This window comes from Williamsia sp. Y712 (assembly GCF_059445525.1).
This window is the reverse complement of sequence record NZ_JCAIUN010000003.1, coordinates 284,333-341,680: the sequence shown is the minus strand read 5'-3', so window position 1 is coordinate 341,680 and position 57,348 is coordinate 284,333. Positions and strand designations below refer to the sequence as shown.

General features: G+C 64.1%; 56 protein-coding genes (2 of these 56 only partly in view). 20 read left to right on the top strand and 36 right to left on the bottom strand.

Annotated features, from left to right (window positions below):
- Positions 1-440 carry the start of an iron-dependent extradiol dioxygenase HsaC gene (gene hsaC / locus AC1D75_RS20885; protein WP_495517239.1) on the bottom strand. It extends 481 nt beyond the left edge of the window, so the window shows 440 of its 921 coding nt (coding positions 1-440); it begins with the start codon at positions 438-440; its stop codon lies beyond the left edge, outside the window.
- Between the two features lie 46 nt (positions 441-486).
- Positions 487-1,668: a 3-hydroxy-9,10-secoandrosta-1,3,5(10)-triene-9,17-dione monooxygenase oxygenase subunit gene (gene hsaA, locus AC1D75_RS20880; RefSeq protein ID WP_495517238.1), complete on the bottom strand. Its 1,182-nt coding sequence runs from the start codon at positions 1,666-1,668 to the stop codon at positions 487-489.
- A 230-nt stretch (positions 1,669-1,898) separates the two neighbouring features.
- Here hsaA and AC1D75_RS20875 point away from each other — a divergent pair, with 230 nt between their 5' ends.
- Both AC1D75_RS20875 and AC1D75_RS20870 read left to right on the top strand, forming a co-directional pair.
- Entirely contained in the window at positions 1,899-3,080 is a 1,182-nt protein-coding gene (locus AC1D75_RS20875; RefSeq protein ID WP_495517237.1) for a 3-ketosteroid-9-alpha-monooxygenase, oxygenase component, read from the top strand.
- 13 nt (positions 3,081-3,093) lie between these two features.
- Complete coding sequence (locus AC1D75_RS20870) at positions 3,094-3,450, top strand: hypothetical protein (RefSeq protein WP_495517236.1); 357 nt, start codon at positions 3,094-3,096, stop codon at positions 3,448-3,450.
- 74 nt (positions 3,451-3,524) lie between these two features.
- Here AC1D75_RS20870 and AC1D75_RS20865 read toward each other — a convergent pair whose 3' ends face one another.
- Complete coding sequence (locus AC1D75_RS20865) at positions 3,525-4,580, bottom strand: hypothetical protein (RefSeq protein WP_495517235.1); 1,056 nt, start codon at positions 4,578-4,580, stop codon at positions 3,525-3,527.
- A gap of 127 nt (positions 4,581-4,707) precedes the next feature.
- A complete protein-coding gene (locus AC1D75_RS20860; RefSeq protein ID WP_495517234.1) occupies positions 4,708-5,889 on the bottom strand; it encodes a hypothetical protein in 1,182 nt (393 codons plus the stop codon).
- A gap of 300 nt (positions 5,890-6,189) precedes the next feature.
- Here AC1D75_RS20860 and AC1D75_RS20855 point away from each other — a divergent pair, with 300 nt between their 5' ends.
- Entirely contained in the window at positions 6,190-7,698 is a 1,509-nt protein-coding gene (locus AC1D75_RS20855) for an MFS transporter (protein ID WP_495517233.1), read from the top strand.
- Between the two features lie 132 nt (positions 7,699-7,830).
- On the opposite strand, the gene dmpG is transcribed toward AC1D75_RS20855, so the two are convergent.
- Genes dmpG through AC1D75_RS20840 form a run of 3 tightly spaced genes read right to left on the bottom strand, consistent with a single transcriptional unit; the run spans position 7,831 to position 10,665 of the window.
- Positions 7,831-8,892: a 4-hydroxy-2-oxovalerate aldolase gene (dmpG, locus tag AC1D75_RS20850; protein WP_495517232.1), complete on the bottom strand. Its 1,062-nt coding sequence runs from the start codon at positions 8,890-8,892 to the stop codon at positions 7,831-7,833.
- Between the two features lie 3 nt (positions 8,893-8,895).
- Positions 8,896-9,816, bottom strand: coding sequence for an acetaldehyde dehydrogenase (acetylating) (locus AC1D75_RS20845; protein ID WP_495517231.1), 921 nt, complete (start codon positions 9,814-9,816; stop codon positions 8,896-8,898).
- 60 nt (positions 9,817-9,876) lie between these two features.
- A complete protein-coding gene (locus AC1D75_RS20840) occupies positions 9,877-10,665 on the bottom strand; it encodes a 2-keto-4-pentenoate hydratase (protein WP_495517230.1) in 789 nt (262 codons plus the stop codon).
- A gap of 164 nt (positions 10,666-10,829) precedes the next feature.
- On the opposite strand from AC1D75_RS20840, the gene kstD reads away from it, so the two are divergent.
- Positions 10,830-12,575, top strand: a complete 1,746-nt coding sequence (gene kstD / locus AC1D75_RS20835) for a 3-oxosteroid 1-dehydrogenase (protein WP_495517229.1) — start codon at positions 10,830-10,832, stop codon at positions 12,573-12,575.
- Positions 12,575-13,447: a MaoC/PaaZ C-terminal domain-containing protein gene (locus tag AC1D75_RS20830; RefSeq protein ID WP_495517228.1), complete on the top strand. Its 873-nt coding sequence runs from the start codon at positions 12,575-12,577 to the stop codon at positions 13,445-13,447. Before kstD ends, AC1D75_RS20830 begins: the two co-directional genes overlap by 1 nt.
- Positions 13,448-13,469: 22 nt before the next feature.
- Here the strand turns inward: AC1D75_RS20830 and AC1D75_RS20825 are convergent, their stop codons facing one another.
- A complete protein-coding gene (locus AC1D75_RS20825) occupies positions 13,470-13,595 on the bottom strand; it encodes a hypothetical protein (RefSeq protein ID WP_495517227.1) in 126 nt (41 codons plus the stop codon).
- A 196-nt stretch (positions 13,596-13,791) separates the two neighbouring features.
- On the opposite strand from AC1D75_RS20825, the gene AC1D75_RS20820 reads away from it, so the two are divergent.
- A complete protein-coding gene (locus AC1D75_RS20820) occupies positions 13,792-15,447 on the top strand; it encodes an MFS transporter (protein ID WP_495517226.1) in 1,656 nt (551 codons plus the stop codon).
- Between the two features lie 189 nt (positions 15,448-15,636).
- On the opposite strand, the gene AC1D75_RS20815 is transcribed toward AC1D75_RS20820, so the two are convergent.
- Positions 15,637-16,848 (bottom strand): HNH endonuclease signature motif containing protein, encoded by a 1,212-nt coding sequence (locus AC1D75_RS20815; RefSeq protein WP_495517225.1) that lies wholly within the window; start codon positions 16,846-16,848, stop codon positions 15,637-15,639.
- Positions 16,849-17,058: 210 nt separating this feature from the next.
- Positions 17,059-17,619: a TetR/AcrR family transcriptional regulator gene (locus AC1D75_RS20810; protein WP_495517670.1), complete on the bottom strand. Its 561-nt coding sequence runs from the start codon at positions 17,617-17,619 to the stop codon at positions 17,059-17,061.
- 158 nt (positions 17,620-17,777) lie between these two features.
- Here AC1D75_RS20810 and AC1D75_RS20805 point away from each other — a divergent pair, with 158 nt between their 5' ends.
- A complete protein-coding gene (locus AC1D75_RS20805) occupies positions 17,778-18,521 on the top strand; it encodes an SDR family oxidoreductase (RefSeq protein ID WP_495517224.1) in 744 nt (247 codons plus the stop codon).
- A gap of 30 nt (positions 18,522-18,551) precedes the next feature.
- Here the strand turns inward: AC1D75_RS20805 and AC1D75_RS20800 are convergent, their stop codons facing one another.
- The 7 genes from AC1D75_RS20800 to AC1D75_RS20770 form a co-directional block, all read right to left on the bottom strand.
- On the bottom strand, positions 18,552-20,186 hold the full coding sequence (locus AC1D75_RS20800; protein ID WP_495517223.1) for an AMP-binding protein: 1,635 nt from the start codon (positions 20,184-20,186) through the stop codon (positions 18,552-18,554).
- A gap of 36 nt (positions 20,187-20,222) precedes the next feature.
- Positions 20,223-21,395, bottom strand: a complete 1,173-nt coding sequence (locus AC1D75_RS20795) for a lipid-transfer protein (RefSeq protein ID WP_482140817.1) — start codon at positions 21,393-21,395, stop codon at positions 20,223-20,225.
- Entirely contained in the window at positions 21,392-21,877 is a 486-nt protein-coding gene (locus AC1D75_RS20790) for a MaoC family dehydratase (protein WP_495517222.1), read from the bottom strand. The genes AC1D75_RS20795 and AC1D75_RS20790 overlap by 4 nt, the downstream gene beginning before the upstream one ends.
- Positions 21,874-22,890, bottom strand: coding sequence for a bifunctional MaoC family dehydratase N-terminal/OB-fold nucleic acid binding domain-containing protein (locus AC1D75_RS20785; protein WP_495517221.1), 1,017 nt, complete (start codon positions 22,888-22,890; stop codon positions 21,874-21,876). Before AC1D75_RS20785 ends, AC1D75_RS20790 begins: the two co-directional genes overlap by 4 nt.
- Positions 22,891-22,903: 13 nt before the next feature.
- The gene (locus AC1D75_RS20780; RefSeq protein WP_495517220.1) at positions 22,904-24,067 is read right to left on the bottom strand and encodes an acyl-CoA dehydrogenase family protein; all 1,164 of its coding nucleotides are present in this window, start codon (positions 24,065-24,067) and stop codon (positions 22,904-22,906) included.
- Positions 24,068-24,072: 5 nt separating this feature from the next.
- The gene (locus AC1D75_RS20775) at positions 24,073-25,131 is read right to left on the bottom strand and encodes an acyl-CoA dehydrogenase family protein (RefSeq protein WP_495517219.1); all 1,059 of its coding nucleotides are present in this window, start codon (positions 25,129-25,131) and stop codon (positions 24,073-24,075) included.
- Positions 25,132-25,224: 93 nt separating this feature from the next.
- Positions 25,225-27,429, bottom strand: coding sequence for an acyl-CoA dehydrogenase family protein (locus AC1D75_RS20770; protein WP_495517218.1), 2,205 nt, complete (start codon positions 27,427-27,429; stop codon positions 25,225-25,227).
- A gap of 218 nt (positions 27,430-27,647) precedes the next feature.
- Between AC1D75_RS20770 and kstR the strand changes: the two genes are divergently transcribed.
- Complete coding sequence (kstR, locus tag AC1D75_RS20765; protein ID WP_495517217.1) at positions 27,648-28,301, top strand: cholesterol catabolism transcriptional regulator KstR; 654 nt, start codon at positions 27,648-27,650, stop codon at positions 28,299-28,301.
- Positions 28,302-28,437: 136 nt separating this feature from the next.
- Here the strand turns inward: kstR and AC1D75_RS20760 are convergent, their stop codons facing one another.
- Together AC1D75_RS20760 and AC1D75_RS20755 are read right to left on the bottom strand one after the other, a co-directional pair.
- Entirely contained in the window at positions 28,438-30,975 is a 2,538-nt protein-coding gene (locus AC1D75_RS20760; protein WP_495517216.1) for an ATP-dependent Clp protease ATP-binding subunit, read from the bottom strand.
- A gap of 284 nt (positions 30,976-31,259) precedes the next feature.
- A complete protein-coding gene (locus tag AC1D75_RS20755) occupies positions 31,260-31,865 on the bottom strand; it encodes a TetR/AcrR family transcriptional regulator (protein ID WP_495517215.1) in 606 nt (201 codons plus the stop codon).
- A gap of 60 nt (positions 31,866-31,925) precedes the next feature.
- On the opposite strand from AC1D75_RS20755, the gene AC1D75_RS20750 reads away from it, so the two are divergent.
- Positions 31,926-32,774, top strand: a complete 849-nt coding sequence (locus tag AC1D75_RS20750) for an alpha/beta fold hydrolase (RefSeq protein ID WP_495517214.1) — start codon at positions 31,926-31,928, stop codon at positions 32,772-32,774.
- A 14-nt stretch (positions 32,775-32,788) separates the two neighbouring features.
- Here AC1D75_RS20750 and AC1D75_RS20745 read toward each other — a convergent pair whose 3' ends face one another.
- Complete coding sequence (locus tag AC1D75_RS20745; RefSeq protein WP_495517213.1) at positions 32,789-33,523, bottom strand: NAD(P)H-dependent oxidoreductase; 735 nt, start codon at positions 33,521-33,523, stop codon at positions 32,789-32,791.
- A gap of 117 nt (positions 33,524-33,640) precedes the next feature.
- Here AC1D75_RS20745 and AC1D75_RS20740 point away from each other — a divergent pair, with 117 nt between their 5' ends.
- Positions 33,641-33,973 carry a winged helix-turn-helix transcriptional regulator gene (locus tag AC1D75_RS20740; protein ID WP_495517212.1) on the top strand — a complete coding sequence of 111 codons (333 nt, stop codon included), beginning with the start codon at positions 33,641-33,643 and terminating at the stop codon, positions 33,971-33,973.
- On the opposite strand, the gene AC1D75_RS20735 is transcribed toward AC1D75_RS20740, so the two are convergent.
- A complete protein-coding gene (locus tag AC1D75_RS20735) occupies positions 33,951-34,427 on the bottom strand; it encodes an anthrone oxygenase family protein (protein ID WP_495517211.1) in 477 nt (158 codons plus the stop codon). The two genes, AC1D75_RS20740 and AC1D75_RS20735, sit on opposite strands and share 23 nt — an antisense overlap.
- Positions 34,424-35,266 carry a Rossmann-fold NAD(P)-binding domain-containing protein gene (locus AC1D75_RS20730; RefSeq protein WP_495517210.1) on the bottom strand — a complete coding sequence of 281 codons (843 nt, stop codon included), beginning with the start codon at positions 35,264-35,266 and terminating at the stop codon, positions 34,424-34,426. The genes AC1D75_RS20735 and AC1D75_RS20730 overlap by 4 nt, the downstream gene beginning before the upstream one ends.
- 71 nt (positions 35,267-35,337) lie before the next feature.
- Here AC1D75_RS20730 and AC1D75_RS20725 point away from each other — a divergent pair, with 71 nt between their 5' ends.
- The 4 genes from AC1D75_RS20725 to AC1D75_RS20710 all read left to right on the top strand — a co-directional run bounded on the left by AC1D75_RS20725 (position 35,338) and on the right by AC1D75_RS20710 (position 39,459).
- On the top strand, positions 35,338-36,267 hold the full coding sequence (locus tag AC1D75_RS20725) for a cupin domain-containing protein (protein ID WP_495517209.1): 930 nt from the start codon (positions 35,338-35,340) through the stop codon (positions 36,265-36,267).
- 22 nt (positions 36,268-36,289) lie between these two features.
- Positions 36,290-37,564 carry a hypothetical protein gene (locus AC1D75_RS20720; RefSeq protein WP_495517208.1) on the top strand — a complete coding sequence of 425 codons (1,275 nt, stop codon included), beginning with the start codon at positions 36,290-36,292 and terminating at the stop codon, positions 37,562-37,564.
- A gap of 117 nt (positions 37,565-37,681) precedes the next feature.
- Positions 37,682-38,176: an RNA polymerase sigma factor gene (locus AC1D75_RS20715; protein ID WP_495517669.1), complete on the top strand. Its 495-nt coding sequence runs from the start codon at positions 37,682-37,684 to the stop codon at positions 38,174-38,176.
- A complete protein-coding gene (locus AC1D75_RS20710) occupies positions 38,173-39,459 on the top strand; it encodes a VOC family protein (protein ID WP_495517207.1) in 1,287 nt (428 codons plus the stop codon). The genes AC1D75_RS20715 and AC1D75_RS20710 overlap by 4 nt, the downstream gene beginning before the upstream one ends.
- A gap of 70 nt (positions 39,460-39,529) precedes the next feature.
- On the opposite strand, the gene AC1D75_RS20705 is transcribed toward AC1D75_RS20710, so the two are convergent.
- From AC1D75_RS20705 to AC1D75_RS20690, 4 genes are all read right to left on the bottom strand, one after another.
- A complete protein-coding gene (locus AC1D75_RS20705) occupies positions 39,530-40,801 on the bottom strand; it encodes a M18 family aminopeptidase (RefSeq protein WP_495517206.1) in 1,272 nt (423 codons plus the stop codon).
- A gap of 7 nt (positions 40,802-40,808) precedes the next feature.
- Positions 40,809-41,492 (bottom strand): phosphoribosylformylglycinamidine synthase subunit PurQ, encoded by a 684-nt coding sequence (gene purQ / locus AC1D75_RS20700; RefSeq protein WP_495517205.1) that lies wholly within the window; start codon positions 41,490-41,492, stop codon positions 40,809-40,811.
- A complete protein-coding gene (gene purS, locus AC1D75_RS20695; RefSeq protein ID WP_495517204.1) occupies positions 41,489-41,737 on the bottom strand; it encodes a phosphoribosylformylglycinamidine synthase subunit PurS in 249 nt (82 codons plus the stop codon). Before purS ends, purQ begins: the two co-directional genes overlap by 4 nt.
- Positions 41,738-41,818: 81 nt before the next feature.
- Complete coding sequence (locus AC1D75_RS20690; RefSeq protein ID WP_495517668.1) at positions 41,819-42,523, bottom strand: DUF2334 domain-containing protein; 705 nt, start codon at positions 42,521-42,523, stop codon at positions 41,819-41,821.
- Between the two features lie 174 nt (positions 42,524-42,697).
- Between AC1D75_RS20690 and AC1D75_RS20685 the strand changes: the two genes are divergently transcribed.
- Complete coding sequence (locus tag AC1D75_RS20685) at positions 42,698-43,210, top strand: MarR family winged helix-turn-helix transcriptional regulator (RefSeq protein ID WP_495517203.1); 513 nt, start codon at positions 42,698-42,700, stop codon at positions 43,208-43,210.
- Between the two features lie 67 nt (positions 43,211-43,277).
- Positions 43,278-44,732, top strand: a complete 1,455-nt coding sequence (locus AC1D75_RS20680; protein ID WP_495517202.1) for a DHA2 family efflux MFS transporter permease subunit — start codon at positions 43,278-43,280, stop codon at positions 44,730-44,732.
- An 82-nt stretch (positions 44,733-44,814) separates the two neighbouring features.
- On the opposite strand, the gene AC1D75_RS20675 is transcribed toward AC1D75_RS20680, so the two are convergent.
- Both AC1D75_RS20675 and AC1D75_RS20670 read right to left on the bottom strand, forming a co-directional pair.
- On the bottom strand, positions 44,815-46,932 hold the full coding sequence (locus tag AC1D75_RS20675) for a S9 family peptidase (protein ID WP_495517201.1): 2,118 nt from the start codon (positions 46,930-46,932) through the stop codon (positions 44,815-44,817).
- Positions 46,929-47,822, bottom strand: a complete 894-nt coding sequence (locus tag AC1D75_RS20670; protein ID WP_495517200.1) for a phosphoribosylaminoimidazolesuccinocarboxamide synthase — start codon at positions 47,820-47,822, stop codon at positions 46,929-46,931. Before AC1D75_RS20670 ends, AC1D75_RS20675 begins: the two co-directional genes overlap by 4 nt.
- A 127-nt stretch (positions 47,823-47,949) precedes the next feature.
- On the opposite strand from AC1D75_RS20670, the gene AC1D75_RS20665 reads away from it, so the two are divergent.
- Positions 47,950-48,240 (top strand): Rdx family protein, encoded by a 291-nt coding sequence (locus AC1D75_RS20665; RefSeq protein WP_495517199.1) that lies wholly within the window; start codon positions 47,950-47,952, stop codon positions 48,238-48,240.
- A 4-nt stretch (positions 48,241-48,244) separates the two neighbouring features.
- Here the strand turns inward: AC1D75_RS20665 and AC1D75_RS20660 are convergent, their stop codons facing one another.
- The 4 genes from AC1D75_RS20660 to AC1D75_RS20645 all read right to left on the bottom strand — a co-directional run bounded on the left by AC1D75_RS20660 (position 48,245) and on the right by AC1D75_RS20645 (position 51,043).
- Positions 48,245-48,742, bottom strand: a complete 498-nt coding sequence (locus tag AC1D75_RS20660; RefSeq protein WP_495517198.1) for a pyridoxamine 5'-phosphate oxidase family protein — start codon at positions 48,740-48,742, stop codon at positions 48,245-48,247.
- Positions 48,739-49,191 (bottom strand): SRPBCC family protein, encoded by a 453-nt coding sequence (locus AC1D75_RS20655; RefSeq protein WP_495517197.1) that lies wholly within the window; start codon positions 49,189-49,191, stop codon positions 48,739-48,741. Before AC1D75_RS20655 ends, AC1D75_RS20660 begins: the two co-directional genes overlap by 4 nt.
- Entirely contained in the window at positions 49,188-49,532 is a 345-nt protein-coding gene (locus AC1D75_RS20650; protein WP_495517196.1) for an ArsR/SmtB family transcription factor, read from the bottom strand. Before AC1D75_RS20650 ends, AC1D75_RS20655 begins: the two co-directional genes overlap by 4 nt.
- A gap of 107 nt (positions 49,533-49,639) precedes the next feature.
- Positions 49,640-51,043 (bottom strand): MFS transporter, encoded by a 1,404-nt coding sequence (locus AC1D75_RS20645; protein ID WP_495517195.1) that lies wholly within the window; start codon positions 51,041-51,043, stop codon positions 49,640-49,642.
- Positions 51,044-51,132: 89 nt separating this feature from the next.
- On the opposite strand from AC1D75_RS20645, the gene AC1D75_RS20640 reads away from it, so the two are divergent.
- Positions 51,133-51,729, top strand: coding sequence for a TetR/AcrR family transcriptional regulator (locus AC1D75_RS20640; RefSeq protein ID WP_495517194.1), 597 nt, complete (start codon positions 51,133-51,135; stop codon positions 51,727-51,729).
- A 72-nt stretch (positions 51,730-51,801) separates the two neighbouring features.
- On the opposite strand, the gene purB is transcribed toward AC1D75_RS20640, so the two are convergent.
- The 3 genes from purB to AC1D75_RS20625 all read right to left on the bottom strand — a co-directional run bounded on the left by purB (position 51,802) and on the right by AC1D75_RS20625 (position 55,128).
- Positions 51,802-53,229 (bottom strand): adenylosuccinate lyase, encoded by a 1,428-nt coding sequence (gene purB, locus AC1D75_RS20635; protein ID WP_495517667.1) that lies wholly within the window; start codon positions 53,227-53,229, stop codon positions 51,802-51,804.
- A 68-nt stretch (positions 53,230-53,297) separates the two neighbouring features.
- Positions 53,298-53,906, bottom strand: a complete 609-nt coding sequence (locus AC1D75_RS20630; protein WP_495517193.1) for a TetR/AcrR family transcriptional regulator — start codon at positions 53,904-53,906, stop codon at positions 53,298-53,300.
- Between the two features lie 73 nt (positions 53,907-53,979).
- Complete coding sequence (locus AC1D75_RS20625) at positions 53,980-55,128, bottom strand: aminotransferase class I/II-fold pyridoxal phosphate-dependent enzyme (protein ID WP_495517192.1); 1,149 nt, start codon at positions 55,126-55,128, stop codon at positions 53,980-53,982.
- A gap of 90 nt (positions 55,129-55,218) precedes the next feature.
- On the opposite strand from AC1D75_RS20625, the gene AC1D75_RS20620 reads away from it, so the two are divergent.
- Entirely contained in the window at positions 55,219-56,175 is a 957-nt protein-coding gene (locus AC1D75_RS20620; protein ID WP_495517191.1) for an alpha/beta hydrolase, read from the top strand.
- 52 nt (positions 56,176-56,227) lie between these two features.
- Here the strand turns inward: AC1D75_RS20620 and AC1D75_RS20615 are convergent, their stop codons facing one another.
- Positions 56,228-57,073 (bottom strand): helix-turn-helix domain-containing protein, encoded by an 846-nt coding sequence (locus tag AC1D75_RS20615; protein WP_495517190.1) that lies wholly within the window; start codon positions 57,071-57,073, stop codon positions 56,228-56,230.
- A gap of 51 nt (positions 57,074-57,124) precedes the next feature.
- Between AC1D75_RS20615 and AC1D75_RS20610 the strand changes: the two genes are divergently transcribed.
- Positions 57,125-57,348 carry the start of an SDR family NAD(P)-dependent oxidoreductase gene (locus tag AC1D75_RS20610; protein WP_495517189.1) on the top strand. The gene runs 784 nt beyond the window's last position, so only the first 224 of its 1,008 coding nucleotides appear in the window; the start codon lies at positions 57,125-57,127; its stop codon lies off the right edge, out of view.

The window sequence follows — 57,348 nt, the reverse complement described above, 5'->3', positions numbered from 1 at the left end:
CCCTGTTCGCCGGTGACAAACTTGTGGCCGTACGGACTCACGATCCGGCGGTGTTGCAGTGCGACACCATGAAACGCTTCGAGTACGTTGCCCGACGGATCAGAGAAGACGATCATATCGACCACCTGCCGGTCGGCGAGTTCGAAGTCCTTTGCCTCTCGGAATATGACGCCTGCCGCCGACAACCGATCCCGAACATCCTGCAATGCAGCAGCATTGGCGCACTCCCAGCCAGAACTGGACAGATGGTCGCGATCGCCCGGCACGATCACCAACCGCGCCGGGAAATCGTCCATCCGCAGGTACACCGCACCTTCGGTGAGCCCGCTGCCCTCCGACATGCCGAGGACCTTGAGTCCGTAGTCACGCCAGGCGGCCACGTCGGTGGCCTCGATACGCATGTACCCCAGCGAACGAATGGGGCCGAAGTCTTGCGTCATCGTCGATCTGCTCCTTGTGCGAGAGTTGCCGAATTGGGGTGGCGCATCAGACCATCGTGTCGCCGATCGGGATGCCGAACTCTCCGTTTCCGAATGCGACATAAGCCCTTTCGGCATCGTTGGCGGCGTGCACGCGTCCGGCATGGGCATCGCGCCAGAACCGCTGGATGGGTGTGTCGAGGTCGAGTGCATGTGCACCCGAGTTCTCGAAGAGCCTGTCGATCGAGGCTACGGACCGACCGGTGGCCCGTACCTGATCGCGACGGGCCTTGAGCCGCAATTCCATCGGAACCTCTTCGCCGGCCACCAGTAGGTTGTACTCGGCCTGGAGGTTGCCCGACAGTTGCGTCCACGCCGCGTCGATGTCACTGGCGGCCTCGGCGATCCGAATCTTGGCGAACGGATCGTCCTTGGCCTTCTCCCCCGCATACGCGGCGCGCACCCGCTTGCCCTGATGTTCGACGTGTGCTTCGTATGCGCCGTAGGCCATGCCGACGATCGGGGCCGAAATGGTGCTGGGATGGATTGTTCCCCAGGGCATCTTGTAGACCGGCGCGGTGTTCTGCTCCAGGCCCGGGGCCGCCCCGGTACTCATCGCCCGGAAGCTGAGCATCCGATGGCTGGGCACGAAGACGTCCTTGACGTCGATCGTGTTCGAGCCGGTGCCCTTGAGGCCCACCACATTCCAAACGTCCCGGATCTCGTAGTCGGATCGCGGGATGAGGAAGCTGACAAAGTCCACCGGCTTGCCGTTCTTGATCACCGGCCCACCGAGCACCACCCAGCTGGCGTGGCCCGATCCGGACGACCACGCCCAGGACCCGTTGACCTTGTAGCCACCCTCGACCACCTCGCCCATGCCCATCGGCGCATACGACGACGAGATCCGGACCGAAGGGTCCTGGCCCCAGACGTCTTCTTGCGCCTGTTGCGGGAACAGCGCCAGATGCCAGTTGTGGACGCCGATGATGCCCGCAACCCAACCGGTGGATCCGCACGCGGACCCGAGGCGGCGCACAGCCTCGTAGAACGTCACCGGATCAGCCTGATAGCCACCCCACTGTTCGGGCTGCAACAGCTTGAAGAAGCCGATGTCGACCAACGATGCGATCGTCTCATCCGGGATCTGGCGTAGATCCTCTGCCTCTTGTGCGCGTTGCGCGATCTCGGGCAGCAGGGCACTGATCTTCTCCAGTACCTCTGCCCCTGCCTGCCTGCCGTCACCCATCGAGCAACTCCTCGCTGTCGTTCCACGTCTACTCAAACGAGACTAGAACACGTTCTCATTTATGTCGAGTACTGCGCGTTTACCTTGCTTTCCTGCGCCGTTTCGTCGATTCCCCTGGCATCGAACCGCACTTTTTTGTAACATGTTCTACTAAGCGCCTGCGCTTAAGGGCGAGAAGCCTGTGGATGTACCGAACAGGGCGGGCAAGCAAAAGTACGAGGGAGCAGCAGATGACCGACATCGATGGCGGCACGATCCGCGAAATCGACACCGGAACCCCACCGACCCGCTTTGCGAGGGGTTGGCACTGCCTGGGTCTGCTGTCCGACTACGACGACGGAGAGCCGCACTCGGTCCAGGTCTTCGGCACAAAACTGGTGGTTTGGGTATCCGAAGGCGAACTGAAGATCCTCGACGCGTACTGCCGGCACATGGGCGGCGACCTGTCGCAGGGATCGATCAAAGACGGCAATGTCGCCTGCCCGTTCCATGACTGGCGATGGAAGGGCAACGGCCGCTGCGCCGGCGTTCCCTATGCGAAACGCGCGCCCAAGCTCGCCAAGACGCGTTCCTGGCCGGGCATGATCCGTAACGGACAGATTTTCGTCTACAACGACCCCGAGGGCAATCCGCCACCGGACACCGTCGTCATCCCCGAACTCGACGAACTGAACAGCGACCAGTGGACCGGCTGGACCTGGAACAAGGTGATCATCGAAGGTTCGAACTGCCGCGAGATCATCGACAATGTCGTCGACATGGCGCACTTCTTCTACGTGCACTACTCGTTGCCGGACTACTTCAAGAACGTCTTCGAGGGCGAGACCGCAGCACAGTACATGAACTCGCACGGCCGTCCGGATGTCGACATCATGACCGCGTACGGCGACACCAAGCTCGAATCCATAGCCGCCTACTACGGTCCGGCCTACATGTTGAATCCGATGGTGCAGTACTACGGCGGTTACGCCATCGAGACGATCCTGACCAACTGCCATTACCCGATCGACAACAATTCGTTCGTGCTGATGTACGGCGTGATCGCCAAGATCCCCGAGGGTCTCACCTCCGAGCAGGCGAGCAAGATGGCTGCAAAGATCACCGCGGGCATCGAAGTCGGCTTTCTGCAAGACGTCGAGATCTGGAAGCACAAGAGCCGCATCGACAATCCGCTGCTCGTCGAAGAGGACGGTCCGGTCTACCAGTTGCGCCGCTGGTACGAACAGTTCTACGTCGACGTCGCCGATGTGACCGAAGAGATGACGCAGCGCTACGAGTACGAGATCGATACCACCAAGGCTGTCGAGAACTGGAATCTCGAAGTCGAGGAGAATCTGCGACTCAAGGCAGAGCGCGAGTCGACGGCATCAATTGCCGGCCAGGATGCCGCGGATACGGTATCGGCGACCTGATGTCCGATCGGTCATGACTGCGAACTGGTCCAAAGCCCCGGATTTCAGCGATCCGGGACGTAAGGCTGCGGTTCGCGCCGCCACCTCCCGCGACAAGGAGCACTACCTACGCGGTGGCCTGACCGAAATCGAGTGCCGCACATGCCATGCTCACGTTCTTGTGAAGAAGTACAGCCCCCATCACACCAGTGTGCAATGGACCGCGCAGGCACGCGAACAGTGCCCTGAACTCGAGGCCATTCGCGCCAAGGGCGGCAACCCGGCGATGCAACCGACATGCCCGCGACTGTCCGCGAGTATCGATCACGGCGTCAGCGAAGGCATCGTCGCAAAGGAGTCACCCGACGTCGACCCCGACGGGTACTACTGACCCCGACCTCGGACAACAAACTCCGTCCCCGCAATCTGGTTGCGGGGACGGAGTTTTTCAGACTGTTCTGAAGGTCACCGCTGCTCGTCTGGTCCGGGCTGCTGACCTTCGGGATCCTGGCCCGGGTTCTGGGCTGGCCCCCGGCCGGGGTCCTGCGGCCGACCGGATTGCGGGCCCGCGGGCGGCTGACCTTGATCACCGGGTTGCTGCCCATGGCCACCGGCAGGCGGCTGACCGTAACCCTGTTGCGGCGCTTGACCATACCCGCCGGACTGCTGCGGCGGACCGTAACCCTGTTGTGGCGGACCGTATCCACCGGGCTGCTGCTGCGGGTAACCCTGTTGCGGCGCCTGACCATAGCCGCCGGGTTGCTGCGGCGGACCGTAATCCGGCTGAGGCTGACCATAACCGGGGCCCGCAGACGTGCCGGGCTTGCCGGTCAGCGCAAGGTAGGTGGCGAGGCAGGCAACAACAAGCGCGACAAATGCGCCGAGGGTGACCAACCACAACCCCCATCCGGCACTGACTTCGGATGTATCACCGGCGTCACCGCTGATCACAGCGCTACCCGGATCAGATATGAAGATCACAGCCATGATCACCGCGATCAACCCGAGCACGGCACCGGCGATCGCCGCGATCCCCGGGAACAGGTTGACGATCAGCGCAGCGCCCGCGCCGACAACAAGCACACCGAGAATCATGGTGAAGAGGCCCGGGGCACTCGTGTCGTTCTCGGCTCGGGCTTCGGCCTCTTCGATCTGGTCCGAGCCGGCATCGCTGCCACCGGCATCGATTGACACCGAACCGGTTCCGCTGATGGAGATTCCACCGTCCCCCAGATCCTGCGATGCCCAGCTGAAGAAGCTGAACACCACCATCGCCACCCCCGCGATCACCAACGCGATCCCGGCGAACCTCAAGGTCGGGTTACCGGACGACGGCGCCAGCAACGCAGTCGTCGAGGATTTCTGACCTGTCGGAGCACCAAACGGCGGCTGGTGAGCCGGTTGCTGCGGCGACTGATATCCGCCGGGTTGATAACCGCCTGGCTGCCCCTGATTCGGCTGCCCGCCGGGTTCGTTGGGTGGAAATCCACCGCTGTCTCCGGGTGGCGGTCCGTACGTCATGGTGTACCCCTGATCTGTCGTCCGCCCGCCGGCTCGCGAGCACAATATGCGAAGACGCGAATACTGATCGTAACGCTCCACGACAGATCGTTAAAGGGTCATGCGGTTTCCCGAAACGAGAAGGGCGTCAGGTCTTGGTTATTGGCTCTCGGGGATCCGGCGGCGGGCGGCGAGGCGGCGGTGGCGGCGGTGGTTGACGACTGCGCCGGATCGGCGGCAGCCCACGATCGACACCTGCATTAGGAAGCGGTTGCCGAACCGGGGGAAGCCCTCGCGAATCATCCTGGGATGCACGCTGGTTCGGACGGTAACGCGGGGTTGGCGTCGACGACGGTCGGTACACCTCGACCCCTGGGGGCGGCAGGCGACTCTCGGACGGACGACGACCCATCCGGTCTGTCGAACCTGCCGGGCGCGCCCGCTGGCCGGGTTCCGGTCGAGGGCCATGGTTCGGACGCGGAGCGGCCGGCCCGGCGTTGTGGTTCGGACGCGGAGCGGCCGGCCCGAGGTGATGGTTCGGACGCGGAGCGGCCGGTCCGTGGTCGCGGTAGCGGGGTTCGGTGGCGCGAGGGCCCGCGTGCACAGGCGAATTCGTCGACTGCCGCCGAGCCGATTTGCCTGTTCCGTCGGATGTGTTGTGCGCGAGCGGCCGTCGCGTGCCGCGCATCGCGACAACAACGGCAAAACAGGACACCACCACCGCCGCAGACGCACCGAGCGTGACCAGCCAGAGTCCGAGTGCGGCGAAGCCGATCCCGGCGTCGCCGGTGCCCTCCAGTACCGCAGCGCCCGGGGCGAACAGGTATTCAAGGGACATGAACAATCCGATCAATGCCGGCACGGCACCCGCCAGGGCCCCGATTCCGGGGTAGCGGTTGATCAGTAACATCGCCCCCGATACAACAAGCAGCGCTCCGAGGCCCGCAGTGATGATGCCGGGCGAATTACTCCGTTTGTCCAGTTCCGCTGCCGCCTCGGTCTCCCCGCCCAGCGCCTGAGCCCGGACTTCGGAGATCTCGAGGGTCACCGAGCCCATGCCGGTCACAGAAATGCTGAGACCGTCGTCAGAGGCAGCCGTCCAGGTGAAGAAACTGAAGACCACCATCAGCAACCCGGCAGCAGCAAGCGCGATGCCCGCAACCCGCAGGCGCCAGTCGTTCGACCTCGCCGCGAACAACCCACCGTCGCTCGGTTGCCTGCCTTTCGCAGCGCGTCCGCGCGTCTGCCCCACCTCGACCGGGGCCGACCGAGAACGAGGCGTCGACGACGCCCTTCCACCGACATCAGCACGTGTTCGGTCGTACGTCATCTGCGCCCTCGTGATCAGCTCGCACTGCAGCCGACCCACCCGGAGTCGCCAATTCGGACAGATCGTAACCCGCAAGCCCGCCGACGATGCTGATCAGCGCCAACATCGGGTGGCGGTCGGCGGGAAGTTCCGAGTTTGGCGCACAGGCCGCCGCGGGTCCTCGGGTGGGCGAACCGCCCGGTCAGCAAGCGGCCCACGACATTCCATTGGCCGGAAAGTGTCTGGTACCACACCTACCACCCGCTGTGAGCTGTACCACGCGCATCAAGGCCGCGCTTCTCGTTCGCGAAAGGACACCTCATGACACAAGCGGCGCCAGCCAGAACACCCCAACCGCCGGACAACGTGAGGGGGTGGTCGCCCCGATTGATACTGTCCCTGGTCTCGATCGTGGCTCTGCTCGAAGCGTTGACAATGAACTATTCGATGGTCGCCACGGGTCTGCCGCTGATCATGGCCGACTTCAAGACCACGCAGGGCGCCTGGATCCAGGCGGTCTTCCTCCTCGTGGCCGCGGTGATCAGCCCGACGCTGGGCAAGGTCGCAGACACTTACGGTAAGCGGAAGGTGTTGCTGTGCTGCGTGTTCCTGGCGGCCGCGGGGTCTGCGATCTCGGCCGTCGCACCCAATTACACACTTCTGATCGCGGGTCGCGCACTCGCCGGCCTGGTGGTGTCATGCCTGTTCCTCAGCTACTCCCTGATCCGTGACATCTACCCCGCCAAGATCGTGCCGCTGGCGGTTGCCATCGCGACGAGTGGAATGGGCCTGATCAGTGTCCCGATGCCGTTCATCACCGGCTGGCTGATCGACAGCTTCGGTTGGCGAAGCCTTTTCTGGTTCTTCACGATCATTCTTGTCGTCGTCGGTGTCGGGATTGCGATGACCACCGACGAGACGTCCTACCGCCTGCGCTCGCGGATCGATCCGATCGGCGCAGTTCTGCTGGGTGCAGGTATCGGCGGGATCTTGATTGCGGTCAGTTTCGGGGCCGACTGGGGATGGTCCTCGGCGAGGACCCTGACGTTCATGGTGGGCGGTATGGTCCTGCTCGGCCTCTGGATCGTCTCGGCGCGGATCGTGCAGGAACCGCTGATCGATCTCGGACTGCTCACTCGCCGATCAATCGGCTTGACCACAATCACCGCAGGCTCCCTCTACGGGTCGACCGCCTTGAGTTCGACGTTGCTGCCGCTGATGTGCATGACACCAGCAACTCTCGGGCTCGGTTACGGATTCGGCGTCGATGCGCAGGGTTACGCGTTGCTCCAGTCACCACTGGGAGTCGCAACCGTCGTCGGCGGCCTCGTCGTCGGCCTCCTCGTGGGTCGCGGCGTCCGGCCGAGGGGCTTGGCCATCGCCGGGTCCGCGGTGTTGGCACTGAGCAGCTTCGGTGTAATCGCGGGTATGGACAGTCGCGCACTCATCGTAGTGATGATGATCGGCATCGGCCTTGGCACCGGTCTGGGTTACGGCTCGATTCCGAACCTTCAATTCGAGGCAGTCCCACCGCAGTTGCAGGCTTCGACCGCGAGCATGGTGGCGACCAGCCAGGCCATGATGGCTGCCATTCTCCCGGTCATCGCCTTCAGCATCATGAACTCACACATCGGCTTGGTCGTCGACGGCGTCGGCTTCTTCTCCGCCACCGGGGTGAAGTGGGCTTTGGTCCTGTGCGGCGGCACGGCACTTGTCGGTCTCTTCTGCGCTACGTGCATTCCGCGTCACATCACCCAGTTGTCCATTCCTGACGCCAAGGTGGAGTGTCCCGCCCCGACTGACGATCTGATGACTCGCGCGGCCGGCTGACAGCTTCAACCACGGTTGTGATCAACCGGCGAGCTGCCGGGCAGTTGGCGACGCCGACAACTGTCCGGCAGGCCTGCCTTCCGAGTACCACCGCGGTTCTCGGGAGGAGCCGCGGCAGTGGCAGGAGTTCTCTCAGACTCCGGCGTTGGCGTCCTGCTTCTTCTTCAGTTCCAGGGCGATATCGATCAGTTGGTCTTCCTGACCGCCCACGAGTTTGCGACTTCCGGCCTCGATCAGGATGTCGGCGGCGCTGACGCCGTATTTGTCGGCATGCCCTTCAGCGTGTTTGAGGAAGGAGCTGTAGCAACCGGCGTAGCCCATCATCATCGCCGGACGATCGACCAGACACTCGGTGGGCATCACCGGCCGGACAACGTCCTGCGCGGCATCCGCGATCTTCATGAAGTCGATGCCGGTGGTGATACCGAGTTTGTCGCAGACCCCGACAAATGCTTCCACCGGGGTGTTGCCTGCGCCCGCGCCGAAACGGCGGACCGAACCGTCGATCTGCTGAGCGCCGGCCCGCACGGCCGCAACCGAATTGGCCACCGCGATGTCGAGATTCTCGTGTCCGTGGAATCCGATCTGCGCGTCGTCGCCGAGCTCTGCCCGCAGCGCCGAGACCCGGTCCGACACCTGCTCGAGTACCAGGGCGCCTGCTGAATCGACCACGTAGACACACTGGCAACCGGCGTCGGCCATGATCCGTGCCTGTTTGGCGAGCACTTCCGGTGGCTGACTGTGCGACATCATCAAGAAGCCGACGGTCTCCAGACCGAGCTCACGGGCGAGGCCGAAGTGCTGAATCGACACATCGGCCTCGGTGCAATGGGTGGCGATCCGGCAGATCTGTGCACCGTTGTCCTGCGCGGCGCGGATGTCGTCTTTGATGCCCAGGCCCGGCAGCATCAGGAACGCGATCTTGGCGGAGCGCGCCGTCTCCACCGCAGCCTTGATGAGTTGCTGCTCAGGTGTTTTCGAGAAGCCGTAGTTGAAGGAAGAGCCGCCCAGGCCGTCACCGTGCGTCACCTCGATGACCGGGACCCCGGCGCCGTCGAGGGCTCCAACGATGTCACGGACCTCCTGCTCGGTGAACTGGTGCCGCTTGTGGTGGCTACCGTCACGCAAGGAAGAGTCCGTGATGCGGATGTCGAGTGTGTCGCTGTACTTGCGAGGATCGTTGATACCGAACATTACTCAGACCCCTACCTTTTTCTGTGCTGCGGCCAGTTTCAATTTCGCGATCTCTTCGCCCACCTTGGTGGCGGCGGCGGTCATGATGTCGAGGTTCCCGGCGTACGGGGGCAGGAAGTCGCCCGCACCTTCGACCTCGACGAAGATCGACACCCGGGCCATCCCGCCATTGCCGACGCTCGGCGGATCGAACTGTGGATCCTGCAGCAGCCGATATCCCGGCACGTACTCCTGGATCTCCTTTTCGCGCTTGTGAATCGCCTCGGCGATCGCGTCGATGTCGGCGTCTTCAGGGATGGCACAGAAGATGGTGTCGCGCATGATCATCGGCGGATCGGCCGGGTTGAGGATGATGATGGCCTTGCCGCGCTCGGCACCACCGATCGTCTCGATGCCGCGGGAGGTGGTCTTGGTGAACTCGTCGATGTTGGCACGGGTACCCGGGCCTGCAGACTTCGACGACACCGACGCGACGATCTCCGCGTAGACCACCGGAACCACCGACGAGACGGCGTGCACCATCGGGATGGTGGCCTGCCCGCCGCAGGTGATCATGTTGGTGTTCGGTGCATCGAGGTGCTCGCGCAGGTTGGCGGGCGGCACCACCGCGGGTCCCACGGCCGCGGGCGTCAGGTCGATGGCGGTGATACCGGCGGCCTCGTACTTGGGCGCGTACTCGCGGTGCACGTACGCAGACGTGGCCTCGAAGATGAGATCCGGCTTCTCGGCCGACGCCAGTAGTTCGTCGGCGCCCCCCGACATGGTGATCAGCCCGCGGTCGGCGGCCCGCTTCATACCTTCGGACTCGGCGTCGATACCCACCATCCATCTGGGTGAGATGACCTCTGAGCGTGCGAGTTTGTACATGAGATCGGTGCCGATATTGCCCGATCCGATGATTGCGGCGGTGATCTTGTCAGCCACGTGTACTCCTAACGTTGGACTGTTCCGGTGGCGAAAATCAATCGGTAATGACGCCTCTGTCTAGCTGAAATCCAAAGTGACACTTCCCAACCCGACAAAGTCGGCAACAAAGTGATCCCCGGAACGAATATCGATCGCACGAGTCGCGGTTCCGGGCAGGATCACGTCGCCTTTGCGCAGCCTGACCCCAAAACTCTCGACCTTCCTGGCCAGCCACGACACCGCGTTGAGCGGGTGTCCCAGGACTGCACTGGAATTGCCTTCGGCGATCAGCTCGTCGTTGCGGTGCAGGGTGGCGTCGATATTGCCGGTGTCGATGTCCGCGATCCGAACCCGCTGCTCACCGAGCACCCAACCGCAAGAGGAGGCGTTGTCGGCGATGGTGTCAGGTAGGGAGATCTTCCAATCCCGGATTCGGCTGTCGATGAGCTCGATCGAGGGAACCACCCACTCCACCGCCGCGATCACGTCTTCATTGGTACATCCGGCGCCGGGCAGATCTTCTCCCAGAATGAACCCCACCTCCACCTCGACACGGGGGTAGCAGAACTTCGTCGCGTCGATCGGCGTGTGTTCGTGGTACTCCATCACGTCGAGCAGATGTCCGTAGTCGGGCTCGTCGACGCCCATCATCTTTTGCATCGCCTCGGACGCCAGACCCACCTTGTGGCCGGCGATCGTGGCACCGGCGGCCAGCCGTTTCCGGATGTTGATCAGCTGGATCTCGTAGGCATCGGTCACGTCGAGATCCGGGTACGCCGCAGCCGGCGGATCGATGGCGGCGGCATGTAGCTCGGCGGACGCCAGATCGTCGGCAATCTGCCGGCGCAGCCGGTCGGAGATCGTCACCACTTGCCTCACTTCTCGGTTCGAGCGAAATAGAACGTGTTTCTGTTTTGACCCTCTGAAGGCCTCGCCAACCCGTTCCGGGCTGGTATAGCCTGCCTCTTGAGGCAGTTTATAACGTGTTCTACCTTGCGGGTGGAAGTCGGCGATGCGCGAAGGGGCGAATCATGAGTGGTCCGGACAGCGGACAGGGTGACGGCAGCGTGCCGAATCGGGGAGACGAAACGTATGACGTGATCGTTGTCGGCGCCGGAGGTGCCGGCATGAGCGCCGCCATCACCGCCGCGGCGCACGGTCTGAGCACGATCATCGTCGAGAAGTCCGCCTACTGGGGTGGGTCGACGTCCCGCTCGGGCGGCGGCGTGTGGATTCCGGACAATCGACTCCTCAAGCGCGACGGCGTGAAGGACGACCGCGAGGCCGCCCGCACCTACGTCCGATCGATCGTCGGAGATGTGGTCTCGCCGGATCGGATCGACGCCTACATCGATCGAGGCCCCGAAGCCCTCGAATTCTTGATGGAACACTCCCCACTCGACCTCGAATGGGTCAAGAACTACTCCGACTACTACCCGGAGGCACCGGGTGGGCGCGTCCACGGACGATCCTGCGAACCCAGGCCCTTCGATTCACGCAAACTCGGCGACGACTTCAAGACACTTCACCCGCCGTACACGAAGTCCCCGTTGAACGTGGTGGTGATGCAGTCGGACTACCGCTGGCTGAGCACCGGTCTGCGGCACTGGAAGGGCCCGCTCCGGTTCATGAAGGTCGGAATGCGGTTCACCTGGGCCAAGCTCACCGGCAAGAAGCTGATCGCAATGGGCGCCGCCCTGATGTCAGAACTGTTGCTCGGTGTCCGGCAAGCCGGTATTCCGTTGCAGCTGAACACCGGACTCGTCGAGCTGGTGACCGAGGGCGACCGGGTTGTCGGCATCGAGGTCGAATCCGACGGAACAAGGCGCACACTCCATGCCCGTCACGGTGTGGTGCTGGCCTGCGGCGGTTTCGAGCACAACACCGAGATGCGGCACAAGTACCAGCGTCAGCCGATCGGATCCCAATGGACCACAGGTGCCGAATCCAACACCGGTGATGGAATCAACGCCGGGCTCAAAATCGGTGCCGGCGTGAGCTTTATGGACGATGCGTGGTGGGGCCCGACCATCCCACTCCCCCGCGGACCCTGGTTCGCACTGTCGGAGCGCGCGCTGCCGGGAAGCATGATGATCAACGACCGCGGCCAACGATTCATGAACGAATCACTGCCGTATGTCGAAGCGGTGCATCAGATGTACGGCGGCGAGTTCGGCCAGGGTGAAGGTCCCGGAGAGAATCTGCCGTGCTGGCTGGTCTTCGACCAGACCTACCGCAACCGGTACATGTTCGCCTCGGTGTCCGGACGGCAACCGCTGCCCGGCAACTGGTACAAGTCGGGTGTGATCACCAAGGCCGACACCATCGAGGCACTTGCGGAGAAGATCGGCGTTCCGGCCGAGGGCCTCGCCCAGACCACCAAGCGGTTCAACGAGTTTGCGGCGAAGGGCGTCGACGCCGACTACGGCCGCGGGGTCAGCAAGTACGACCACTACTACGGCGACATCACCAACAAGCCGAACCCGAGCCTCGGCCCGCTGAAGAAGGGCCCGTTCTACGCGGTCAAGATGGTGCCAGGCGACCTCGGCACCAAAGGTGGCATCAACACCGACGCTGCCGGACGCGCACTTCGCCCGGACGGTTCTGCCATCAACGGCTTGTACGCCGCGGGCAACACCAGCGCGCCGGTGATGGGCCACACTTACGCGGGTCCCGGCGCAACGATCGGTCCGGCAATGGTTTTCGGTTACCTCGCGGCTCTCGACATCACCGCACATGCGCAACAGGAACGAGTTAAGAAGGAGAAGGCGAGCTGATGGCGATCGACCCGGATATCGCGCTGGGCGCGGTGGTCTCGAAAGAAACCTACAGCTGGAACGCCTCAGATGTCGCGCTCTACAACCTCGGGGTTGGTGCAGGCGCCGATCCGCTGGACCGCGCAGCCCTGGGCTATTTCGACGACAACCACCCGAAGGTGTTGCCCACATTCGCGACCGTGGCCGCACATTTCCATGACACAGAACCGCCGAAGGTCTCCAAGCCCGGCGTCGAGATCGATCTCGCCAACGTTGTGCACGGTTCGCAGGAAGTACTGGTGCACAAGCCCATTCCCGCATCGGGATCGGCAACCACCACGGTCAGGATCATCGAGCTGCAGGACAAGGGTTCGGCCGCGGTGATCATCGAGGAGTTCACCACCGTCGACGATGCGGGCGAGCCCCTGTGGACCGCGCGTTCGTCGATCTTCGCCAAGGGCGAGGGCGGTTTCGGTGGCGAACGGGGTAATTCAGACAAAGTTGCCTATCCCGATCGCGAACCAGATCACGTCATCGAGGCAAAGACACTTCCGCAGCAGGCCTTGCTCTACCGGCTGTGCGGTGACCGCAATCCGCTGCATTCCGATCCGGAGTTCGCCGAGAAGTCGGGTTTCCCGAGACCGATCCTGCACGGACTGTGCACCTACGGGACGGTGTGCCGTGCTGTTGTGGACACACTGCTCGATGGAGACGTGGATCGAGTCGAACGGTTTGGCGCCAAGTTTGCCGGAGTCGTCTTTCCCGGAGAGACGCTACGAATCAGGGTGTGGGAGGACGGATCCCGCTTCCTCATCACGGCATCGGTCGCCGAACGTGATGACGCACCAGCGCTCGGAAATGTAGTGCTGACCACGTTTCGTCACCAGGACTGACGAAGCCCGGCCCGAACTTGGGTCAGGCGGCACTCATGAAGATGGCAACCAGGCCGACGAAAATTGCGGCCAAAGAGCCAAGCAGCGCGAGAAGCCGCCAGATACGCAGTTTGATAACCGGAGTTGTGTGGACATGCAGTGAGGTCATCAGATTCCCTCTCTTGTGAATATGGCCAGCCCGGCTGGGTCGGTCGTCACCAGCAACTTCAACAATTTCCGTTACCAGTGTGACTAATGTGACACACGGGACAGGTGATACTCGCGGTCGACACTGCTGCCAGTGATAACGATTACACAACGCGAACAGTTGCCTAGAACACGTTTCACTCGCCTAAATTGGATAAATGGACTCTTCCGGGGGCACCCCGACGCGCGACAAGCTTGGTTTCCGCGCGATTTGGCTCATCGTGGTCGCCTGCGCCGCACTGAGCCTGGTCATCGCCGCGATGGCTTCCCTCAACACCGCGATTCCCGAAATCGCCCCGGCCGTCGGAGCCACCTCCAATCAGGTGACCTGGCTGATCGACGGCTACACACTCACCATCGCCGCCCTCTTGCTTCCGGCCGGGGCCATCGGCGACCGATACGGGCGCCGTGAGGTACTGATCGGCGGGCTCATCGTCTTCACCATCGGCTCATTGCTCCCGATCTGGGTGTCCAACCCCGATCAGTTCATCGCCGCCCGCGCACTGACGGGCGTGGGCGCGGCGTTTGTCATGCCGGCGACGCTGTCAGTCATCACCGCCGGTGTACCCGAATCCAAACGCCATCTTGCCGTGAGTATCTGGGCCGGCGTTGGTGGATCCGGCGGCATTGCAGGCTTCTTCGTGACCGGCGTGCTTCTCGAGTTCTTCAGTTGGCACTCCATATTCGTCACATTCGGCATTTCTGCGGCCGTCACCGCGGTACTGGCCTGCACGATCCCGACATCCAAGGACTCGACCACGCACCGATTCGACTGGATCGGATCGATCACCTCGGCGTGCGGGATCGGCCTACTTGTCTATGGCCTCATCGAGGCACCGCATCGCGGCTGGCTCGACCCACTGTCGCTGCTGGCGCTGATCGGCGGTCTCCTGCTCATCGGGGCATTCTGGTTCTGGCAGCTCAAGAACCCGGAACCGCTGCTCGACGTACGTCTGTTCAACAACCGCGCATTCTCCGCCGGCACATTGAGCATCACGGTGCAGTTCCTTGTGGTCTTCGGGATCTTCCTGGTGCTACTGCAACAGCTGCAGCTGGTCTTCGGATACTCACCGCTCAAGGCCGCAGTCGCCCTGATGCCGATGGTCGGTCTGGTGATGGTGTTCTCGCTGATCGGAAACTGGCTCGCCACCCGAACGAGTTTGCGGACCATTCTGGTCTTCGGTATGGCCGCGATGGGCGTCGGTTCGATCTATCTCGGCGCGGTCAGCCTCGACAGCTATCAGACCATCGTCGTCGCAATGATCATCCTGGCAATCGGTTTGGGTATCGCCACGGCACCCTCGACCACCGCGATCATGGTCAACACACCCACCGACAATCAGGGCGTCGGGTCAGCGGTGAACGACACCGCCCGCGAGCTCGGTTCAGCGATCGGAATCGCTGTCGGCGGAAGCTTGTTGGCCGCCGGCTACACCCGGAACATCGAACCTGTCGCCGCGGACGCCGAGGCGTCGATGCAACAGTTGTCCACACAGCTCGAAGCCGCCGGGCAAACGGAGCGAGCGCAAGAAGCCGCGACCGCTGCCGAATCCATCAGCGAGCACATCACCAACACTCTTGCCGAAGCGCTTCAGGTGGCAGGCCAACTGTCCCCCGTCCAACCAGAGCTCGCCGCACGGATCAGCAAGGGCGCCATCGAGGCCTTCGAAGGACCGATGGGAACCTCATGCCTCGCCTTGGGCGGCGTATGCCTCGCAACGGCCATCGGCCTTGTCTTCCTCACGCCCAAACAGATCGACGACGGTGCGGCAGAGCGTGCCGCCGCCAAAGCCGAAGCGGGCATCAGAGACTGACGTCAGCAGAGGCGTTGCACCGCGTGGGAATGTCGGCGAACGTCCCCCGCTCGGTGCTGCAGCCCAGCTCGTCTGGACGGCAGCACCGCGCGTTTCACGCTATGGAGTTGTCAAAGATGCGTGCGCGGTCCCGACAAGATCTCGGGTGCGCTGGTGGTGGAGAGCTGGTGACAGTAGTGGAGTGTTGGGTCAGGCGGCGAGGGTGAGGGTTCGCCGGTTGTAGGCCGGCAGTGGTTTTCGCTGTGGGTCGGTGTCGGCGGGTGGGATCAGCCACGGGTGTCCGTCGGTGCCCATGATGACGTCCCAGTCGGTGTTGTGCACCGCCATATGGCAGGTGCGGCACAGCAGGCATCCGTTGTCGAGGGTGGTGAGGCCGCCGTCGACGAAGTGCACGATGTGGTGGCAGTCCGACCAACCGGCCTTGGCCCCACACTTGATGCAGCAGGTGTCGCGGATGATGATCGCTTTGCGGACCAAACCCTTGAACAGACGTTTCGGCGGACTCAGATCGACCGGGACTTCCTGTCCGTCCAGGGTGATCGAGGTGATCGACGAATCGCACGCCAACATTGCGGCGGTGGCTTCGGTGACCGGACCCATCCAGGGCAGCGAGGCAGCCTCGGGATGATCGGCGGGCACGGTCACCATCACCTCGGTCCGCGGCGCCGACACCAACGTCTGTCCACCACCACCGCAATCCAGAAGTTGGTGCAGCGCATCAGCTCGGCGTTGGGTGGGGCTTCGACTGTCATCCGAGCCATCCGATTCAGTGCGCGCTTTGGACCAGAAGTCCAACGCGGAGAACAACTTTTCCCCGATCACCGCATCAACATCGAACGTCCCGACACAGCGACCCTCGTGAACTTTGTATTCGAGACTGTTCAGCGACCGGTCCTCCGCCGGCGGCGGACCACCGGTATCCCGGGCCACCTCGTTACCCAGCGCGCGAGCCTCCGCGCCGATCTCAGCTGGCGCGGCTCCGGAAATGGCGTGGCTCAGCAGTTTCCGCTCAAAGCCAACCTGCTGTTCGGAAGTTATAGGAACCTCGGACCGGCCAACAATATGCGCAACCCCTTTGACCACCGCATCGACATGCTCGGACGACAAAAACCCGTCCCGTGAATACCCGGCAGTACGATCCAGACCGGCGAGGCCCGGACCGATGCGCAACCACCGATACGCCGATGCTGGTACCGCGCCATTGGCCTGCAACAACTTTGACGTGGTAGACCCCGCCTTACGGGCGATACCCGACTCGTCGATCACCGCGGCGCACACCGCGAGCTGATGCTCGGTGGCGTTGCGTAGGGTGATCAGATCCTTCGCCATGCCCAACGTGGCAGTTGGATCATCGGGTAAGACCAGGTCGACCAGATCGTCGACCATCTCGAGAAGTCGCATAGCACAGCACCTTCCAAGGAGAGAGCAAACCGGGGGGCGTCGACCGGAGTGTCTCTGCGGGGAAGGCGTCAGATACGTTGTGCTTGTGGTCGACTGACTCCACCATACCGAGTCGAACGCATGTTCGCAAGGTCGAAAGTGGTGTATCCGACTCCACCGCAACGTCTTTCGGTAGACAGACAAACAACTGACGAATGTGAGCCCGCGGAGTCAGTCGCTGTGCGCGGAGGGAGTGCCGATGCCGCGGAGAATATTGTCGACCAGAGCGTCCGCGAAGGCGGCGGTCAGCGGTTGCGCCGGGAGCAACAGCCGGTGGTAGGCCGCACCCCACAACTGGTCGACCACCACTTCGAGGTCGACATCATCGCGAACCTCACCCGCCTCCTGCGCCAGCCGAAGGCGGTCGACCGCGAGTTGGCGGCGCGGTCGCGTGTACGTCGTCTCGATCGTTGCGGCGAGTGCGCGATCCGATTGGGAAAGCCCCACCAACTCTGCGATCACGCGACCTCGAGGGGTGTCGACGAGCAGGTGGATGAAGGAATGCAACTGCGCCTTGAGGTCGCGGCCGAGGTCGCCAGTGTTCTGGAAACCCAGCTCCACCTCGACGGCGGAGAAGTACGCCTCGAGCGCGAGCGCCCCCGGCGACGGCCACCACTTGTACAAGGTCATCTTGCTGACGCCGGCATGAGTTGCGACCTTGTCGAAGGTCACGGCTTTGATTCCGCCGGTGAACAGCAGCTCCGTCGTCGCGGCAAGAACAGCCTGGTGCACGTCCGCTGCCGCGCGGCGCCCTCTTCCGGCGCGCAACTTGATGTCCTTCTCGGCGGGCAACCCGTCCGTCGTCAATGGCCTCACCCCTTGCCTCATATGTACAAGTAGTCTACATTTCAGTTTATGTACAACTAGTCCACTTATGGAGGGAGCTGGCCATGGTCAGCAACAATCACAATGCCCGTTCCGCGATCGTCTTCGGCGGCTCCGGCGGAATCGGAAAGGCGGTCGCCGAACGCCTCGCGGCCGACGGCAACAACGTGGTGGTCCACTACGCCGGACGGGCAGCGGCAGCCGAAGCGGTGGCCAACGGCATCACCGCAAGCGGCGGGACGGCCATCACTGCCGGCGGTGACGTTGCGGACGACACCCAGGTGGAGCGTGTTTTCGATCAGACCGCCGAGCAATTCGGTGGTGTCGACATCGTTGTCAACACTGCGGGCATCATGCTGCTCGCACCTGTCGCCGACATGAATCTCGACGACTTCGATCGAATGCATCGGACCAATGTCCGAGGGACGTTTGTCGTGTCCCAGCTCGCGGCCCAGAAACTGCGCCCGGGCGGCGCGCTGATCAACTTCTCCACCTCGATAACCCGTCTGCAACAACCGAATTACGCCGCGTATGCCGCAACGAAAGGAGCTGTCGAGGCGTTGACGCTGATACTCGCGCGCGAACTACGTGGGCGCGACATCACCGTCAACGTCGTCGCGCCGGGCCCAACCGCAACACCATTGTTCCTCGACGGCAAACCCAGCGAACTGATCGACCAGCTGGCAAGCGCCGCTCCACTGGAGCGACTGGGCGAGCCCGAGGACATCGCAGAAGTCGTCGCGTTCCTGGCAGGCCCGGGACGATGGGTCAACGGACAGACTTTGTACGCCAACGGCGGCATCGCCTGATCGCATGCGGCACAACGCCCCCGGGCTACCTCAGCTGCTCACCGCGCCCGAAACCGATGTGCCGAGTGCGGCGTCCTTGGCCCACCGGTAGTCAGCCTTACCGGCCGGGGTCCGTTTGATCTCGTCCACCAACACCAGTAGACGGGGAATCTTGTAACCCGCCAGCATCGTTCGGCAGTGTTCCTGGATTTCGTCGAGCGTCGGCGCGGTCTGGTCCGGGCGGACCGCAACCACGGCCGAGACCTTCTGCCCCATACGTTCGTCGGGGGCGCCGACCACCAATGCATCGGCGACCGCGGGGTGAGCGTGCAGGCAGGCCTCGACCTCTTCGGCAAACACCTTCTCGCCACCGGTGTTGATGCACTGCGAACCGCGTCCGAGGAAGACGATGGTGCCGTCGGCCTCGACGTGCGCCATATCGCCGAGCACCGATACGCGGGTGCCGTCGGGCAACGTGGGGAATGTTCGTGCCGACTTCTCCTCATCCCCGTAATAGCCCAGGGGAACATTCCCGATCCGCGCGATCATCCCCACCTCACCGGAGCCGGGTTCGATCGGCTCCAGTTTTTCGTCTAGCACCGTCATCTTCGAAGACGGCGGCATTGCCAGCGTGCCGTCTTCCCGAACTTCGAAGGCGCCGTCGTTGCCGGATTCCGAGGCCCCGAAGTTATCGCGCAGCAACAAATCTGGCTTCGCCGCGACCATCCGATCTCGCACACCGACCGACCAGATCGCACCGCCGGAGGTGATCGAGAACAGGGCCGACATGTCGACCTCGTCCTTCAGCTTGTTCATCGCATCGGCAAGTGGCGAACCCATGCCGTCGCCGACGATCAGGATCACGTTGACCTTGTCGGATTCGATGGACCGCACCACTTTTTCGGGATCAAACGCCCGCATCAACACCAGGCGCGCACCCAGGGTCAAGAACGTGAACAGCGAATACAGCGCCGCGCCATGCATCAGCGGTGCCGCGATCAAGAAGGCCAGATCGGGGAACTCCTTTGCCGCTGCGGCAACTTCGCCGAGGTTCTTGCGCGGGTTGTTGTCTTCGTATGGGTTACCGCCCGACAACGGCTTGTGGAAGAAGTCGTCGTGGCGCCACATCACCCCCTTGGGGTACCCGGTGGTGCCGCCGGTGTAGAGCACCCACAGCTCATCACCCGTCCGGGGTTCGAAGTCCCGCGCATCCGAATACCCTTCCGGCGCAAAGGGAAGGACACTGACACCGGCCTCCGTTGCGGCGTCGGCCAGCGCCCCCGAGATCTCCCCGATGACCAACACCGTCCGCAAGGTCGGGATCTGTCCGACGATCTGTGCCAGGTTCTCCTGATGTTCGAGTTCTTCGACAACTATCGCCACCGAGTCGGAGTTCTCGAAGATGTAGAGCAGCTCTGCCGGGGTGTAGCGATAGTTGATGTTGATGGGGACGGCACGCAGCTTGATGACGCCGAGGATGGTGGTGACGTGCTCGAGGCTGTTCTTGAGGAACAGTGAGACATGGTCGTCGGCACCGATTCCCGCGGCCGACAACATGTGTGCCACCTGATTCGACTCGCGCTCGAGTAGGCGGTAGCTGTGATCAACACCCTCGTAGGTCAACGCAATCCGGTCGGGAACCGAGTCGGCGACGGTCTCGAATACATCGGCAAGGTTGAAGGCCATCTGAGAAATCTCCTTTGCGAGAGAACTTGGCACGAACTATGCGGTCAGGACAAGACCGCTGGTGGGGACTCCGGTGCCGGCGGTGACCACCACCGCACCTGCCCCGTCGACCTGGTTGACCGAGTCACCACGAAGCTGTCGGACAGCTTCGGCGATGCCGTTCATTCCGTGGATGTACGCCTCCCCGAGTTGTCCCCCGTGGGTGTTGAGCGGAAGCCGGCCACCCACTTCGAGTGCACCGGGTTCGCGGACAAGATCTTTCGCTTCGCCGCGACCGCAGAATCCGAGCTCCTCGAGCTGCATCAACGTGTACGGGGTGAAGTGGTCGTAGAGGATCGCCACATCCATGTCGTCGGGGCGAAGCTCCGATTGCTCCCACAACTGCCTGCCCACCAATCCCATCTCGGGAAGTCCGGCGATGTCGTCGCGGTAGTAACTGGTCATGATGTATTGGTTTTCGCCACTGCCCGATGCGGCACCCGCGATGACGACCGGCGTATGCGGGAGGTCCTTGGCGCGCTCGGCCGACACCACCACAATCGCCACTCCACCATCGGATTCTTGGCAGCAATCAAGAAGGTGTAGGGGTTCGGCGATGTACCGCGAGTTCTGGTGATCGTCGAGCGTGATGGGCTTGCCGTAGAAGAAGGCTTCCGGATTGACCGCTGCATGCTTGCGATCCACCACCGCGATCTGTCCGAAATCTGCACTGGTGGCGCCATATTCGTACATGTAACGCTGGGCCACCATGGCCACGAACGCAGCGGGGGTACTGAGCCCATGTGGGTAACTGAAGGCGTTGTCGGTGCCCGACGAGTTGTCCTGCGCGACCAGCGAGGTGTTCACCTGCCCGAACCGCATGCCCGACCGCTCATTGAAGGCCCGGTAGGCCACCACCACATCGGCAACCCCGGTCGCCACCGCCATCGCCGCCTGCTGCACGGTGGAGCACGCTGCTCCCCCACCGAAGTGGATGCGAGAGAAGTACTTCAACTCACCGATGCCAGAGGCGCGGGCGACCGCGATCTCGGTGTTGGTGTCCATGGTGAACGAGACCAGCCCGTCCACGTCTGCCGGCGTCAATCCGGCATCGGCGAGCGCCGCGGTGACCGCTTCGGCGGCGAGCCGCAATTCGCTGCGTCCCGAGTTCTTGGAGAAGTCGGTGGCGCCGATACCGACGATGGCGGCCTTGCCGGACAACCCGCTCATCGGCTCACTCCCGCTTCACTTTTTCCTGCCGGTGCACTGACTTCCGTATGGTCCATCACCAGGGTCACCACCGACGTCACGTGGTTTCCGAGGCTGTCCTTGCCGACCACGTCGACCGTCACCAGACCGTCATCCACCGCACTCACGGTGCCGTTGAGCGTCAACGTGTCGTAGGCGTACCAGGGCACACCGAGTCGTAGCTTGATCGACCGGATCTGCGCGCGCTGACCTGCCCAGTCGGTGATGTACCGCTGCACCAGTCCGGTGTCGGTGAGGATGTTGACAAAGATGTCCTTCGACCCCTTCTGGTGCGCGAGGTCGCGGTCGTGGTGGACGTCCTGAAAGTCCCTGGTGGCCAGGGCCGTCGAAACCACGAACGTCGGCGTCGCAGTCACCGTGAGAGTCGGCAGTTCGAGACCGACTGCGGCCGCGGGAGGGTTGGTGGGAGGGACAACTGTAGGCACTGCGGGGGGAACATTCATTGCTGCACTCCTGTTCCGGCGGGCTGCCACGCGTACAGCGTCCAGGCGGCGGCACCGTCGACCGCCGGGAAGTCAAGGAATTCGACACGTACCGGAAGCCCGATCTCGACCTGCTCGGGTTCGACCCCGCGGAGCTCACCCAAAAGCCGCACACCTTCGTCGATTTCGACGAGCGCGATGACGAAAGGCACCTTTCGGCCCGGAACCTTGGGGGCATGGTGCACCACATAGCTGTAGACACTGCCCAGGCCGGATGACACCACGTAGTCGGTGTCCTCGCCCTTGGCCTTCCAGATCGCCGGCACCGGCGGATGCCGCAGCGATCCGTCCTCGAGTTTCTGGATGCGCAACTCGTGCTCGCGCACTCCGTCCCAGAAGAACAGCGTGTCCAGAGAGGGGGTGGGGCGCATCATCTTTGCCGGATCGAAATCGCCGGACGGTGAACCGAGTGATGAGATCACCGGTGTGTCCGCCGAAGATGGCTCCGGGTCTTTGGCCGGTGGCCGGAACTTGAGGATCCGGAAATCCATCTCGGCGACCACTTCGTCCCCGACCTTCCAGGTGTTCCTGGTAGTGAAGAACCATCCTTCGCCGAGCCCGGTCTGCTTGGGCCCCACCACATCTGTCAGTGCGGCCTCGATGGTCACCTCTTCACCAGGCTTCGTGTACCGGTGGTAGGTCGAATCACAGTTGGTCGCAACGACTGACGTGTAACCCGCGTCGTCGAGAATCTGTGTCACCCGACCGAGTGGATCATCATCCGCACGCACCCGGGTCAGTCCCCGCATCGTCCACACCTGCGCCATCGCAGGCGGAGCCACGATGCCGTCGTATCCCGCAGCGCGGGCGGCATCGTCGTCGACGTAGATCGGGTTGTTGTCCCCGATGGCCTCGGTCCAGTTGTTGATCATGGCCGAGTTGATGGGGTCGCGGCCGGCCACCGGCGCACTGGTGCCCGCGGCCCGGACCCTGTCGGTGGCCGCGATGATCGCTGACGTGTCAACGGTTGTCATGGAATGGCTCCTCTCAGCGCTTTCCACGGGGCAGCCCGAGCCCGGCGGTGGCGATCATCTCGCGCATCACCTCGTTGACACCGCCACCGAAAGTGATCACGACGTTGCGTTTGGCCTGGACGTCGAACCAGTCGGCGAGCGCCGCGGTCTGCGGGTCGGAGAAATCTCCGTGCCTGCCCAGGATCTCGTCGATCAATCGGTGAACGTGCTGTAGCCGTTCGGTGGCGAAGACCTTGGTCGCCGCGGCATCGGCCATCGAGATCGAATCGCCACCTGCTGCCACCTGCCAGTTGAGCAACTCGTTGATCCGGTAGTAAGCATGCAGTTCTGCCAGAGCACGTTTCACGTCCGCATGCTTCGCCGGAACGGTGCCGTCGGGGCCCGGACGCTCCGCCCACTCGGTGATCCGGGCGAGGAGTCCATCGAGTCGTCCGGCGGGACCGAGCATGACCCGCTCGTGGTTGAGCTGTGTGGTGATCAGCCGCCAGCCGCCGTTGACCTCACCAACCACCATGTTGGCAGGCACCACCACGTCCGAGTAGTACGTGGCGTTGACGTGATGTGCATGGTCGGCGGTGATGATCGGGGTCCAGCTGTATCCGGGGTCGGTGGTGTCGACGATCAGGATCGAGATGCCCTTGTGCTTGGCGACATCTTTGTCGGTCCGGCACGCGAGCCAGACGAAATCGGCGTCATGCCCACCGGTGGTGAAGATCTTCTGCCCGTTGACGATGAACTCGTCGCCGCGACGTACCGCGGTGGTCTTGAGCGACGCGAGGTCGGTGCCGGCATCGGGTTCGGTGTAGCCGATCGCGAAGTGGACCTCACCGGCGAGGATCGCGGGCAAGAACCGTTGCTTCTGCTCCTCGTTGCCGTAGAGCTGCAGCGTCGGTCCGACCGTCTGCAGCGTCACCGAAGGCAATGGCACATCGGCGCGGGCGGCCTCGTTGACAAAGATCTGCTGTTCGATGTGGCCGAAGCCGCGGCCGCCGTACTCCTTTGGCCATCCGACACCGAGCCAGCCGTCCTTGCCCATCTGCCGGATCACCTTGCGGTAGGTGGGCCCGTGGCGCTCGGTGAGCATCACCTTGGCATCGGTTTCGGAAATCAGCGTCGAAAAGTATTCGCGCAGCTCTGCTTTCAGGCTGCGCTGCTCTGGGGTGAGATCGATGAACATCGGGTTTACGCTCCTGCCTCTACCTGCTCGGCCAGTGCATCGAGGCGGCTCGTGGGTCCACCGACCAGGCGCGAGAGATCCTTGGCGATCGAGAAGTATCGGTGCAACGGGTACGTGAGGTCGACGCCGATGCCGCCGTGTAGGTGGACCATCGTCCGCATTGTGGCCGGGACCTCCTGCGCCAGCCAATAGGTGGCCACCGCCAGATCCGACCCCGCATCAAGACCTTCGGACAAACGCCAGCCGGCCGCCGTTGTCGCCAGTGTCATCGACCGGGCCACCACGTAGATGTCGGCGAGTTGCTGCTGTACGGCCTGGAATGTGCCGATCGGCTTGTCGAACTGGACTCGCTCGGTGACATGGGTGGCCGTCAGCTTCATCGCACCGGCGACCAATCCGTCGGCGTAGGCCGCGATGCCGAGCGCGTGATGCTCGATGAGCCAATCCGGATCGCCCTCGACGATGGTCCGGACCGGCACGTTGTCGAACTCGACCGTGTATTCGCCCCATCCGCACGACGAGGTGGTCCGGGTGATGGTCACGCCCGGGTCATCACCTGCGACGACCGCGACACCCGCATCGGCGGCGACGAGTAGGGCGCTCGCGCCCTCGGCGTGCAGCACACCGGTTTTGGTTCCGGTCAGCTTCCCGCCCGATACCGATGTGTGCGGCGTGGCCGTCATCGCCGCGCCCGGTTCGTTGATGGCGGCCGCCAACCAGCCACCCGATTGCACCGCGGCACCGAGTTCGACCGCCACGTCGGGAGCCCGGGTCGCCAGTGGCGCAAGACCCGAGATCAGGGTCCCGATCGCGGGTGTCACGGCCGCGGCCCGTCCCAACGCGGTGGCGACGGGGATCAGCCCACCGACACCGACGTCATCACCACCCAGGCTCTCCGGCAATGGCAGCGCCAGAACACCGCCACCGGCCAGTGCCGACCACAACGTTGTCTCGAACCCCCCGCGATCTGTCAGATCCGCGTCCCAGACCGTCTCGTGCCGTTCCAGCACCGAGTCCATGACATCGCTCACAGTTTGGGCGGTGGAATCCAGCGTGAAATCCACGTTCTACACCCCTCCAAAAGAATTAGAACTTGTTCTAGTTGTATCAGACGAACACGGTGTCCGTTTCGACTTGCGCCAAGCTGCGGCGCGACCTCACCGAGGCAGACCCAACAGCCTCTCGGCCGTGGCCGTCAGCAGGATCTGGGTGGTGCCACCCGCGATGGACAGGCACCGGTTCAGCAGGAACGTGTCGGCAGCCGCGGACAACGCGAGGCCTTCGGTGCCATGCAACTGCTGGGCGAACTCCGGCACCGATTGGCGATGCCGAACCCCGATGAGCTTGCGGACACCGGCCACCGCCCCCGGATCCGTCCCGTTGATCGACCCGAGCACCGTCCGCAGATCCAGGACCTGCCCGAGCTGCGCCTGCACGATGAGGTCGCCGAGACCTTCGCTCTGTGCATCGGTCAGCACCGAGTCGCCGACCTGATCCAGAAGCGCTTCCATCTCTTTGCCCAGCGCCGAGCCACCCATCGCCACGCGCTCGTTGGCCAGCGTGGTGCGTGCCAGCCTCCAGCCGTTGTCCACCTCCCCGACCACACAGTCGTCGGGGACGAACACGTCATCGAGAAAGACCTCGTTGAACAGGGACCGCCCGGTCAACTCGCGCAGTGGCCGTGTCTGGATGCCTGTCGACTTCATGTCGACGAGGAAGTAGGTGATCCCCTTGTGCTTGGGGACATCCGGATTCGTCCGAGCCAGGCAGATGGCCCAATCGGCCTCGTGTGCGTGCGACGACCACACCTTCTGCCCCTGCAGCCGCCAGCCGCCGTCGACCTTCGTGGCCTTGGTACGCAGCGAGGCGAGGTCCGAGCCCGCCCCCGGCTCGGAAAACAGCTGACACCACAACAATTCGCCGTCGAGCGTCGCCCGCACAAACCGCTCGCGCTGCGTGTCGGTGCCGTGCGCGACGATCGTCGGGATCGCCCACCCCGCGATCACGAGATCCGGGCGACGAACGCCCGCTCGTTCCAGTTCGGAATCGATGAGCACCTGGTGCGACGCGTCGGCGCCGAGTCCGTACGGCGTGGGCCAATGCGGGGTCAGATATCCGGTGGAAGCGAGTGCCCGGCGCAGATCCGGTGCGGCCGCAATGGACTCCGCCTGCTCTCGGACCTGCGGGCGGTCGCGCTCGGCCTCCCCCAGATCAATCGTGAACGTTCGACGCACCCCGGACCGGTTCAGTTCGGCGACCCGCTTGCGCCACTGCCCCGGACCCCCGAGCTGGGCCTGCCAGGCCAACGCCCGACGCAGGTAGAGGTGCGCATCGTGCTCGAAGGTGAACCCGATCCCGCCGAGCACCTGGATGCAGTCCTTGGCGTTCGCGACGGTCAATTCGGCGACCACCGCGGCTGCCGCTGCGGCGCTGATCTCCAACTGCGCCGTCGCCGCCTCGCGGTCGGCACTGTCGGCTTCGGTGAGTTCGTCGATGGCCTCGGCGAGGTCCCAGGCCGCGGCGCCGACCAGTTCGCTGCGACAGAGCATTTCCGCGCAGATGTGTTTGACGGCCTGAAAGCTCCCGATCGGCGCCCCGAACTGTTCCCGCACCTTCGCGTACTCGACGGCGGTATCGAGGCACCAGCGGGCAACTCCGGCCGCCTGAGCGGCGATCCCGGCGATAACCGTTGCCTGCACAAATGAGTCCGAGACGTGCAGAACCTCATGAGCGGGGATCCGGACCTGTTCGAAGCGGACCCGCGCCAGGTCCATCGAGAAGTCGACGCCCTCGACTTTGTCAGCGACCACCCCCGGCGTTTTCGGTTCCAACAGCACCCACCGACGGCTACCCGCGATGTCCACCGGCGCCAGCAGTGCGACACCGTCGGCATAGCCGGCGACCAGTCCGAGATCACCGTCAGCTGACAGGACGCCGCGTTCGGTTTCGGTCGACAGGACCACGCCACCGCCCGTCAGCACAGCCGTTGCGATCGCGACGCCGACTTCACCGGCCAGCAGCTGCCCGAGTAACGCGTTCTCATTCGGCGCGCCTGTCACCGCGGCCAGCAGGGCACCCACGGCCGTTCCGGCCACCGGACCGGGAACGAGACCGTAGCCCGTTTGCTCGAGCATGACGGCGAGGTCGATGAACATCGCGTCCATTCCGCCCTTGCTCTCCGGTACCGCGGCCGCGAACACCCCGAGACCCGCGAGTTCGGGGAACAGTGCAGGCCAGGCATCGGCCTGCAGATTGGATCCGGGCTCGGCCGCGCGGACCGAGGTGATCGCCGACACCTTTTTGGACCATTGACCAATTGCATCGGCCACAGCGGTATGTTCTTGAGTGGTAGCGATCGTCATAGGCCTGGACATCCTGACTACTCGGAGTTGTCGGTGCGTGGTAGAACCTGTTCTAATATTGCACGTTCGAGGCGGCAGAATGAAAGGGGCTGCGGCGCGCGGCTCCCAAATCGCATTTTCGGTGCCAGCGATTAACGTGTAGTTGACCAACTGCAAAAACGGTCAACAGCAGAAACCAGGGCCCACCGGGCGCAGAAAACGAAAGAGGTCGTCCACTGATGGCAAGCCCGAATCCCACCGGCGGTTCGGTCAGCGATGCTGCCGTCGGTACCGAGGTCGACCTCGGCTCCAACGCCCAGCGTGAACGCAGGCGCCGCATCCTCGACGCGACGCTTGCCCTCGCATCCAAGGGTGGCTACGACGCCGTACAGATGCGCGCCGTGGCCGATCGTGCCGACGTTGCCGTCGGAACCCTCTACCGCTACTTCCCGTCGAAGGTGCATCTGCTCGTCACCGCCCTGGCCCGCGAGTTCGAAGGCGTTGAAGCCCGCGCCGACAAAACCCGCCTCCGCGGCGATACCCCGCTCGAGCGTCTACGCCACGTCCTGGACATGATCACCCTTGCCATGCAACGGGATCCGCTGCTGACCGAAGCGATGACCCGCGCATTCATGTTCGCCGACGCATCTGCCTCCGCCGAGGTCGACAAGGTCGCGAACATCATCGACCGCCTGCTCGCCAACGCCATGGTGGAAGGCGAGCCCGGCGATCTCGACCTCAAGATCGCCCGCGTCGTCTCCGACGTCTGGATGTCGAATCTGGTGCAGTGGCTGACCCGCCGGGCCTCGGCCACCGACGTCACCAACCGCCTGGAGCTGACGATCACGCTCCTGCTCGCCGGCCGCGACAACAAGGACGCCGCAGCGCAATAGCCGCAAAAACACCCGTTCCAGTCAAAACCACATGTTGCAACGTGTGATTCTGACCGGAACGGGTGTTTCTGTCTGTGCCTGCAAACAAAGAAGGGGCGCAACCACTTTCGTGGTTGCGCCCCTTACTTTGTATCGACTACTTCTCGGAGTCGCCGGTCTTGGCCAGCTCCACCGGGGTGTCGGGAAGCTCGATCGGCCTCTTCGAACCCTTGAAGGTGAACTTGACGTCTTCGCCGTCGTCTTCGCCATCCCAGTTCTCGACGTCGACGAGGATGATCTCGCCGGCACCGATCTCGTTGAACAGAATCTTCTCGGACAGCTGATCCTCGATCTCACGCTGGATGGTGCGACGCAGCGGCCGCGCACCCAGGACGGGATCGAACCCGCGCTTGGCGAGCAGGCTCTTGGCCTTGTCCGTCAGCTCGATGTCCATGTCCTTGTTCTTCAGCTGCTTCTCGACACGGGCGATCATCAGGTCGACCATCTTGATGATCTCGTCCTTGGTGAGCTGATGGAACACCACGATGTCATCGATACGGTTGAGGAACTCAGGCCGGAAATGCTTCTTGAGCTCGTCGTTGACCTTCTGCTTCATCCGCTCGTAGTTCGAGCCCTCGGCGCCGGACTGGGAGAAGCCCAGACCCACGGCCTTGGAGATGTCGCTGGTACCGAGGTTCGAGGTGAAGATCAGGACGGTGTTCTTGAAGTCGACCGTACGACCCTGACCGTCGGTGAGACGGCCGTCCTCGAGCACCTGCAGGAGCGTGTTGTAGATCTCCTGGTGTGCCTTCTCGATCTCGTCGAACAGCACGACGGAGAACGGCTTGCGGCGCACCTTCTCGGTGAGCTGGCCGCCCTCTTCGTAGCCGACGTAGCCGGGAGGGGCACCGAAGAGCCGCGACGCGGTGAACCGGTCGTGGAACTCGCCCATGTCGATCTGGATGAGCGCGTCGTCTTCGCCGAACAGGAAGTTCGCCAGCGCCTTGGACAGCTCGGTCTTACCGACACCGGACGGACCGGCGAAGATGAACGAGCCGGACGGGCGCTTGGGGTCTTTCAGACCGGCGCGGGTACGGCGGATCGCCTTGGAGACCGCCTTGACCGCTTCGGTCTGGCCGATGATCCGCTTGTGCAGCTCATCTTCCATACGGAGCAGACGCGTGGTCTCTTCCTCGGTCAGCTTGAATACCGGGATACCGGTCCAGTTACCGAGGACCTCGGCGATCTCGTTGTCATCGACCTCGGCAACGATGTCCATGTCGCCACTGCGCCACTGCTTTTCACGCTCGGCGCGCTCGGTGACGAGCTGCTTCTCCTTGTCGCGCAGGTTCGCGGCCTTCTCGAAGTCCTGGGCGTCGATCGCCGATTCCTTCTCTTTGCGGGCGTCGGCGATACGGTCGTCGAACTCGCGCAGGTCTGGCGGTGCGGTCATCCGGCGGATACGCATCCGGGCGCCGGCCTCGTCGATCAGGTCGATCGCCTTGTCCGGCAGGAAGCGGTCGTTGATGTACCGATCCGCCAGGGTCGCTGCAGCCGTCAGTGCACCGTCGGTGATGGAGACGCGGTGATGCGACTCGTAGCGGTCCCGCAGACCCCGAAGGATCTGGATGGTGTGCTCCACACTCGGCTCGCCGACCTGCACCGGCTGGAACCGGCGCTCGAGTGCGGCGTCCTTCTCGATGTACTTGCGGTACTCGTCGAGGGTGGTCGCACCGATGGTCTGCAGCTCACCGCGGGCCAGCTTCGGCTTGAGGATGCTGGCGGCGTCGATGGCACCTTCGGCAGCACCCGCGCCGACGAGCGTGTGCAGCTCGTCGATGAACAAGATGATGTCGCCGCGGGTGTTGATCTCCTTGAGAACCTTCTTCAGGCGCTCTTCGAAATCACCGCGGTAGCGGCTACCGGCAACCAGCGACCCGAGGTCGAGGGTGTAGAGCTGCTTGTCCTTGAGCGTCTCGGGAACGTTGCCGTTCACGATCGCCTGGGCCAGGCCCTCGACGACAGCGGTCTTACCGACGCCGGGTTCACCGATGAGCACCGGGTTGTTCTTGGTGCGGCGGCTCAGCACCTGCATGACGCGTTCGATTTCCTTCTCGCGCCCGATGACCGGGTCGAGCTTGCCCTCGGCAGCAGCCGCGGTCAGGTTGCGACCGAACTGATCGAGGACCAGCGAGGTCGACGGCGTGCCTGCCTCCGTGCTGCGACCGCCCGTGCCGGCTTCCTGAGGCTCTTTGCCCTGGTAGCCCGAGAGGAGCTGGATGACCTGCTGGCGCACCCGGTTGAGGTCGGCGCCGAGCTTGACCAGCACCTGGGCGGCTACGCCCTCGCCCTCGCGGATGAGGCCGAGCAGGATGTGCTCGGTGCCGATGTAGTTGTGGCCGAGCTGCAGCGCCTCACGCAGCGAGAGCTCTAGGACCTTCTTCGCGCGGGGAGTGAAAGGAATGTGACCGGACGGTGCCTGCTGACCCTGGCCGATGATTTCCTCGACCTGGCTGCGTACGCCTTCGAGCGAGATCCCCAACGACTCGAGCGACTTGGCGGCAACGCCTTCGCCCTCGTGGATCAGACCCAGCAGGATGTGCTCGGTACCGATGTAGTTGTGATTGAGCATCCGCGCTTCTTCTTGAGCCAGGACTACAACCCGACGAGCGCGGTCGGTGAACCGTTCGAACATTGTTCTCCCTTACGTTTCAATGGGTCGAGCTCGGCCTTCGGCTTCGGGTCCAGTCTGACTGGTCCACAGGCCTCGATCTTCCCAGGGTGGGCCTATGCCGACAGCAACATGGAAACGTCACCCTCAGCGGCCTTGGTCTCAGTCTAATGGCCGCAGGTCACCGGCACCGCAGATGTGTCGGCCTGCGCCCCCGGCGGGCCCGGTTTCGGAACCTTCAATTCATCAACACTGCAGCTCGGGCGGGTATTTGCCCTTCGATACGCCGTCAGCGAACGCGGTGCAGGTCATTCGATCGTCATGGACTTAATCAACCGGCGGGTGATATCGAGCATCTCGCGACGCGCCTGGCCGGGTTCAGCAGAGCGCGCCACATACATCGCAGCCTCGTCGATCGCGCCGATCATCACGTGCGCCAGCGGACGTACCGGCTGCTCCGGAACGGCCCCGGTCGAGACGGCGTCGGCGATCAGCGCCTCGACCATCCCCAGCGCGTATCGCTGTCCGGCCTCTCGCCACCGCTCCCAACCGAGTACCGCGGGGGCCTCGATGAGCACGATGCGATGAACCTGCGGGTCGGCGCAGAGCTCGAGCCACGCCGCGGCCCCGACCTCCAAGGCCTCGATCGGCCCGTCGGCGGCCGCGTCCGCGACCGCGACGGCAACAGCTGCCATCACCTCTTCCTCGACCTGCTCGAAGACTGCGGCAAACAACTCGGCCTTGTCGGCGAACTGGTGATAGAGCGCTCCGCGGGTCACGCCCGCCTGCGCAGCGATCGCCTGGGTGCCGACCGAACCGAATCCGTGTTCGGCAAAGAGGACGCGGGCGGCACCGATCAGCGCGGCCCGCGTTGCGGCCGTCCGGTCGGCCTGGGTACGACGATTGACTTCCATGCAGGGTGTATGTAACTTTCATGCCAGGTGTACGTAAGTTTCTTACGGAGGATACCCATCATGGCGACCATCGAGACCACCCTCGGGACCATCGAGTACACGTCCGTCGGCCCCGAGGACTCCACGTCACCGCCAGTTCTCTTCATCCACGGCGCACTCGTCGACGCCGAGCTGTGGCGCGACGTCGCCACCGGCCTGGCTGCCGCGGGGTTCCGGTGCTATCTGCCGACCCTTCCCCTCGGTTCACATCGAATACCGATGAAACCCGACGCGGACTTGAGCCCCACCGGAATCGCGGGCCTGATCCGCGAATTGATCATCGGCCTCGACCTCGACGATGTGACGCTCGTCGGCAGTGACACCGGAGGCGCACTGTGCCAGTTCACCGTTGACGCCCACGGGAAGGACATCGGGCGGATGGTACTCACCAATTGCGACGCCTTCGACACCTTCCCGCCGTTTCCCTTCAATGCCATCTTCTCGCTCTTGAAGATGCCCGGTGCCCTGTCCCCCGCATTGAATCTCATGCGGACCAAGGCAATTCGCCACTCGCCTGCGGGGTTCGGCCTGTTGGCGAAGGACCTCCCGCCCGACCTCACCGAACGCTGGGTGGCACCGGCCCGCAAATCGGCGCAGATCCGGCGTGACATCAGGAGATTGTTCGCGACCATCAGCCCATCCGAGCTGAATGAGGTCACCGGGCGGCTGGGCGCCTTTGACAAACCGGTGACGCTGGCCTGGGGCACCGCGGACAAATGTTTCACACCAAAACTCGGCCGACGCTTGGCCGCCCAGTTCCCCGACGCACGATTCGCCGAGGTGCCAGGCGCGAGAACGTTTGTGTCCCTGGATAATCCAGCCGCGGTGATCGACGAGATCACGAGAATCTCGACGAAGTCGCATAGCTGACGCCTGCGCGACGCTCAGCCGCAACGCCGGAGGTGAATGGCCGGACCCGACTCACCTGGCGCAATGCGCGGGTCGAGGATCCGGTCGCCGCCGTAGTCCCCCGAGGCAAGTGTCCGATAGGGAATCGGTGTCTCCTCGAAGACTCCGCGCAGTCGGCCGGCCAATCGACGGTGCTCTGCATCGACACCATCCCAGCCGGGTTGATCCGTTCCGGCGATCAGGTGCGGTGTCAGCGGCGCGATCCCGGAATACCAGAACGTGCCATGCAGCAACGGGAAGAGAAGCAGCTCGATGTCGCCGTTGAGCCCTCGCGGGGCGAAAGACGACGGCCGGTCACCTGCGGTCACGATCGTCAACGCGCGCCGACCGGCGAGACCGCCGTCCCCCATCTTCAGTGTCTGGCCGGTGACCGGATCTTTGATGCCGAAGGCGAACCCTTTGGCGAACACGCGGTCGAACCACCCCTTCACGATTGCCGGCATCGCGTGCCACCACATCGGGAACTGAACCACCAGCAAATCGGCATCACGCAAGAGTTGCTGCTGCTCGGCGACATCACCGAAGGTGGCACCGGAGAGCTCATCGGGACCGAGGACCGGGTTCCATCCGAGTTCGTGGAGGTCGACCACCGCGACATCCGCGTCCCGCTCGAGGATCTTCGAACCCGCCTGCATCAGCTGGTGATTGAGGGAGTCGGTGCATGGGTGCCCGTGCAACCAGAGAACCTTTTTCGCACAGTGTGACGACATGACCACTAGTCTGCAGCTACAGGTTCGATGGCAACAGTACGTACAAATTCGTCCATAGTGACCGATTGGATAGTGCCCATGCGTCCACCAGTGGAACGCGCAGCGGATGTGTGCCCCGTGGAGGTTTCCATCGCCGTGCTCGGCGGTGCGTGGAAGATGACTGTCGTCAAACATCTTTCGGAACGCACTCATCGGTTCGGCGAGCTCGGCAGGGCCGTGGGCTCGGTGACCCCACGCGTACTCGCGCGACAGCTCCGAGAACTCGAGGCCGACGGCATCGTCGTGCGCACCGTCTACTCCCAGGTGCCACCAAAGGTCGAATACTCACTGACCCCGATGGGGCACGCTTTGCGCCCAATGGTCGACGCGCTGAACGACTGGGGCAAGGCCTATCTCGATCAGGCTTCGACCCCCGGGCCCCACTCGACTATCGGGTCACCAGACCGGTGACGAGCACTGCCAGAGCGCCGGTGCTCACCACTGCCCGGACGATGTTCCACCGCACCCAGGGTTCCTCGAACGCCTCCCGGACCGCGCGCAGGTCGCTGATCCGATCGGGGTCCCCGGCTGCGGCGATCTGATTGTTCAGCGGGATGTTGAAGGCGACGGTGGTGATCAGCGTCAATCCGTACAGGACCGCGCCTGCAACGATCCACCACAAGAGCCGGTGGTCGCGGTAGAGCACAGCAGCCAGGACCGTGAAGCCGAGGCCACCGAAGAAGACCAGCAGGAAGATCGGATTGACGATGGCCACGTTGATCCGTTGCATGACCGCGACAAAGGACTTGTCATCGACGCGCCGGAGACCTGGCATCACGGCGTAGGCGAACGCCGAATACAGCCCGGCCATCAGGCCCACCGTCACCACTCCGAGGACCAGCACCGATTCCCGGAACACCGTCATGACCAGACTCCTTGTGCGGACGCCCTTTTGATCACGTCAAAGAAATCACCGGGTTCGCGTCCGAGGATCTCGCGGACGCCGCCGGTCACCGATTCATTGCGACCGTCGAACAACGTTCCGAACAGTGCCATCACCATGTCTGCGTACTCCGAGCCGACGCCTTCGGCCAGCATCGCGGCACGATAGTCGCCATCGGGAACCGTCACGAATGCGATGTCGCGGCCGAGTATTTCACCGATCTCCGCGCTGGCGTCGGCAAAGCTGAGCAATCGCGGGCCGGTCAGCTCATAAACATGTCCGGCGTGGCCGGTGCCGGTCAGTGCTTCGACGGCGGCGTCGGCGATGTCGTCGGCGTCGATGAACGGCTCACCCACCGGTCCGACGGGCAGCACCACCGCACCATCGCGGATACCGTCCACGAGGAACGCCTCGCTGAAGTTCTGCGCAAACCAGCTGCACCGCAACACTGTTGCGGGGACACCGGCGCGCAGGACGATCTGTTCACAGGCCCGCGCCTCGGGCTCGCCACGACCGGACAACAGGACGAGGCGGTCGACACCGGCTTCGCCGGCCGCAGCAACGAAGGCGGCGATGTCGTCGACCGAGGCAGGCACGATCAGATCCGGCTGGTAGGTGATGTAGACCGCGCCTGCACCTTCGAGCGCGGCCTTCCAGGTACCGCGGTCGGTCCAATCGAAATGTGTGGTCGATGTGCGACTGGCCCGCCGGACCGGCAGACCCGATCGTTCGAGTCGATCTGCCACGCGCCCACCGGTTTTGCCGGTTGCGCCGACCACCAGGACGGGACGTTGATGCTGGAGTGTTGTTGTGTTTGTCATGTAGACCAGTACAGGGGAGCGAAACGAGCGTTTCCATGGCTTATCCGCTTGATTTCATGTGTAATCGTCTTATGGATGCGCTTGGCAGTGTGCTCAATGGACCCCGTGCAAAGGATGCGTTCCTGTTACGGGTGGTGATGTCGCCGCCGTGGTCTGTCCGGATCGAGGACAAGGCTCCACTGACGGTGGTGGTGACCGTATCCGGGACCGCGGCCGTCGCCTTCGACGACGGTGAACAAGCGAACCTGCATCCCGGCGACATCGCGATCATCCGCGGCCCTGACCCGTACACCTTCGGAGACGGCAGTTCCGCGACCACCGCGATCATCGAAGAAGGCCAGCACTGCGTCAGCGACGACGGCGCAGAACTGGCCGACGAAATGTGCCTCGGCGTCCGTAGTTGGGGCAACAGCGCCGACGGCGAGTCCGTCTCGCTGGTCGGTTCCTATGGCGTGGCAGGCGAGGTGTCCGGCCGGCTTCTGAACGCACTCCCCCGGCTGATCACCCTGCATGACAACAGTTCTCCACTTGTCGAACTCCTCGCGGCCGAGATGGTGCGTGACGCCCCAGGACAAGAGGTGATGCTGGATCGACTCCTCGACCTGGTCTTGATCGACTCACTACGGTCCTGGTTTTCCTCAACCGAGTCGTCAGGGTCGAATTGGATTGCCGCCGAGTCGGATCCGGTGGTGGGACGGGCACTGACCCTGATCCACAACAATCCACAACATCCATGGACCGTCGCCGGGCTCGCGGGACAGTGCGCGGTGTCGCGGGCCGTGTTGGCCAAGCGGTTCACCGAGCTCGTCGGTGAATCGCCCATGGCGTATCTCACCGAATGGCGGCTGTCGATGGCGGCCGACCTCCTGGCCGGCGGGGACCTCACGCTCGATGCCGTTGCGGCGCAGGTCGGCTATGGCGGCGCCTACGCATTGAGCGCCGCATTCAAACGAGTTCGGGGTATCAGCCCCCGCGACTACCGCAGGTCCCTGGCGAGCTGAAGCCCGTGATTGGATGGGCCTCATGCTCAAAGGCCGGCCCGCTCCGGGAATCGGATTCGTCGTCTTCCTGCTGTCGATCATCATGGTGGTCACGGTCGGAGCGGTGTTGGCGATGGATACGCCATCCGAAGACACGTCCGAATACGAAGGTGGCACGCTCCGGTCGTATCCGAGCGAACCGCAGGAGCGTTGGAGCCTCGACCTCAGCGACATGCGCACGTATGGTTCCGGCGCCACACCGCTGGTGGCAGGCACCTACCGGGACACCTGGCTGATCTCCTACCCATCGGGCGACGGCACCACCTACCTCGCCATCAATCGCGGCAATGGAGAACGGCTCTGGGCGAAGCCGATCGACGCCGGACTCGGGAGCTGTGCACTCAACGACAAAGGTGAGGTCGGCTGCGCGGTGCGTCTGGCAGATCAGCCGGACGGCTTCTACATCGCAGATCTGGACACCGGAGAACTCGGCTCCGTCTCAGATCTCGACAACACCCAGGCCGTCACCGGATACGGACCCGACTATCTGCGGGTCAACAGCTCCGGCTATCAGGTGAGCCGCAATGCGCCGGACGGCACAGAGATCTGGGCCCGCACCTTTGCCGGCGCCGCAGCGGTCGAGGTGAACGGCACCGTCGCCATCGTGCGGGCGTCGGACGGCACACAGCATCTCATCGATCCGGATACCGGCGACGACAGGTTCGGATGCGCATGCGATCTGGTGGTCTATCCGACCGGTATCGCAGCCCAGTTCACCGAGCGCGGCGCCCAGCGCGTCGAGTTCCTCCGCACCGACGGCACCCAGACGTCGAACAACGACAAACAGCAACTGGTGCCGGGTCCGTCGACCCTTCCGGTCACCACGGGCGCAGGCAGCGAGCAGGTCTTCCAGACCCAGGGCACGTACGCCGCGTTCGATCCACAACAGAAGACGAGGCTCTGGCAGGTCACCGACCCTGAGCTGTCGAAGGTCGGCGCCCGGCCCTGCGGTACAACGGTCTCCTTTGCCCGCAAGGACGGCACCCGGTCGGTCCTCGATCTCGTCTCGGCAGACAAATTGGGGGAACTCCCCCGCGGCGACGCGATGGATCCATCCGCCAACATCGACATCCTCGGCTGCATCGGGCAGGGCGGGAACATCATCGTGTTCGGTGGCAACTCCGCGCTGACTGCCTACGACTTCACCACCGGAGCCATCGCGTGGCAACGGTCGGTGGTCGGTGGACAGCCCGCTGTGGTCGACGGATACATCGTGCTCGAGGAGGGCACCACACTCTCGCTGCTCGCGCCTTCATAAAGAAGTTCTCTGGTTGGGCGTCGGAAAACGGCCGCTACCGACGACTATGAGAATGTGAGCAGCTCAGCGGGTGGCAACCCCCACGACCCGTCCGGCCCCGCGCCGGCCGGTACAGCGCTGCTCGCTCTGTACGACGAGGCCTTGCCTGCGGTGTACGGGTACCTGATCCGGCGGGCCGGTGACAAGAACGTCGCCGAGGACGTCACCTCCGACACGTTCCTGGCCGCCATGGACCGGGCGCGAAGCGACGATCCCGTCGAACCGTCGATCCCGTGGCTCATCGGTATCGCCCGACACAAACTGGCCGACCACTGGCGCAGGATGCAACGCACCCCGACCCCGGTGGAAGAGGTCCCGGACCATCCGGCCGGCGACGAATGGGATGTCCACCTCGACCGGATGCTCGCCGAGTTCACCCTGGCCCGGCTGTCGAGCACCCACCGCGCCGTACTGACGCTGCGGTATGTCGATGACTGCACCGTGCCGCAGTGCGCCGAATTGCTCGGGCGCACGGTCATGGCCACCGAAGCACTGCTCACCCGGGCCAAGCGGGCTTTCCGCGCGGCCTACCCCGACAACACGATGCCCATCGCGAAGGGAGGCCAGTCATGAACGCTCCGAACTCATTTGACCCGTTCACCGTGCTGGCCACAGCCGATGTGCCGGTGTCCCCCGACGCCGACTTCGCACGTCGACTGCGTACCCGCCTGGAGCGTGGACTCGAACTACCCGAAGGAGTCACCATGAGCACCGACATCGGCTCTGCGCCGTCGGCCGAGAACCTCTCGTCGCAGATCCTCACCACCGTGGAACGTCCAGGGGCACTGCCCTATCTCACCGTCGCCGACCCGGCCGCGGCCATCGACTGGTACGTCGCCAATCTCGGCGCCCGACTGCGCGGCGAACCGATCGTGATGGACGACGGCACCATCGGGCATGCCGAACTCCTGATCGGCGGCGGCGTGATCTACCTCGCCGGCGAGTTCCCCGACCTGGGACTCAAAGCTCCCGCGCCACAGGCAGTCTCGATATCACTGATGCTGCCGGTCTCCGACACCGACGCGGTTTTCACCCGCGCCCGCGACGGCGGTGCGACGGTCCAGCGTGAGCCCTATGAAGACCACGGCGCTCGAACCGGTGTGATCGTCGATCCGTTCGGACATCGATGGATGATCACCGGACCGATGTCCGGGGTGAAGATCGAACAGATCCACCGCGGCGACATCGGCTACTGCTCACTGTGGACCACGGACGTCGACCGCGCCGCCGCCTTCTACGGATCGGTCCTGGGGTGGGAGTTCAACGCTGCCACCAGCCAGGTCACCAACCTGTCCCATCGCCTCGGGATCTACTCGGCCCCCGGCGATCCGACCATGCTGTGCGTGTACGCCGTCGACGACATCGATGCCGCCCGTTCCGCCATCGTGGAGGCCGGCGGTACACCAAATCAGGTGCAGCAGTTCGGCTTCGGCGAGCTACTCGACGCCGTTGACAGCCAGGGTGTGGCATTTTCGGTGTACCGGCCGACGGCGCAGGATCCGCGGCCGCCACTCAACGCCACCGGTCACGGCGAGCTCACGTACATGACCCTGTACACACCGGACAGTGAACGGCTTCGCGACTTCTACGGCCGAGTATTGGGATGGACGTTCAACGCCGGGCGCGTCGACGACGGCTGGGAGGTGGACGGCATGCATCCGATGACCGGTATCGCAGGCGGCCAGGATCGTTCGGTGGCGGTCCCGATGTGGGTCGTCGACGACATCGAGGTCGCGGTCGGGCGAGTACGCGACGGCGGCGGCACCGTTCTCAGTGGACCGTCACAGCAGTCGTACGCCATCTCCGCCGAATGCCTCGACGATCAGGGTGCACGCTTCTACCTCGGCCAGTACTGACCCCATCTTGGTGGGTTTTGGTGACGCCCACCTGGGCAAATGCTCGCCAAAACCCACCAAAATCGGGGGGTCAGGGAGCGAGGAATGCGGCGAGGGCGGCGGAGTACATACCGACGTCGGCGCTGCCCATGACCTCACGGGCACTGTGCATCGCCAACTGCGGCGCCCCGACATCAACCGTGTTGAGTCCGGTGCGGGTTGCGGTCAGCGGACCGATCGTCGAGCCACACGGCAGATCGGCCCGGTGCACGTAACGCTGGAGCGGGACCCCGGCCTTGTCGGCCGCAACCGCGAACAGGGCTTCGCCTGCCGCATCGCTGGCGTACCGCAGGTTCTGGTTCACCTTCAATACCGGACCGCCGTTGATGGCGATCTGATGTGACGGCTCGTGACGCTCGGGATAGTTCGGATGCGTCGCGTGGGCCATATCGCCGGACGCACAAGCACTCATCGCCATCGACCGCAGGTAATCTTCCCGAGAACCGCCGCCTGCCAGCACAATTCGTTCGAGTACGGTACCGAGCAGATCCGACGACGCACCCCGGTCCGAACCGCTGCCGACCTCTTCGTGGTCGAAGAGTGCCAGCACGGGGATGGCCGCCGAGGATTCGGATTCGATGGCGTCGATGAGCGCACGGGTACCGGCGTAACAGGTGCCCTGATTGTCCAGACGCGGCGCGCTGACGAGATCACCGTCGACCCCGACGACTCGACTGGGGGCCAGGTCGTGGGTCATCAGTTCCCAGCCGAGGACCTGATCCGGTGCGACGCCGGCGCGGGCGGCAATCCATTCCATGAATCCTGGACCGTCGGTGCCGACACCCCAGACGGCATTGACATGGCGCTGCGGATCGAGCGACACCCCGCCGCGATCCTCCGAGAGGTGGATCGCGAGCTGAGGAACCCGCAGTATCGGTTCGTCGATACGGATCAGATGTTCGCGCAGACCGTCGGGCTCACGGATGGCCAGCCGTCCGGAGATCCCGAGGTCACGATCGAGCCAGCTGTTGAGCCAGGCGCCGCCGTACTTCTCCAGCCCGACCATCCGCAGTCCGGCCGACCGGAGGTCGGGGTTCTGCTTGACCCGCAGGTTGGGACTGTCGGTGTGTCCACCGACGATCCGGAAACTACGGCCGCGAGCAGTGCTGTCCCACGCGACAAGCGATCCGCCTCGGATCACATAGTGCCGACCCGGCTGCGATGGCCACTGATGCTCTTCTTTCAGTTGCCGAAAGTCGTTCGCTTCCAGAACTTTTGCCACCGATTCACAGACATGGAACGGCGACGGGGAGTCATCGATGAAACTGCAGAGGCCGACTGCTTCGGCGGACGTTGTCACCATGTGCGCCTCAGGCGTTGGCGAGGACGGCGTCGAGGGCCGAGTAGAACAGGCCCAGACCGTCGTCGCTGGGACCGGTCAACGCTTCTGTCGCGTGCTCGGGATGTGGCATCAGTCCGACGACCTTGCCGTCGGCACTGGAGATACCGGCGATGGACCGCATCGAACCATTGGGGTTGTCACCGGCGTAGCGGAAGACCACCCGGCCCTCACCCTCGAGCTCGTCGAGCACAGCTTCAGAGGCGACGTAACGTCCCTCGCCTGACTTCAGGGGGACCAAGATCTCGGCACCCTGCTCGAAGCGCGAGCTCCAGGCCGAGGTGTTGGACTCCACGCGCAGCCACTGGTCGCGGCACATGAAGTGCAGGCCCTGGTTGCGCGTGAGCGCACCCGGCAGCAGCCCGGCCTCACACAGCACCTGAAAACCATTGCAGATACCCAGGACCGGCATACCCTTGCCCGCTGCCTCGACGAGCGAACCCATCACGGGGGCGAATCGGGCGATGGCACCGGCCCGCAGGTAGTCGCCGTAGGAGAATCCGCCGGGCACGATCACCGCGTCGACACCCTTGAGGTCGCCGTCACCGTGCCACAGGTCAACCGCTTCGCCACCGGCGATGCGGACCGCCCGGGCGGCGTCGACGTCGTCGAGTGTTCCGGGGAACGTGATGACCCCGATCCGCGCTCCGGTCACGACGATGCGCCCTGCACCCGGGTCACCGAGTAGTCCTCGATGACGGTGTTGGCCAGGAGCTCGGAGGCGATCCGGTCCAAGGCCTCGTCGTCGATAGAATCATCGACCTCGAGTTCAAATCGCTTGCCCTGTCGGACATCGGCGACACCGGCGAATCCGAGTCGACCCAGGGCGCCACTGATGGCCTGCCCCTGCGGGTCCAGGATCTCGGCTTTGGGCATGACGTCCACTACGACTCGAGCCACTTCGGAACTCCTCTTCAGCTGCGGTTTGCTGGACGTAACTCTACCGGCTGAGTGCGGGCTTCCCGGCGGGAGGACCTCCGATCAGGCAACGCTCCGGGCAAGGGGCGGCTCCAGCATCCGGTAGGTCGTCGGCCAAGCTCCTTGCAGCAACGCTAGATCCACGCAATTGATCAGCGCATTGGCCGCGATCGGGTTGTCGAGGTGCTTGGCTGCGACCGAGAGCCGGACGATTCCGCCGCGGCGAGCCACGCGCACGGTGTTCGCGATCAGCAGCCTGCACCACCAGGCATCGGTCCCGAATCCGTCGCCGATGCCGAGGACCCGGGCCCGGAGACGACGCCCGGTGACCAGATCGTCGATCGAGGCCTGGCCCAAATCGGTCCGAAAACCGCGGCCGGGCAGCGCCTGGCGGGCACCCGGCGAGGAGTTCCATCGGGGTGCGGCAAATATCCGCGTACGCAATCCCATTCGTTCGAGAACTCGGTCCGCGGCAAGTAGTCGCAGGTCAGCCTCATGCGCTCCCAGCACTGCGAACTCGGCGCGACGCCTGCGAACCGGGGCCTGGTCATATCCGTGGAGCACGATCGCGTCGTCGCCTGCCCGTCGCTCACGGAGCCATTCGCAGGTCGCGGCGTCGTCGACCAGCCGGAACCCGCCCGCCAGACGCGGGGCGACCAGCAGCGACACCGGTACATCTCGCGCGGCAAGCCGCTCGGTGAAGGCCGCGGCCGTCACCAACGTTTCCGTCCTGATGCCCGAGATGGACACGATGAGTTGTCCTGTCACAGCCATCAGTATCGCCGTCACACATGGTCAGACGGTTGCACCGAAGTGGATGGTAGGCAAAGTCTTCACGCGGACAGCATCTTCGGTGACAGAACTCACATCTGTAATTTGCTGTAACGGAACACACATTGCTTGCGTTGGCACCAATAGTTGCGTCGGCGTTACCGTTGGCCAGTGTCAACAACAGGTGTGGTCGAGCAACCCTCTTCGGAGCGTGTGGAAGTCGACGAGGCCTTCCAGACCGTCCACGACTTCATGTCCCGCCTGATGGCGGCGATGGACGTCGACACGATGGACGACATCATCGACACCGAACTCGGATTCAGTCACTTCAAGGCACTGCTGATCCTCAGCCGACACTGCCGGCCGCTCTCGGTCAACGAACTCTCCGACGAGCTGCGCCTTTCACTTGCTGCCACCGGACGAGCTGTCGACAAGTTGGTCGGCCTCGAGTTGGTCGTCCGTCGTGAGGACCAGTTCGACCGCCGCATCAAACGGGTATCCCTGGCCCAAGCCGGCGAAAAAGCAGTTGCCGTCGCAATCGACCGTGGGCAGGACGCGATCCGCAGTCTGGTCACCTCACTGCCCGGCGACCTGCGGACCAATCTGAACAACGCACTCGTGCCGGTATTGTCCGGCGACTACCTCGCTCCCTCACCGTGCGCCGATGACCGGGCGTCCATGTAAGCAACCGCGTCGGCATCGCCGACGGACCAGACGACAGCATGTCCAACCTTTTCCAGAAAGCAACTCTATGACCTCTACCGACAAGGCCGCACCGCCGAGTCAGAAACTCGATCCGGCGATTCTGAAAATTGCCGTGGTCGTTGTACTCGGCGCCATCATGGCGATCCTCGACACCACCGTTGTGTCGGTGGCACAGAACACATTCCAGGATGAGTTCAGTACCGACCAGGCCGGAGCCGCCTGGACCATCACCGGTTACACCCTGGCGCTGGCCGCCGTGATCCCGCTGTCCAGTTGGGCTGCAGCACGATTCGGCACCAAGAACGTCTACCTGACGTCGCTGGTGCTCTTCGTCTTGGGTTCGGCACTGTGTGCGCTGGCCTGGGACATCACGTCCCTGACCGTGTTCCGCGTGCTCCAGGGCCTCGGCGGCGGCATGCTCATGCCCGTCGGAATGATGATCCTGACCAAGGCCGCAGGGCCTGCTCGCGTCGGATCCGTGATGGCCATGCTCGGTATTCCGATGCTGCTCGGTCCGATCATGGGCCCGATCATCGGTGGCGCACTGATTGAATACGCCAGCTGGCACTGGATCTTCCTCATCAACGTGCCGATCGGCATCATTGCGTTCTTCTACGCGATGGCAGTACTGCCCGCGCAAGACGAAAAGGCCCGGCCGACATTCGATTTCCTCGGACTGCTCCTGCTCTCGCCAGGCCTGGCCCTGTTCCTCTACGGCATCTCACTGAGCGCTGAACACGGCAACTTCACCGATACCCCGGTCTGGCTCTCCGCCACCGTCGGCCTGCTCCTGATGATCGCGTTCGTCTTCCACGCGCTGCGGCACAAGAACCCGCTGCTCGATCTGCGTCTGTTCAAGAACAGCAAGCTGTCGATGGCCGTGGTCACCATGACGTTCTTCATGATCGCGTTCCTCGGCGCCGCTCTGCTGTTCCCGCAGTACTACATCGGCGTGCGCGGCGAGTCGACTCTGATGACCGGGTTGTTGCTGGCACCACAGGGTCTGGGCGCGATGCTGACCATGCCGATGTCCGGCAAACTGACCGACCGTCAGGGACCGGGCAAGCTGGTCATGGGTGGCATCGTCCTGATCACACTGGGTATGGGCTTCTTCATCTTCCTTGGCGCGGACACCTCGTTCTGGCTGCTGAGTATCGCTCTGTTCGTTCAGGGTCTCGGTATGGGTATGACGATGATGCCGATCATGTCGGCCGCACTGGCAACACTGTCGGACAAGCAGGTTCCCGACGGTTCAACGCTGATGAATGTGGTTCAGCAGGCTGCCGGTTCAATCGGCACCGCGATCACTTCGGTGCTCCTGGTCAACAACCTCAAGGACGCAGAGACTCTGAGCGAGGCGGCAGATGGCTTCGCCAGCACCTTCATCGTGGTCACTGTCCTGATCGCACTCTGCTTCATCCCGGCGTTCTTCTTGCCCCGCAAGGCGATCGCCAAGCCCACCGATGCCGAAGGGCAGCCGGTGCCGGTGATGATGCACTAGCGATTATCCGGTTCGACAACAGCAGCGCCGCCCGAGAGATTCTCCCGGGCGGCGCTGCTGCTTTGTCAGGTGGTGGCGCAGGTCAGACGGCGCCGGTCTGCCGCAGGACCCAGGCGTACTCGAAAGCAACCTCTTCCCACTGCTTGTAGCGTCCGCTGACCCCTCCGTGACCGGCCTTCATCTCCGTCTTCAGCAGGATCGGTGCATCGCCGGTTGTGTTGGCCTGAAGTCGGGCAACCCATTTGGCAGCCTCGGTGAACAGAACCCGGGTGTCGTTGAGCGAGGTGACCACCAGGATCTCGGGGTACGGCAACGCTTCGACGTTCTCATACGGCGAATACGACCGCATGTAGTCGTAGACCTCTTTGTCGGCGAGTGGATTTCCCCATTCATCCCATTCGATGACCGTCAACGGGAGCGACGGATCGAGGATGGACGTCAGCGGATCCACAAACGGCACCACGGCCAGGATTCCGTTGAACAGTTCCGGTGCCATATTGGCGACCGCACCGACCAGCAGCCCGCCGGCACTGCCACCCTCGCCAACGAGATGATCGGCGTCGGTCACACCGGTGTCGATGAGATGCTGTGCCGCGGCGACGAAATCGGTGAAGGTGTTCTTCTTCGTCAGGGTCTTGCCGTTGTCGTACCAGTGGCGTCCCATCTCACCACCGCCACGAATATGGGCGACCACGAATACGACGCCGCGATCGAGCAGTGACAGACGCGAGATCGAAAAGCCCGGGTCGTTACTCGATTCGTACGAGCCGTAGCCGTACAGCAGCGTCGGGGCGGGCCCGGAATCAGCGCCTCGCCTGCGGATCACCGACAACGGGATCTTGGTGCCATCCGGTGCGGTGGCCCAGTCCCGGCGTTGCTCGTAGTCGGCCGGATCGAAGTCGCCAAGCACTTGCTGCCGCTTGAGCAGCGTCCGCTCACCGGTTGCGACGTCGAGATCGAAGATCTCGGTGGGGTTGATGAAACTCGTGTAGCCGATGCGAAGGCGCGGGGCCGCCCACTCAGGGTTGGCCCCGAGCCCGGCCGAGTACAGCTCCTCGTCAAAAGTGACCTCGGTGAACACGGGTTCGCCGGTGGTCAGCGGAGCGATCGAAAGTCGCGGCAGCGCTTCGCGGCGGTAGCTCAGGACCAGTTGTCCGGCAAAGGCGTCGACATCCTCGAGGCGTACCTCGGCGTCGTGTGGCACCAGGGTGCGTGTTGCCGTGGGGTCACTGATCGGGGCTTCGAGCAGTTCGAAGTTCTCGGCGTTTGCGTTGTGCAGGATCAGGAATCGATCCTGGTCCTCGATGACGGCATGTTCGACGCCGTACTCGACGCCCTCTTCGCGCGGCCATACCACCGTGAACTCACCGGTGGGATCTCCGGCGTCGAGGACCCAGACCTCCGACGTGATCTTCGACCCGACCGTGATCATCAGGTACTTGTCGCTGCGGGTGCCGCCGATACCCACCCAGTACTGCTCGTCCGGTTCGTGGAACACCTTGACGTCGGGGGTGCCTGCACCCAGATCGTGCCGCCAGACCGTATCGGGGCGCCAGGCCTCGTCGACAGTCTGATAAAAAACGTGACGGCCGTCGAGCGACCACAGTGCACCGGGCGCCGTGTCGGTGATCTCATCGGCGAGCAGGTCACCGGTACGAAGGTCCTTGAACCGCATCGTGTACCGCTCGTCGCCGGTGCTGTCGACGCTGTAGGCCAGCAGCGTGCCGTCCTCACTGACCGACAACGCGCCCAGACTGAAGAAGTCGGTGCCCTCGGCCTCGACGTTCGAGTCGAGCAGGATCTCTTCACCGGGAACGGGCTGTCCGGGCTCGACTTTCGGCGGCGTCCAGTCGTCCGGACCACTGATCGGGCACCGGGCACTCAGTGAATACTGCTTGCCCTCTTCGGTGCGGGCGTAATACCAGTACTGGCCCCGCCGCGTCGGCACCGACATGTCGGTTTCCTGTGTGCGACTTTTGATCTCGGAGTAGATGTCGGTCCGCAGATCGGCGAGTTCAGCCGTTTGGGCAGCGGTGTACTCGTTCTGTTGCTCGAGAAACGCGATGACCTCGGGATCCTCTTTGTCACGCAACCACTCGTACCTGTCGATCACGGTCTCACCGTGATGGGTGCGCTCGAATGGAATCTGTTTCGCGACGGGCGGCACGATGGCTTCGGAATCCTGCGAGGTGTCGGTCACTGCTCTCCCTTCGGCCAGTCATCGAATGACAGGCCTGAAATACGTTCGTACGCTTCGATGTAGCGGGCGCGAGTGCGTTGCGCGATGTCGTCGGGCAGTGCCGGTGGTGGCGCATCGCCCGCTCGGTCCCAACCGGAATCGGGGCTCAGGAGCCAGTTGCGGACGATCTGCTTGTCGAAACTCGGCTGCACCTGGCCCGGGGTGTAGGTCTTCGCATCCCAATAGCGCGAGCTGTCCGGGGTGAGCACCTCGTCGCCGAGTACCACGGCGCCGTCGGCGTCCAGACCGAACTCGAACTTGGTGTCGGCCAGTATGATTCCGCGCTGCGCCGCCAATTCCGAGCCGCGCGAGTAGATGTCGAGGGTCAGGTCCCGCAGACGGACCGCCAACTCTTCACCGACGGTGGCCACGACTGCGTCGAAGCTGACGTTCTCATCGTGCTCGCCGATGTCCGCCTTGGATGCAGGTGTGAAAATGGGTTCGGGCAGCTTGCTCGACTCCCCCAGTCCGGCGGGGAGTTCGATCCCGCAAACCGATCCGGTGGCGTTGTAGTCGAGCAATCCCGACCCGGTCAGATATCCACGGGCGACGCATTCGACGGGCAACATGTCGAGCTTCTTGACCACCAGCGCCCGGCCGAGCAGCTCCGCCGGGATCCGGGGATCCTCAGGTCCACCCGCGAGGTGATGCGGAACGCCCAGTGCACCGAAGTAGTAGACGCTCATCGCGGTCAGGATGCGACCTTTGTCAGGGATCGGCGTCGACAAGATGTGGTCGAAGGCCGAGATCCGGTCCGAGGCGACCATCAGCATGGTGCCCTCATCGATCGAATAGAGATCCCGCACCTTGCCGGCCGCGAGATGTTCGTAGGAGTCCAGAGCAGGGCGCATACCTGTAGAGGTTAGTGGCCCGAGCATCGCCCGCCGTTGCCAGGTGCCCGGGCGATGCCGTCATCAGGGCGCGATCGCCCATTGGCGCATCCACCCCGTTCCCGGCCCCTGCTGCGACAATGACCCGGTGAGTGAATCGAAAGCTGCCGTCACCATCACCTACTGCACACAGTGCAACTGGGTCCTGCGGGCCTCGTGGATGGCCACCGAACTGCTCAACACCTTCGGCACCGGACTCGGTTCGGTCACGCTGGTTCCAGGCACGGGCGGTGTCTTCCACATCGAGGTCGACGGCACGCTGATCTGGGAGCGCAAGCGTGACAACGGCTTCCCCGACATCGTCACCCTCAAGAAACTCGTCCGGAATATCGCGGTGCCCGATTGGAACCTCGGCCACGCGGACTCGGTGGCCGACTGACCCTTCAGTCGCGGTCTGTCAGCGCCGCGGGCGCAGCACCCGGAAAGCGGGTCTCGAAGTCGAGCACCCCGACCCAGGCCGGGATCACGGCGATCCGGTGCATCTTCGCCCCACTTGCCCGCAGGTCGGCGAAGTAGCCGTCGGCAACGTCAGCGGGCATACCGCGACGCATCATCAGCTCATACTCCTCGACGATCCCGTCGACGTCGGTGATGACCGCCTTCCCGCGGATCTGCAGTACATGCGGCGGGGCCTGGTCGGTGTCGATCGTCAGGGCGACCGCCGGACGGCGTCGGAGAGCCGGAACCTTGGCGGCGCCTGCGAAGGTGGCCATCACCAGCTCGGTGCCGTTCCACCAGAAGTTGATCGGCAGCACCCGGGGTGTGCCATCGGCGACGACGTACGCGAGTCGGGCCGGGATATCCGTGTGCAACAGCTCCTGCGCAACATCGGTCCCGAGTAGCGCGAGGTCACCCTGCGGCAGAGCGTCGGCGGTGATCACGGCGCCGTCTCCACGTGCCGCGCGAGTTTGTTGAAGCAGCTGTCCCAGCCGAGTTTCGCGCCGTCATCGCTGCTGATGGGCCCCGGTGCCAGCAGGTGAAAAGTCATGGTGGTCGCGCCGGGCGCCGACTCGACAAACGTGACGGTACAGAGGGAAACACTCTCCGGCATCGTCGGATCCGACCACGTGAACACCAAGCGGTCCGGCCGGTCGACCTCCTGGTAGACGCCATCGATGTGCGCTTCGAGTCCATCCGGGAGCACCATCACCGCGCCGTAACCACCGCCGGGTCGAACATCCCCGTACATGCGCTCGCGTGGTGTGGTCATGCCCTCAGGCGCCATCCACTGGGACGACTGGTCCAGATCGACCCAGGCATCGAAGACCACCTCGGGCGGTGCTGCGAACTCGCGGACGATTGTGAACTCTCGATTGGCTGTCTCGCTCATGGTTCTTCCTCCTGGTTGCCGTTCCCGGTGATCCGGTTGATGTGCTCTTCGAGTTGATCGAACTTCGCGTCCCAAAAACGTCGGTATTCGCCCAGCCAGTCACTGGCCTGTTCGAGCGGGCGAGCTTCGAGCGAACACGGACGCCACTGGGCGTCACGCCCCCGCGAGATGAGACCGGCCCGTTCCAAAACCTTCAGATGCTTGGACACCGCGGCCAGGCTCATGTCGAACGGCTCGGCAAGCGCGGACACCGTGGCCGGGCCGTCGGCCAGCCGCTCCAGCATTGCCCGCCGCGTCGGATCGGCGAGCGCTGAGAACACGGCGCTGAGTTGATCGGCCACTGGTACACGCCTCGGCTTTCCACCCTGGGTTATTCAACTTATTGGTTATCAACCAATGAGTTGAATATTAGTCCGAGTCGGCGATTCGTCAACCCCTGATTTTGCCATCACCCGTGGGCCACGACAGACGGCTTTCCGGGCGCGATGATCAACACGATGAGTGCTGCAACCACGGCGGCCACCCCCGCCGCGACAAAGCTGCGAGTGAACCCGGCAAGCGTGACCCCGACGATGCTGGCCGCCGCGGTGCTCGACATCGCAGCCGCCCCGATCGATGCACCGAACTCGTGGAACGTACTGACGATGCCGGACGCGATACCCGCCTCCTGCGGAGCGATCTGCCCCAGAGCGGTCGCCGAGGCGGTGACGAACAGCGCCCCGGTGCCGGCTCCGGCGATGCTCACGCCGATGGTGACGGCCACCGGATGCAGCTCGATGGCGGGAACGATCATGCCGACCGCGGCGACGAGCAGCCCCGCCACCGACATCGCCCTGGCTCCGAGCCGTCCGATGAGTTGACCGGTTGTGTTGGCGCCCACCATGGTTGCGATCGCAACGGGCAGGAAGAGCAGCCCGGTGTGCAGGGCGCCATAGCCCAGCGAGTGCTGGAAGTAGAAGGTTCCGAGGAAGAACACCGCAACCATCAGCGCCGTTGCCATGACGATCAAGAACACACCTGTTGCCACCGGCCGCCGGGCCAAGAGACCCAGATCCATCAACGGGGATGCGGCAGTGCGTTGGCGCCACACGAACAGCCCGAACCCAAGTGCCGCAACAAGAACCAGCACTGCCGAAGTAACCGTCAGCCACCCTTCGTCGCCGGCCTCGATCAGCGCATAGATCAAGAACACCGACGAAGCGGTCACCAGCGCGGCACCGAGTACATCGAGGCGAGCAGGGCCGGCACCCGCGGGTAGCGCAGGCAGCATCAGCGCGATCGCCACCATGATCACCAGGCCGATCGGCACGTTGACGAAGAAAACCCACGGCCAGCCGGGTCCGGCGGTGAGCACGCCGCCCACGAGCACCCCGAGCGCGGCGCCGCCACCCCCGAGTGCCGACCACACGCCCAACGCCTTGTTGCGCTCATCCCCCGCGAACAAGGTCACCACCAGCGACAACGCCGCCGGGGACAGCAGCGCCGCGCCGACCCCCTGCGCAATCCGACCACCGATCAAAACCTCGGCGGAGCCGGCGAGTCCGGTGACCAGGGAGGCGGCCACGAAGACCCCGAGCCCGGTGAGAACAACGCGTTTGGCTCCGACCAGATCGACGATCCGACCGCCCAGGAGCATCAGGCCACCGAAGGTCAGCGTGTAGGCGCTGACGGTCCAGGTGACCGCCTCGCGACCGACATCGAGGTCAGAACCAATGTGCGGCAACGCAATTGCGACAACCGTGACATCGAGTATCAGCATCAGTTGAGCCACACCCAGAAACCCCAGGATGCGCCACCGGGCCGGGTGAGGCTCAGGATCGAAGGCAATCGGTTCTCTACTCGAATCAGACATGGCGACCCCCTAAGGATCTAAGTCGTATGGTTGTGTACGAGTTAGCTCGACGCTAACACGTACAGCCATGTACGAGCTAGGGTTTTGCCGTGAGCAATTCGGCGGCACGTCCCAGGCGGCGGGCTGATGCCCGCCGCAGCATCGACCGCATCCTCGCTGCGGCGCGCGAGCAGTTCGCAACCAACCCGCGGGCCAGCATCGAAGACATCGCCATCGCAGCTGGTGTGGGACGCATGACCCTGTACGGGCATTTCCGGACGCGGGCCGACCTCATCGAGGCCACCCTGGCCGATGCGCTGGGATCCGGTGAGGAGGTCCTGAAAGAGGTGGATCTGACCGGCGATCCCCGCGAGGTGATGCGCGAGCTCCTATTGTCGAGCTGGTCATTGGTCTGGCAGTCGTCGGCGTTACTGGCCGCAGCGGAAGGGACTCTCGGCGAAGAACGCATCCGCGAGCTCCATGAGGCGCCGGCGCAGCGTCTCGAAGGCCTGATCCGGCGCGGGCAGGACACCGGCGCTTTCCGTACCGATCTGCCGGTGTCGTGGCTGGTGAACGCCGTGCACTACCTGTTGCACGGCGCGGCCACCGAAGTCCGCGTCGGCCGCCTGGCCGCCGAGGACGCCGCCTACGTCGTCAGCCAGAGCGTCGACGCGCTACTTGCCTCGCCCGCGCTGCGAACACCCTGAAAACTGTCAAATAAGAAGGCGCCGAGGGCTATTCACCCTCGGCGCCTCGCTATAGGACAGTTTTAGGGGACGTCAGAGAATCGGCGCCGGCGCGTATCCGGCGGCGTCGGGGTACTGGGCGACCAGCTCCGCGACCTGCGCCACCACTTCGGCCACCTGATGTTCGGCAGCACCGATGAACGCCGACTTGTCGGCGAGTGCGGCGTCGAGTGCTGCCCGATCCAGCGGCAGACGATCGTCGGCGGCAAGCCGGTCGAGCAGGTCGGGCTCGCGGCCGTCTTCCCGCATCGCGAGCGCAACGGCCACCGCGTTCTCCTTGATCGCCTCATGGGCGACCTCGCGTCCGACCCCGGCACGCACTGCCGCCATCAACACCTTGGTGGTGGCGAGGAACGGCAGATAGCGGTCGAGTTCCTTGGAGATCACCGCGGGGTACGCACCGAACTCGGCGAGAACGGTCAGGAACGTTTCCATCAGACCGTCGATGGCAAAGAACGCATCCGGCAGTGCGACGCGGCGGATCACGGAGCAGAACACGTCGCCCTCGTTCCACTGCGCGCCGGCGAGCTCGGCGGCCATCGACCCGTATCCGCGCAGGATGACCTGTAGGCCGTTGACCCGTTCACAGCTACGGGTGTTCATCTTGTGCGGCATCGCTGAACTGCCGACCTGTCCTGGCTGGAAGCCCTCCGTCACCAGCTCATGCCCGGCCATCAGCCGAATCGTCTGCGCCAGCGACGACGGTCCGGCCGCCACCTGCACCAGCGCCGAGACCACATCGTGGTCCAGCGAGCGCGGGTAGACCTGCCCCACCGACGTCAGCGACTTCGAAAAGCCAAGATGCTCAGCAACTTTCGACTCCAACGCCGACAACTTCTCCACGTCGCCGTCGAGGAGGTCGAGCATGTCCTGGCTGGTGCCCATCGGGCCCTTGATGCCACGCAGGGGGTAGCGGTTGATCAACTCGCGCAGCCGGGTCAGGGCGATCAGCAATTCATCGGCGGCAGAAGCAAAACGCTTGCCCAACGTCGTCGCCTGCGCAGCGACGTTGTGGCTGCGTCCGGCCATCACCACCGACGAGTACTCCGCGGCGCGATCGGCCAGCCGGGCCGCGGTGGCCACACCATGGGCGTGGACGTGTTCGAGGGAGCGCAGGATCTGCAGCTGTTCGACGTTCTCGGTGAGGTCGCGGCTGGTCATGCCCTTGTGGATCTGTTCGTGCCCGGCCAGCGCGTTGAACTCCTCGATCCGCGCCTTCACGTCGTGCCGGGTGACCCGTTCACGATCCGCGATCGACGCCAGGTCGATCTGGTCGAGCACCCGTTCGTAGTCGGCGATGGCCTCGGGCGGAACGTGGATACCGAGTTCGCGCTGCGCCTTCAGGACCGCAACCCAGAGCTGGCGCTCCAGCACGATCTTGTACTCCGCCGACCACAGCCTCACCAGGTCGGCGGACGCATAACGCGCGGCCAGAACGTTGGATACGCGGGGCTTCGTCAGGTTTTGCTCGGTATCAGACACCGGTACATTATGCCCCGCCGCGAAACGCCCTCCGCAGCCACTGCAGGTCAGCCCACCGCGACCGGTGTCACCGGCGCGACATGGTCGATCACCTCGGACAGTGCAAACTTCGCCGCGGACACAACATCTGCGACGGAATCGGCCAACGCCCCGATCACCACACCGTCCTCGACGGCCATCAGTTGCGCGATCCCGGACAGGTCGGTGCTGCGCCCGGACTTCTCCAGGACGTCGAAGTGGACGTTCCGGATCCGGTTCCGGTGATCGGCGAGTATCTGGTGCAGCCGCGGCATCCGTGCACACAGGATCACTGTTTCGTAGCGGCAGGTCAGTGTGGCCCGTGGCGTGTTGTCCCCGACGAACACCTCGGCGAGCGCTTCAGCGGTCGCCTCGGCACCCCGACGCCGGCGCGGGAGCGCCCGACTCCGCTTGGCAATTGCGGTCTGGTCGTCGTCGCAGACATGCTCGACGGCTTCGGCCACCAGATCTTCAAGGCAGGCAAAATAATAGGTTGTCGACGCCAGCGGCAACCCCGCCCGATCCGCGACCGCACGATGCCGGACCGAGTCAAACCCACCCTCCAATAGCAACTCTCCCGCGGCGGCGATCAGCAGCGCCCTGCGACGCGCGCCTTTTGGAGTTCCTGCGGAGTTCACCCCGCCATGGTGGCAAAGGCCGCGCGACCATGGGTCATTTCGGCCAAATACCGGCTGCAGGCAGGCGTTTGCGCTAAAACACCGGAGCGAGGCGCTCCAAGGCCAACGCGATGTCGTCTGTGGCGCCTGCGAAACTCATCCGGACAGTCCGATTTCCGTGGCGGGTATCGAAATCCAGCCCGGGTGCCATCGCCACTCCGGTCTGTTCGAGCACTCCCTCACACCAGCCCAGCGAATCGTCGGTGCGATCGCCGAGGTCGGCGTACACATAGAACGCGCCGTCCGGCGGGGCGATGTCGTCGATACCCAGATCGGCCAGCCCCCCGAGCAAAAGCTCCCGATTCCTGGCATACCGCGTGACGTGACCGTCGAGCTCGACCCTCGACTCCGGACCGAATGCGGCAACCGCCGCGTACTGACTGATGGCAGGCGCGCAGATCGTCAGATTGGCCGTCAGCCGTTCGACCGGGCGGCGGAGCGGCTCGGGAACCAGCATCCAGCCGAGGCGCCATCCGGTCATGCTGAAGTACTTCGACACCGATCCCATGACGACCGATTGCCGCGACGTGTTCCACGCACACGATGTCTCACGGCCGTAGCTGATGCCGTGGTAGATCTCGTCCGAGATCAGCAGTGTGCCGTGCGCATCGCACCAGCGCGCGAGGTCCGCCAACTCGGCCGGATCCAGGATCGTCCCGGTCGGATTGGCCGGACTCGCGACGATCAAACCCGCAGGCGGTCGGTCCAGCGCTTCGAGCATCGCCACCGTCGGCTGAAATCTCGTCTGCGGCCCACAATCGAGTTCGACGACCTCACAACCCAGGGCCGCCAACGTATTTCGGTAGGCGGGGTAGCCAGGGCGAGCCATCGCGACGGTGTCCCCGGCGTCGAACGCGGCCAGGAAGATCAGCGTGAAAGCACCCGACGATCCGGTGGTCACCACCACGTCATCGGGTTCCACCGGAACGTCGTAGCGCTCGCGGTAGTGGCCGGCGATTGCTTCGCGCAACGGCGCGATCCCCAGCGACTCGGTGTAGCCGAGCAACGATTCGTCCAGCGCCTTCTTGGTGGCGGCGAGGACCGGGGCCGGGGCCGACGTCGACGGCTGACCGGCGGCCAGCGAGATGACGTCGAGGCCACGGGCCCGCCGCGCAGCAATCGCGGCCTGCACGTCCATCACGTGAAACATGTCGACCTGAGATCGTTGAGATTGCGAACGCATACCCCGAAACTATCTGCTCCTGGTCGGCCCTGATCGATCACCCGCATCGACTGACATTCACCCGCCACTCACAGGTACCGTTGTCCTGCGATGACTACCTCCGCCAACCGGGCGCCCTCACCCCGAACCTCCGGCAACCCTCCCACCCACGGCGGCCCCGTGACCGGCCGTCGTGCCGTGCTCGGTGCCGGGCTCGCGCTCGGCGCCCTCGGATTGCTGGCGGCATGCGCTGACGACGAGCCGAAGCGGGTCGCCCCGCAAGCGGTGCGCGCGGATCAACCTTCGACCCGGCCCCAGGAGGCCACCGCCCCCGTCGGCACGGCGGAAATCTTCACCGGCAGTTTCGAATCCGCGAAGATGCTCGGCCGCCAGACGAACTGGATGGTGGCCCGACCGGCCGGGGTGACCGGCGAACTCCCGGTTGTTGTGGTCCTCCACGCGCTGAACACCGATCACCGCGCTGCGTTCATGGGCGGGCTCGAGATGCAGACCCTGATGCAGGACTGGGCAAGCCAGGGCAACGCCCCGTTTGCACTGGCCGCGGTGGACGCCGCCCGCAGCTACTACCACCCACGGACCGACGGCACCGACGGCGGTGCGATGGTGCTCGACGAATTCCTCCCGATACTCGAAGGCGATCCGGGGCTGGGTCTGCGCACCGATCGCATCGGCTTGTTCGGCTGGTCGATGGGTGGATACGGCGCACTACGTCTGGGCGCGATGCTCGGCGCTCCCCGCGTTGCTGCGATCGCCGTCAGCTCACCCGCATTGTGGGGCGACCCCGCGAACTTTCCGCCCCGCGCGTTCGACAGCACTGCCGACTACCAAGCCAATTCCCTGTTCGGACAACAGAATTCGTTCACCCAGATACCACTGTTGATCGAGTGCGGATCCAGTGACCAGTTCTTCACCTACACCCGCCAGTGGATGGCAGGCCTGCGGCCGCCGCCGGCATTCGGGACATCGCCGGGTGGGCACACCAACCGCTACTGGCGGGGCGTCCTGCCCGGACAGATCGCATTCCTCGGCCGCAACCTCGCGGACTGACGGACGTAGATCAGATTCCTCTGCTGATGAGCTCCGAGAACCGGCGCTCTGCTCAGTCCCGCCTCGTCACCGGTTCGACAACTCGCAGGAAATCGAGTAGCTCGGCGTCTGCGCTGCCCGGTGTTGCCGAGTACAGGACCAGCTTCAGGTCGGAGCCGGGGACCAGTAGGACATCGCAGTCGAGGGTGATGTCGCCGACCGTCGGATGGCTGATGGTCTTGCGGTCGGACGCGTGCACGCCGACCTCGGCGCGCTGCCAGAGTTCGGCAAACCGTGGATGGTGTGCGTTCATCTCGTCGATCAGACCACTCACCCGGGGATCTGCCGGGTACCGGGCGGCGGCCTCACGCAGATCGGCCACCAGAGCCGCTTCGAAATGGTGGGCATCACGCTCGGATCGGACGTATTTGCCTGCGTCGCAGGCGAAGATGACCCGGACGAGGTTGCGGTCGGCGGCCGAGGTCGCGCTGGGGTCGCCGAGCAGTGCCGACCAGGGGTTCGTCCAGCGGATGAGCTGCCAATCGGCGGCATAGACCGCCAGCGGTTGATCGCCAAGCCGGGCCAGGATCCGTGCCACTCCGGGCGAGATGTGATCGTCGACGAGACGATCTCCCGGCGGCAGTAGCCCCGCGGCCCGGAACAAATGGTCGCGTTCGGCTCGACTGAGCTGCAATGCTCGCGACAGCGAACCGATCACCGAATCGGTGGGACGGGTGGCCCGCCCCTGTTCGAGCCGGACCAGGTAGTCGACCGACACCCCGGCGAGCTGCGCGAGTTCCTCACGACGCATCCCCGGGACGCGCCGCCTGGTTCCTGTGGTTATTCCGGCGTCGGCCGGATCGAGCCGATCCCGCCACCGCCGGATCAGCTCCCCCGCGTCCGCTCGTGATGTTGTCACCGGTCCATTGTGCGACACCCCGCCTCATCGAGCCTGGTACTGCCAGACCCCATGTTCACCGGTGATCTGGCAGTACCGATCGCGGCAGACGATTCTTCGGGTACCTACCGTTTCAAATCCGAGGAGATCGTCTTGACCCCCACCCGAACTTTTGTGATGACCGGCGCCACCCGCGGAATCGGCCGCCTTGCCGCCGCGAACATCGTGTCCGACGACCCCGACGTCCATCTGGTGCTGCTCGCCCGCGGCGCGGCCGACGACGTTGCCTGCGAACT

Coding starts and splice junctions, on each gene's coding strand:
- hsaA (WP_495517238.1), bottom strand. CDS start 1,668: ATGGGTGACGGCAGGCAGGCAGGGGCAGAGGTACTGGAGAAGATCAGT.
- AC1D75_RS20875 (WP_495517237.1), top strand. CDS start 1,899: ATGACCGACATCGATGGCGGCACGATCCGCGAAATCGACACCGGAACC.
- AC1D75_RS20870 (WP_495517236.1), top strand. CDS start 3,094: ATGACTGCGAACTGGTCCAAAGCCCCGGATTTCAGCGATCCGGGACGT.
- AC1D75_RS20865 (WP_495517235.1), bottom strand. CDS start 4,580: ATGACGTACGGACCGCCACCCGGAGACAGCGGTGGATTTCCACCCAAC.
- AC1D75_RS20860 (WP_495517234.1), bottom strand. CDS start 5,889: ATGACGTACGACCGAACACGTGCTGATGTCGGTGGAAGGGCGTCGTCG.
- AC1D75_RS20855 (WP_495517233.1), top strand. CDS start 6,190: ATGACACAAGCGGCGCCAGCCAGAACACCCCAACCGCCGGACAACGTG.
- dmpG (WP_495517232.1), bottom strand. CDS start 8,892: ATGTTCGGTATCAACGATCCTCGCAAGTACAGCGACACACTCGACATC.
- kstD (WP_495517229.1), top strand. CDS start 10,830: ATGAGTGGTCCGGACAGCGGACAGGGTGACGGCAGCGTGCCGAATCGG.
- AC1D75_RS20830 (WP_495517228.1), top strand. CDS start 12,575: ATGGCGATCGACCCGGATATCGCGCTGGGCGCGGTGGTCTCGAAAGAA.
- AC1D75_RS20825 (WP_495517227.1), bottom strand. CDS start 13,595: ATGACCTCACTGCATGTCCACACAACTCCGGTTATCAAACTGCGTATC.
- AC1D75_RS20820 (WP_495517226.1), top strand. CDS start 13,792: ATGGACTCTTCCGGGGGCACCCCGACGCGCGACAAGCTTGGTTTCCGC.
- AC1D75_RS20815 (WP_495517225.1), bottom strand. CDS start 16,848: ATGCGACTTCTCGAGATGGTCGACGATCTGGTCGACCTGGTCTTACCC.
- AC1D75_RS20805 (WP_495517224.1), top strand. CDS start 17,778: ATGGTCAGCAACAATCACAATGCCCGTTCCGCGATCGTCTTCGGCGGC.
- AC1D75_RS20800 (WP_495517223.1), bottom strand. CDS start 20,186: ATGGCCTTCAACCTTGCCGATGTATTCGAGACCGTCGCCGACTCGGTT.
- AC1D75_RS20795 (WP_482140817.1), bottom strand. CDS start 21,395: ATGAGCGGGTTGTCCGGCAAGGCCGCCATCGTCGGTATCGGCGCCACC.
- AC1D75_RS20790 (WP_495517222.1), bottom strand. CDS start 21,877: ATGAATGTTCCCCCCGCAGTGCCTACAGTTGTCCCTCCCACCAACCCT.
- AC1D75_RS20785 (WP_495517221.1), bottom strand. CDS start 22,890: ATGACAACCGTTGACACGTCAGCGATCATCGCGGCCACCGACAGGGTC.
- AC1D75_RS20780 (WP_495517220.1), bottom strand. CDS start 24,067: ATGTTCATCGATCTCACCCCAGAGCAGCGCAGCCTGAAAGCAGAGCTG.
- AC1D75_RS20770 (WP_495517218.1), bottom strand. CDS start 27,429: ATGACGATCGCTACCACTCAAGAACATACCGCTGTGGCCGATGCAATT.
- kstR (WP_495517217.1), top strand. CDS start 27,648: ATGGCAAGCCCGAATCCCACCGGCGGTTCGGTCAGCGATGCTGCCGTC.
- AC1D75_RS20760 (WP_495517216.1), bottom strand. CDS start 30,975: ATGTTCGAACGGTTCACCGACCGCGCTCGTCGGGTTGTAGTCCTGGCT.
- AC1D75_RS20755 (WP_495517215.1), bottom strand. CDS start 31,865: ATGGAAGTCAATCGTCGTACCCAGGCCGACCGGACGGCCGCAACGCGG.
- AC1D75_RS20750 (WP_495517214.1), top strand. CDS start 31,926: ATGGCGACCATCGAGACCACCCTCGGGACCATCGAGTACACGTCCGTC.
- AC1D75_RS20745 (WP_495517213.1), bottom strand. CDS start 33,523: ATGTCGTCACACTGTGCGAAAAAGGTTCTCTGGTTGCACGGGCACCCA.
- AC1D75_RS20735 (WP_495517211.1), bottom strand. CDS start 34,427: ATGACGGTGTTCCGGGAATCGGTGCTGGTCCTCGGAGTGGTGACGGTG.
- AC1D75_RS20730 (WP_495517210.1), bottom strand. CDS start 35,266: ATGACAAACACAACAACACTCCAGCATCAACGTCCCGTCCTGGTGGTC.
- AC1D75_RS20725 (WP_495517209.1), top strand. CDS start 35,338: ATGGATGCGCTTGGCAGTGTGCTCAATGGACCCCGTGCAAAGGATGCG.
- AC1D75_RS20720 (WP_495517208.1), top strand. CDS start 36,290: ATGCTCAAAGGCCGGCCCGCTCCGGGAATCGGATTCGTCGTCTTCCTG.
- AC1D75_RS20710 (WP_495517207.1), top strand. CDS start 38,173: ATGAACGCTCCGAACTCATTTGACCCGTTCACCGTGCTGGCCACAGCC.
- AC1D75_RS20705 (WP_495517206.1), bottom strand. CDS start 40,801: ATGGTGACAACGTCCGCCGAAGCAGTCGGCCTCTGCAGTTTCATCGAT.
- AC1D75_RS20680 (WP_495517202.1), top strand. CDS start 43,278: ATGACCTCTACCGACAAGGCCGCACCGCCGAGTCAGAAACTCGATCCG.
- AC1D75_RS20670 (WP_495517200.1), bottom strand. CDS start 47,822: ATGCGCCCTGCTCTGGACTCCTACGAACATCTCGCGGCCGGCAAGGTG.
- AC1D75_RS20655 (WP_495517197.1), bottom strand. CDS start 49,191: ATGAGCGAGACAGCCAATCGAGAGTTCACAATCGTCCGCGAGTTCGCA.
- AC1D75_RS20645 (WP_495517195.1), bottom strand. CDS start 51,043: ATGTCTGATTCGAGTAGAGAACCGATTGCCTTCGATCCTGAGCCTCAC.
- AC1D75_RS20625 (WP_495517192.1), bottom strand. CDS start 55,128: ATGCGTTCGCAATCTCAACGATCTCAGGTCGACATGTTTCACGTGATG.
- AC1D75_RS20620 (WP_495517191.1), top strand. CDS start 55,219: ATGACTACCTCCGCCAACCGGGCGCCCTCACCCCGAACCTCCGGCAAC.